The 56,859-nt window shown below is 41.1% G+C and carries 60 protein-coding genes and 1 pseudogene (2 of these 61 only partly in view); 23 read left to right on the top strand and 38 right to left on the bottom strand.

Annotation, left to right across the window (positions count from 1 at the left end):
- Together NSS76_RS05330 and NSS76_RS05325 are read right to left on the bottom strand one after the other, a co-directional pair.
- On the bottom strand, positions 1 to 731 hold the 5' portion of the coding sequence (locus tag NSS76_RS05330; protein WP_024425496.1) for a M56 family metallopeptidase. Its footprint begins 109 nt before the window's first position; 731 of the gene's 840 nt are visible here — the first part of the coding sequence; the start codon lies at positions 729 to 731; its stop codon lies beyond the left edge, outside the window.
- Positions 724 to 1,146 carry a BlaI/MecI/CopY family transcriptional regulator gene (locus NSS76_RS05325; RefSeq protein ID WP_024425495.1) on the bottom strand — a complete coding sequence of 141 codons (423 nt, stop codon included), beginning with the start codon at positions 1,144 to 1,146 and terminating at the stop codon, positions 724 to 726. Before NSS76_RS05325 ends, NSS76_RS05330 begins: the two co-directional genes overlap by 8 nt.
- A 266-nt stretch (positions 1,147 to 1,412) precedes the next feature.
- Here NSS76_RS05325 and NSS76_RS05320 point away from each other — a divergent pair, with 266 nt between their 5' ends.
- A complete protein-coding gene (locus tag NSS76_RS05320) occupies positions 1,413 to 2,558 on the top strand; it encodes an AbrB family transcriptional regulator (protein ID WP_044335798.1) in 1,146 nt (381 codons plus the stop codon).
- A gap of 38 nt (positions 2,559 to 2,596) precedes the next feature.
- Here NSS76_RS05320 and lepB read toward each other — a convergent pair whose 3' ends face one another.
- Positions 2,597 to 3,109, bottom strand: a complete 513-nt coding sequence (gene lepB, locus NSS76_RS05315) for a signal peptidase I (protein ID WP_044335799.1) — start codon at positions 3,107 to 3,109, stop codon at positions 2,597 to 2,599.
- The gene (locus tag NSS76_RS05310) at positions 3,109 to 3,726 is read right to left on the bottom strand and encodes a TVP38/TMEM64 family protein (protein WP_024425492.1); all 618 of its coding nucleotides are present in this window, start codon (positions 3,724 to 3,726) and stop codon (positions 3,109 to 3,111) included. The genes lepB and NSS76_RS05310 overlap by 1 nt, the downstream gene beginning before the upstream one ends.
- A 156-nt stretch (positions 3,727 to 3,882) precedes the next feature.
- Here NSS76_RS05310 and NSS76_RS05305 point away from each other — a divergent pair, with 156 nt between their 5' ends.
- Positions 3,883 to 4,245, top strand: a complete 363-nt coding sequence (locus NSS76_RS05305; protein WP_044335801.1) for a hypothetical protein — start codon at positions 3,883 to 3,885, stop codon at positions 4,243 to 4,245.
- Between the two features lie 71 nt (positions 4,246 to 4,316).
- Here NSS76_RS05305 and NSS76_RS05300 read toward each other — a convergent pair whose 3' ends face one another.
- The 7 genes from NSS76_RS05300 to NSS76_RS05270 form a co-directional block, all read right to left on the bottom strand.
- Positions 4,317 to 5,270 carry an LCP family protein gene (locus tag NSS76_RS05300; protein WP_024425490.1) on the bottom strand — a complete coding sequence of 318 codons (954 nt, stop codon included), beginning with the start codon at positions 5,268 to 5,270 and terminating at the stop codon, positions 4,317 to 4,319.
- 138 nt (positions 5,271 to 5,408) lie between these two features.
- Positions 5,409 to 6,353 (bottom strand): siderophore ABC transporter substrate-binding protein, encoded by a 945-nt coding sequence (locus NSS76_RS05295; RefSeq protein ID WP_044335805.1) that lies wholly within the window; start codon positions 6,351 to 6,353, stop codon positions 5,409 to 5,411.
- 21 nt (positions 6,354 to 6,374) lie between these two features.
- On the bottom strand, positions 6,375 to 7,133 hold the full coding sequence (locus NSS76_RS05290; protein ID WP_044335807.1) for an iron ABC transporter ATP-binding protein: 759 nt from the start codon (positions 7,131 to 7,133) through the stop codon (positions 6,375 to 6,377).
- Positions 7,124 to 8,074, bottom strand: coding sequence for an iron chelate uptake ABC transporter family permease subunit (locus NSS76_RS05285; protein WP_024425487.1), 951 nt, complete (start codon positions 8,072 to 8,074; stop codon positions 7,124 to 7,126). Before NSS76_RS05285 ends, NSS76_RS05290 begins: the two co-directional genes overlap by 10 nt.
- A complete protein-coding gene (locus NSS76_RS05280; RefSeq protein ID WP_044335810.1) occupies positions 8,067 to 9,017 on the bottom strand; it encodes an ABC transporter permease in 951 nt (316 codons plus the stop codon). Before NSS76_RS05280 ends, NSS76_RS05285 begins: the two co-directional genes overlap by 8 nt.
- A 161-nt stretch (positions 9,018 to 9,178) precedes the next feature.
- Positions 9,179 to 9,457, bottom strand: a complete 279-nt coding sequence (locus NSS76_RS05275) for a barstar family protein (RefSeq protein ID WP_024425485.1) — start codon at positions 9,455 to 9,457, stop codon at positions 9,179 to 9,181.
- 65 nt (positions 9,458 to 9,522) lie between these two features.
- Entirely contained in the window at positions 9,523 to 10,692 is a 1,170-nt protein-coding gene (locus NSS76_RS05270) for an MFS transporter (protein ID WP_024425484.1), read from the bottom strand.
- 145 nt (positions 10,693 to 10,837) lie between these two features.
- Between NSS76_RS05270 and pdxR the strand changes: the two genes are divergently transcribed.
- Entirely contained in the window at positions 10,838 to 12,277 is a 1,440-nt protein-coding gene (gene pdxR / locus NSS76_RS05265; protein WP_073204600.1) for a MocR-like pyridoxine biosynthesis transcription factor PdxR, read from the top strand.
- Positions 12,278 to 12,307: 30 nt separating this feature from the next.
- On the opposite strand, the gene NSS76_RS05260 is transcribed toward pdxR, so the two are convergent.
- A complete protein-coding gene (locus tag NSS76_RS05260; protein WP_073204598.1) occupies positions 12,308 to 12,790 on the bottom strand; it encodes a hypothetical protein in 483 nt (160 codons plus the stop codon).
- 299 nt (positions 12,791 to 13,089) lie between these two features.
- Complete coding sequence (locus NSS76_RS05255) at positions 13,090 to 13,668, bottom strand: competence protein ComK (protein WP_024425481.1); 579 nt, start codon at positions 13,666 to 13,668, stop codon at positions 13,090 to 13,092.
- Positions 13,669 to 13,957: 289 nt separating this feature from the next.
- On the opposite strand from NSS76_RS05255, the gene NSS76_RS05250 reads away from it, so the two are divergent.
- A complete protein-coding gene (locus NSS76_RS05250; RefSeq protein WP_008348804.1) occupies positions 13,958 to 14,194 on the top strand; it encodes an IDEAL domain-containing protein in 237 nt (78 codons plus the stop codon).
- A gap of 56 nt (positions 14,195 to 14,250) precedes the next feature.
- Here the strand turns inward: NSS76_RS05250 and NSS76_RS05245 are convergent, their stop codons facing one another.
- Positions 14,251 to 15,111, bottom strand: a complete 861-nt coding sequence (locus tag NSS76_RS05245) for an SDR family oxidoreductase (RefSeq protein WP_133744021.1) — start codon at positions 15,109 to 15,111, stop codon at positions 14,251 to 14,253.
- A gap of 141 nt (positions 15,112 to 15,252) precedes the next feature.
- Between NSS76_RS05245 and NSS76_RS05240 the strand changes: the two genes are divergently transcribed.
- The 5 genes and pseudogenes from NSS76_RS05240 (at position 15,253) to NSS76_RS05225 (ending at position 20,351) form a co-directional block, all read left to right on the top strand.
- The gene (locus tag NSS76_RS05240; protein WP_133744022.1) at positions 15,253 to 16,785 is read left to right on the top strand and encodes an FAD-dependent oxidoreductase; all 1,533 of its coding nucleotides are present in this window, start codon (positions 15,253 to 15,255) and stop codon (positions 16,783 to 16,785) included.
- Positions 16,786 to 16,877: 92 nt separating this feature from the next.
- Positions 16,878 to 17,417, top strand: a pseudogene (locus tag NSS76_RS19615) (protoglobin family protein); the annotation flags it as partial.
- A gap of 144 nt (positions 17,418 to 17,561) precedes the next feature.
- Positions 17,562 to 18,173 (top strand): methyl-accepting chemotaxis protein, encoded by a 612-nt coding sequence (locus NSS76_RS19610; protein ID WP_404841197.1) that lies wholly within the window; start codon positions 17,562 to 17,564, stop codon positions 18,171 to 18,173.
- A gap of 61 nt (positions 18,174 to 18,234) precedes the next feature.
- Positions 18,235 to 18,819 (top strand): histidine phosphatase family protein, encoded by a 585-nt coding sequence (locus NSS76_RS05230; protein ID WP_044335819.1) that lies wholly within the window; start codon positions 18,235 to 18,237, stop codon positions 18,817 to 18,819.
- A 386-nt stretch (positions 18,820 to 19,205) separates the two neighbouring features.
- Entirely contained in the window at positions 19,206 to 20,351 is a 1,146-nt protein-coding gene (locus tag NSS76_RS05225; RefSeq protein ID WP_192929551.1) for a serine alkaline protease SapB, read from the top strand.
- 244 nt (positions 20,352 to 20,595) lie between these two features.
- Here the strand turns inward: NSS76_RS05225 and NSS76_RS05220 are convergent, their stop codons facing one another.
- Positions 20,596 to 21,879: a M48 family metallopeptidase gene (locus NSS76_RS05220; protein ID WP_073204584.1), complete on the bottom strand. Its 1,284-nt coding sequence runs from the start codon at positions 21,877 to 21,879 to the stop codon at positions 20,596 to 20,598.
- 177 nt (positions 21,880 to 22,056) lie between these two features.
- On the opposite strand from NSS76_RS05220, the gene NSS76_RS05215 reads away from it, so the two are divergent.
- Complete coding sequence (locus NSS76_RS05215) at positions 22,057 to 22,464, top strand: hypothetical protein (protein ID WP_024426550.1); 408 nt, start codon at positions 22,057 to 22,059, stop codon at positions 22,462 to 22,464.
- An 81-nt stretch (positions 22,465 to 22,545) separates the two neighbouring features.
- Here NSS76_RS05215 and NSS76_RS05210 read toward each other — a convergent pair whose 3' ends face one another.
- The 3 genes from NSS76_RS05210 to NSS76_RS05200 all read right to left on the bottom strand — a co-directional run bounded on the left by NSS76_RS05210 (position 22,546) and on the right by NSS76_RS05200 (position 26,006).
- Positions 22,546 to 24,099 (bottom strand): fatty acid--CoA ligase family protein, encoded by a 1,554-nt coding sequence (locus NSS76_RS05210; RefSeq protein WP_206533948.1) that lies wholly within the window; start codon positions 24,097 to 24,099, stop codon positions 22,546 to 22,548.
- A gap of 171 nt (positions 24,100 to 24,270) precedes the next feature.
- Positions 24,271 to 25,260, bottom strand: a complete 990-nt coding sequence (locus tag NSS76_RS05205; RefSeq protein WP_024425472.1) for a lipoate--protein ligase — start codon at positions 25,258 to 25,260, stop codon at positions 24,271 to 24,273.
- A 2-nt stretch (positions 25,261 to 25,262) separates the two neighbouring features.
- On the bottom strand, positions 25,263 to 26,006 hold the full coding sequence (locus NSS76_RS05200) for an MBL fold metallo-hydrolase (RefSeq protein ID WP_073208289.1): 744 nt from the start codon (positions 26,004 to 26,006) through the stop codon (positions 25,263 to 25,265).
- Positions 26,007 to 26,162: 156 nt separating this feature from the next.
- On the opposite strand from NSS76_RS05200, the gene yhfH reads away from it, so the two are divergent.
- Both yhfH and NSS76_RS05190 read left to right on the top strand, forming a co-directional pair.
- Complete coding sequence (gene yhfH / locus NSS76_RS05195) at positions 26,163 to 26,300, top strand: protein YhfH (protein WP_008359029.1); 138 nt, start codon at positions 26,163 to 26,165, stop codon at positions 26,298 to 26,300.
- Positions 26,301 to 26,639: 339 nt separating this feature from the next.
- Positions 26,640 to 27,929, top strand: a complete 1,290-nt coding sequence (locus NSS76_RS05190; RefSeq protein ID WP_024425470.1) for a cation:dicarboxylate symporter family transporter — start codon at positions 26,640 to 26,642, stop codon at positions 27,927 to 27,929.
- Between the two features lie 34 nt (positions 27,930 to 27,963).
- Here NSS76_RS05190 and NSS76_RS05185 read toward each other — a convergent pair whose 3' ends face one another.
- The 7 genes from NSS76_RS05185 to NSS76_RS05155 all read right to left on the bottom strand — a co-directional run bounded on the left by NSS76_RS05185 (position 27,964) and on the right by NSS76_RS05155 (position 38,008).
- Positions 27,964 to 29,013 carry a M42 family metallopeptidase gene (locus NSS76_RS05185; protein WP_257802776.1) on the bottom strand — a complete coding sequence of 350 codons (1,050 nt, stop codon included), beginning with the start codon at positions 29,011 to 29,013 and terminating at the stop codon, positions 27,964 to 27,966.
- 143 nt (positions 29,014 to 29,156) lie between these two features.
- Positions 29,157 to 31,466: a YhgE/Pip domain-containing protein gene (locus tag NSS76_RS05180; RefSeq protein WP_257802777.1), complete on the bottom strand. Its 2,310-nt coding sequence runs from the start codon at positions 31,464 to 31,466 to the stop codon at positions 29,157 to 29,159.
- Between the two features lie 64 nt (positions 31,467 to 31,530).
- Positions 31,531 to 32,109, bottom strand: a complete 579-nt coding sequence (locus tag NSS76_RS05175) for a TetR/AcrR family transcriptional regulator (protein WP_024425467.1) — start codon at positions 32,107 to 32,109, stop codon at positions 31,531 to 31,533.
- 173 nt (positions 32,110 to 32,282) lie between these two features.
- Positions 32,283 to 33,695, bottom strand: coding sequence for a protoporphyrinogen oxidase (gene hemY / locus NSS76_RS05170; protein ID WP_044333704.1), 1,413 nt, complete (start codon positions 33,693 to 33,695; stop codon positions 32,283 to 32,285).
- Between the two features lie 22 nt (positions 33,696 to 33,717).
- Positions 33,718 to 34,656: a ferrochelatase gene (hemH, locus tag NSS76_RS05165; RefSeq protein WP_024425465.1), complete on the bottom strand. Its 939-nt coding sequence runs from the start codon at positions 34,654 to 34,656 to the stop codon at positions 33,718 to 33,720.
- Positions 34,657 to 34,688: 32 nt separating this feature from the next.
- Positions 34,689 to 35,747, bottom strand: a complete 1,059-nt coding sequence (gene hemE, locus NSS76_RS05160) for a uroporphyrinogen decarboxylase (RefSeq protein WP_024425464.1) — start codon at positions 35,745 to 35,747, stop codon at positions 34,689 to 34,691.
- 125 nt (positions 35,748 to 35,872) lie between these two features.
- Positions 35,873 to 38,008, bottom strand: coding sequence for a transglycosylase domain-containing protein (locus NSS76_RS05155; protein ID WP_341081100.1), 2,136 nt, complete (start codon positions 38,006 to 38,008; stop codon positions 35,873 to 35,875).
- Positions 38,009 to 38,135: 127 nt separating this feature from the next.
- Here NSS76_RS05155 and NSS76_RS05150 point away from each other — a divergent pair, with 127 nt between their 5' ends.
- A complete protein-coding gene (locus NSS76_RS05150; protein WP_024425462.1) occupies positions 38,136 to 38,621 on the top strand; it encodes an antibiotic biosynthesis monooxygenase family protein in 486 nt (161 codons plus the stop codon).
- Between the two features lie 65 nt (positions 38,622 to 38,686).
- Here the strand turns inward: NSS76_RS05150 and NSS76_RS05145 are convergent, their stop codons facing one another.
- Positions 38,687 to 38,839, bottom strand: a complete 153-nt coding sequence (locus tag NSS76_RS05145; RefSeq protein WP_224426392.1) for a hypothetical protein — start codon at positions 38,837 to 38,839, stop codon at positions 38,687 to 38,689.
- 283 nt (positions 38,840 to 39,122) lie between these two features.
- On the opposite strand from NSS76_RS05145, the gene NSS76_RS05140 reads away from it, so the two are divergent.
- Positions 39,123 to 40,310 (top strand): M20 family metallopeptidase, encoded by a 1,188-nt coding sequence (locus NSS76_RS05140; RefSeq protein WP_024425461.1) that lies wholly within the window; start codon positions 39,123 to 39,125, stop codon positions 40,308 to 40,310.
- A gap of 230 nt (positions 40,311 to 40,540) precedes the next feature.
- Here NSS76_RS05140 and NSS76_RS05135 read toward each other — a convergent pair whose 3' ends face one another.
- The 3 genes from NSS76_RS05135 to NSS76_RS05125 are packed head-to-tail and all read right to left on the bottom strand — an operon-like array spanning position 40,541 to position 43,247.
- Positions 40,541 to 41,248, bottom strand: a complete 708-nt coding sequence (locus NSS76_RS05135; RefSeq protein ID WP_341081097.1) for an EcsC family protein — start codon at positions 41,246 to 41,248, stop codon at positions 40,541 to 40,543.
- A gap of 45 nt (positions 41,249 to 41,293) precedes the next feature.
- Positions 41,294 to 42,514: an ABC transporter permease gene (locus NSS76_RS05130; RefSeq protein ID WP_332284667.1), complete on the bottom strand. Its 1,221-nt coding sequence runs from the start codon at positions 42,512 to 42,514 to the stop codon at positions 41,294 to 41,296.
- On the bottom strand, positions 42,507 to 43,247 hold the full coding sequence (locus tag NSS76_RS05125) for an ABC transporter ATP-binding protein (RefSeq protein WP_024426563.1): 741 nt from the start codon (positions 43,245 to 43,247) through the stop codon (positions 42,507 to 42,509). The genes NSS76_RS05130 and NSS76_RS05125 overlap by 8 nt, the downstream gene beginning before the upstream one ends.
- Positions 43,248 to 43,733: 486 nt before the next feature.
- On the opposite strand from NSS76_RS05125, the gene NSS76_RS05120 reads away from it, so the two are divergent.
- The 3 genes from NSS76_RS05120 (at position 43,734) to NSS76_RS05110 (ending at position 46,246) form a co-directional block, all read left to right on the top strand.
- On the top strand, positions 43,734 to 44,162 hold the full coding sequence (locus NSS76_RS05120; protein ID WP_024425457.1) for an HIT family protein: 429 nt from the start codon (positions 43,734 to 43,736) through the stop codon (positions 44,160 to 44,162).
- A 358-nt stretch (positions 44,163 to 44,520) separates the two neighbouring features.
- The gene (gene serC / locus NSS76_RS05115) at positions 44,521 to 45,600 is read left to right on the top strand and encodes a 3-phosphoserine/phosphohydroxythreonine transaminase (RefSeq protein WP_044333715.1); all 1,080 of its coding nucleotides are present in this window, start codon (positions 44,521 to 44,523) and stop codon (positions 45,598 to 45,600) included.
- A gap of 127 nt (positions 45,601 to 45,727) precedes the next feature.
- Positions 45,728 to 46,246 carry a tryptophan transporter gene (locus NSS76_RS05110; RefSeq protein ID WP_024425455.1) on the top strand — a complete coding sequence of 173 codons (519 nt, stop codon included), beginning with the start codon at positions 45,728 to 45,730 and terminating at the stop codon, positions 46,244 to 46,246.
- Positions 46,247 to 46,498: 252 nt separating this feature from the next.
- On the opposite strand, the gene NSS76_RS05105 is transcribed toward NSS76_RS05110, so the two are convergent.
- Positions 46,499 to 46,690: a hypothetical protein gene (locus tag NSS76_RS05105; protein WP_024425454.1), complete on the bottom strand. Its 192-nt coding sequence runs from the start codon at positions 46,688 to 46,690 to the stop codon at positions 46,499 to 46,501.
- Positions 46,691 to 46,818: 128 nt separating this feature from the next.
- Between NSS76_RS05105 and NSS76_RS05100 the strand changes: the two genes are divergently transcribed.
- On the top strand, positions 46,819 to 47,175 hold the full coding sequence (locus NSS76_RS05100) for a YtxH domain-containing protein (RefSeq protein WP_024425453.1): 357 nt from the start codon (positions 46,819 to 46,821) through the stop codon (positions 47,173 to 47,175).
- 187 nt (positions 47,176 to 47,362) lie between these two features.
- Positions 47,363 to 47,983 (top strand): HTH-type transcriptional regulator Hpr, encoded by a 621-nt coding sequence (locus NSS76_RS05095; protein WP_024425452.1) that lies wholly within the window; start codon positions 47,363 to 47,365, stop codon positions 47,981 to 47,983.
- Here the strand turns inward: NSS76_RS05095 and NSS76_RS05090 are convergent.
- Complete coding sequence (locus NSS76_RS05090) at positions 47,961 to 48,305, bottom strand: YhaI family protein (protein WP_044333717.1); 345 nt, start codon at positions 48,303 to 48,305, stop codon at positions 47,961 to 47,963. The genes NSS76_RS05095 and NSS76_RS05090 overlap by 23 nt on opposite strands.
- 232 nt (positions 48,306 to 48,537) lie before the next feature.
- Here NSS76_RS05090 and NSS76_RS05085 point away from each other — a divergent pair, with 232 nt between their 5' ends.
- Positions 48,538 to 49,059 carry a DUF3267 domain-containing protein gene (locus tag NSS76_RS05085; RefSeq protein ID WP_024425450.1) on the top strand — a complete coding sequence of 174 codons (522 nt, stop codon included), beginning with the start codon at positions 48,538 to 48,540 and terminating at the stop codon, positions 49,057 to 49,059.
- Between the two features lie 82 nt (positions 49,060 to 49,141).
- Positions 49,142 to 49,327 carry a hypothetical protein gene (locus NSS76_RS05080; protein WP_072368131.1) on the top strand — a complete coding sequence of 62 codons (186 nt, stop codon included), beginning with the start codon at positions 49,142 to 49,144 and terminating at the stop codon, positions 49,325 to 49,327.
- 51 nt (positions 49,328 to 49,378) lie between these two features.
- Here NSS76_RS05080 and NSS76_RS05075 read toward each other — a convergent pair whose 3' ends face one another.
- Both NSS76_RS05075 and NSS76_RS05070 read right to left on the bottom strand, forming a co-directional pair.
- The gene (locus NSS76_RS05075) at positions 49,379 to 49,468 is read right to left on the bottom strand and encodes a YjcZ family sporulation protein (RefSeq protein WP_017360317.1); all 90 of its coding nucleotides are present in this window, start codon (positions 49,466 to 49,468) and stop codon (positions 49,379 to 49,381) included.
- Between the two features lie 145 nt (positions 49,469 to 49,613).
- Entirely contained in the window at positions 49,614 to 49,700 is an 87-nt protein-coding gene (locus NSS76_RS05070) for a YjcZ family sporulation protein (protein ID WP_008361129.1), read from the bottom strand.
- Between the two features lie 161 nt (positions 49,701 to 49,861).
- Here NSS76_RS05070 and NSS76_RS05065 point away from each other — a divergent pair, with 161 nt between their 5' ends.
- Positions 49,862 to 50,746, top strand: coding sequence for a peptidylprolyl isomerase (locus NSS76_RS05065; protein ID WP_024425449.1), 885 nt, complete (start codon positions 49,862 to 49,864; stop codon positions 50,744 to 50,746).
- Between the two features lie 53 nt (positions 50,747 to 50,799).
- Here the strand turns inward: NSS76_RS05065 and NSS76_RS05060 are convergent, their stop codons facing one another.
- From NSS76_RS05060 to NSS76_RS05045, 4 genes are all read right to left on the bottom strand, one after another.
- Positions 50,800 to 51,030 (bottom strand): sporulation YhaL family protein, encoded by a 231-nt coding sequence (locus NSS76_RS05060; protein ID WP_024425448.1) that lies wholly within the window; start codon positions 51,028 to 51,030, stop codon positions 50,800 to 50,802.
- A 116-nt stretch (positions 51,031 to 51,146) separates the two neighbouring features.
- The gene (gene yhaM / locus NSS76_RS05055) at positions 51,147 to 52,094 is read right to left on the bottom strand and encodes a 3'-5' exoribonuclease YhaM (RefSeq protein ID WP_024425447.1); all 948 of its coding nucleotides are present in this window, start codon (positions 52,092 to 52,094) and stop codon (positions 51,147 to 51,149) included.
- Positions 52,095 to 52,156: 62 nt separating this feature from the next.
- On the bottom strand, positions 52,157 to 54,943 hold the full coding sequence (locus tag NSS76_RS05050; RefSeq protein WP_341081087.1) for an ATP-binding protein: 2,787 nt from the start codon (positions 54,941 to 54,943) through the stop codon (positions 52,157 to 52,159).
- 16 nt (positions 54,944 to 54,959) lie between these two features.
- Positions 54,960 to 56,174 carry a metallophosphoesterase family protein gene (locus NSS76_RS05045; RefSeq protein WP_044333726.1) on the bottom strand — a complete coding sequence of 405 codons (1,215 nt, stop codon included), beginning with the start codon at positions 56,172 to 56,174 and terminating at the stop codon, positions 54,960 to 54,962.
- Between the two features lie 172 nt (positions 56,175 to 56,346).
- Here NSS76_RS05045 and NSS76_RS05040 point away from each other — a divergent pair, with 172 nt between their 5' ends.
- Complete coding sequence (locus tag NSS76_RS05040; RefSeq protein WP_044333728.1) at positions 56,347 to 56,535, top strand: YhzD family protein; 189 nt, start codon at positions 56,347 to 56,349, stop codon at positions 56,533 to 56,535.
- Between the two features lie 31 nt (positions 56,536 to 56,566).
- Here NSS76_RS05040 and NSS76_RS05035 read toward each other — a convergent pair whose 3' ends face one another.
- Positions 56,567 to 56,859, bottom strand: the end of a protein-coding gene (locus tag NSS76_RS05035) for an enoyl-CoA hydratase (protein WP_133744027.1). Its footprint extends 481 nt past the window's final position; 293 of the gene's 774 nt are visible here — the last part of the coding sequence; its start codon lies beyond the right edge, outside the window; it ends in the stop codon at positions 56,567 to 56,569.

The following is a 56,859-nucleotide window of genomic DNA, read 5'->3' as shown; positions in this document are numbered from 1 at the left end:
TTCTGTATTCTTAAATTCAATGCCCGATCTCCAAAGGATACCGCAAACTTCGTTTGTTTTTGAAACTGCGTTCTCTTTTTAATCAGTTTCAAAAGGGCTTGCCCTACTCCAAGCTCAGTGCCTGTCTGCCGAATCGCGTAGTCATCTGCGATCACTTCACGAAAAACGGAATAGCTTTGTCTCATATGCTTTAACACTGGAATGTACCAAATCACTTTTGTAAGCATTGAGAATGTGAAAGCCTTTAAAGGATCGTAGCTGTATTTGTGGTGCAATTCATGATGAACAACAGCATCAATTTCCTCTTCATCCAGCATGTCCATGAGAGATGTTGATAAGTAGACCTTTGGATGAAGCATCCCCATGGCAAAAGCAAGCGGTTCATGACAATGAAACACAATGATGTCGTTTGCATATTTTTCAGATAAAGATTCGGTAGACTGGTAATCGACTGCAAGCATCAGATTTTGCTTGAATTGAATGTACGTTTTGATTTGCTTCGTCATATAAAAAATTGCAAATCCCAGTGTATAGAGGACTAAAGCATCTAGAAAATATTTCAAAGGAGTGAATCCATAGAATTCGAGAACAGACTGGCATACATGAATGAGATTATATGCTTGATTCCAGCCAAAAAAGCTTGAAAGCACGTAATACCCCATCTGATAAAAAATCGTTAAACCAATCAATATACCGCTTAAAAATAGCAGGCTCGATTTCATTTTATTCATTTTGCTGCTCCTCTTTTTTGGATGCCAGCCTTGCTTCAAGCACTTTGAGTAATTCAGGGTCAGCACTTTCAATTGCATCCACCATATGATTCACTGCCAGTGGACCAAAATCGTCCATCAGCCCTTGCGTAATCCATTTTGTCTGCTCATTTAGAAATTCTTCTTTTGTTAAAATGGGATTATAAATAGATGAACGCCCTTTTGTTTTCTTCTCGACAATTCCCTTTTCGGTTAAGCGGTTCAGCACAGTCATCACTGTGTTGAAATTAATCGGCTTTTCATCTGACAGCTTCTGCTGCACTTCTTTAATCGGCATATCCTCACCTTGATAAAGGATTTCCATAATTCTTCCCTCTAAAGGACCGAAAAAACGATTCAATCCCTTTTCATTATATTTAAAAGAAGGAATTTTCATGTAATCACCTCACACTAAGGATTGTAGTGTAATTGAAAATGATAGTCAACTGATAACTAAAATAGGGGAAAATCGTTGTATATTGTTTTTGTTTTTGGTAAAAATTATATCTTTACTTTTATCAAGAGGCTATCTTGCTCTTGATAAGATAATCTTATGAAAAAGGTAAAAAAATTCGTATTTTATTTATAAAGACTTTTGTATTATAGTAAAGATAACAACATTTCACTTACTGAACAAATTTATAGGAAGAAGGTTTACATGTGATGAAACAAGGAAACAGCCTTCGAACCGATCTCATTTTGATCGCGATAAGCGGTTTAGGTGGATTTCTTTTGTCTTTAACAGGAATGTCTATTGGCTGGATGGTCGGTACATTAATCACAGCTGCATTTATTGCCATGCGACGTCCCACCCTGTTTCAGCGTAAAGGAAACAACACCTTGCGTATTCACAGCAGATGGCTACTCCTTGGTCAATTCATTCTCGGAATCGAACTCGGACAGAAAATGAACATGAAAGTTCTTCATATTTTTGCTGAACATTGGCTCCCTGTGAGTTTCATGCTCGTTTTTTCTATTCTACTGGCGATGCTCTCTGGCTTTGCCTTATGGAAGCTGAGTAAAACAGATATGCTGACCAGCTTTGTCGGAACAGCCCCAGGCGGTTTATCTGCTATGCCAGGGATTGCCCAAGAGGTTGGAGCAAATACAGCCGTTGTCAGTCTCGTACAAACAACACGTGTATTAATGGTGGTACTTACCATCCCATTTACGGTGTTCTATTTAAATACAAAAAATCCAGCGGATGCAGCTGCAACCGTGCAAGGGAGCGCCTTTTCATCCGGCGTTTTCACCCTGTCAAATATCTCGTGGACTGCTGCACTTATTTTAGGTGCCTGGCTTATTTCACGCCTCGCGGTTCGGCTTCATTTCCCTGCCCCTTGGCTGATTGGCAGCATGTTAGGAGTTGCAGCTCTTCAAGTAGGTGCAGGTGCGCTCATAGGTCATGATTTGATTCCTTATTGGCCAGCACAAGCGAATATCGCATCACAGGTATTTCTCGGTGCAACCATCGGTTCAAAAATGAATAAACAGATGTTTGTCGGGCTAAAAAACACGTTAATTGTAGCCGTCGTCAGCTCAGCTGGATTGATTGCTGCAACGGTTCTCAGTTCAATTGCCATTGCAGAGGTCACAGGCATTTCTGTCATTACAGCCATTCTTGCCTTTTCGCCTGGCGGTATTGCAGAAATGGCAACAACAGCAGTCACACTCCATGAGGACTCAACCTTTGTAGTAGCTGTACAAGTCGTTAGAATCATTCTTGTCATTGCGATGCTGCCACCGTTTTTTCGATTCTTACATCATGTCTGGGCAAAAAGACATCCTGAATATAAAGCCGCAAAATAAAAAAAGAGACGCTTTGCATGTGCAGAGCGTCTCTTCTTTTATTCATCCTGATTTCTTTTGACACCAACTACTTGCTCCTTTGAAATCGTTCCAAAATGCCGGCTGTCGAAGCTATGTATTCGGTTATCTCCGATTACGAAGTAATGGTTTTTTTTGATTTTATCTTGTCCTGTGATGGCTTTCAGCTGAAAATCTCCTGTCAGGACATTCCCCATTTTATGTTTTTTCTGCTCTTTTAAATAGGGTTCTTTCCATTTTTCCCCATTGACAAATAACTGATCATCTACATACTTGATCGATTCTCCTGGGAGCCCAATGACCCTTTTGATCAAAATTTGATTTTTAGGGCCGTGAAATAACACATAATCAAACCGGCTAATTTTCGTGAGTTTTGGCGAGAACTTGTTGATTAATAATTCTGTTCCATCTGTAAATGTGGGGTCCATACTAACCCCTTCTACTTTATACTTCACAAACATGAAATTCTTTACCTGGAACAATAAGACGATGCATGTAATAATCATCAACCATAGCAATGGCTTCTTTTTCATTAAGAGCCTCCTTTGTCCTCACGCTTGCTCATTCGAATGTTCAACCTATTTTCTACTCTCTTTCCAACATACCATAATAAAACGATAACTAGAACCGCAAAAACACTTCTTAACGGATTCTTTACTAAAGCAGAAAGATCATAACCGATAAAACTAATGATAAAGAGCATGACACACTTACCAGCTAAAGCAGCTAATGAAAATTGCCACATGCTAATTCTTGATAAGCCTGCGACAACATTGACAGCCGCGGAAGGTGTAAAAGGAAAGCAGAGTAAAATAAATAACGGACCAAATCCCCGTTTCTCTACCCAAAGCATTAATTTCTTAATGGAAGGGTGTCTGCTGATAAAGTTCAGCATTCTCATCTGTCCAAATTTTCTGATCAGTAAAAAGACAAGAATAGAACCTGCACTTGCACCGATCCAGGTTAATAAAAAGCCTTCCCAAAGGCCGAATGCATTCGCATTTGCCACCGCAAACGCCACGAGTGGTAAAAACGGAAGAAATGCTTCAATCAGAGGAAGCAATATAGCGACAATTGGTCCAAAGGCCTTGTAGCTTTCAAAAAATGATGTGATATTTTCATGAGTAAATAGAGAAAGAAATGATGTCAACTTGTTTGACTCCTTCAAGGTTTGTCTACATTTCATTTTACATGGAAAACATAAAAATATACAAATGAATCCCACTCGCCCCCTTGAGATTATTTGACTCATTCGATATAATAAATAAGAACATTTGTTCTATTTTTAAAGAAAGCAGGCTTGGACATGACGAGACTATCAAGAATACAGCTTCAGATGATGGAACAGGCCATCTTTCTCCCAATGGTCATCTCCATCCTCAATCGTGATCTGACACACTTAAAACAACATCAAACATTTAAATTAAATGAACCATACATTCAGCTTGTGACCTCCGTGTTAAAGGAAGCACAGAAAGCACTTTACGAACTGAAGCAGCATTTACGTAAAGAAAATATGAAAGTACAGAAAATTGAACACGATGAAGGATTTACAACGTATCTATTTATCATAAATGGCTATGAAGAAAAGCATAAATACTTTAATCCGCGTATACGTCACCGGGTAGAGGAACTGCTGACTGGATATTTTCTGCATCAAGCAAATTAACTTCTTGCTAAAATGCGGCGTGGTACCCATGCAAAGAAAAAAGCCTGCCGCGGCGGCAGGCTCCTTCTTATTTATGATAATTCAAGCTGTTTTCTCAGCTCTGTTCTAACTTCTTCTAATCCTGGTCCATCTAACTCAAAGTAATACACATTCCCAGGCTGATAATCATGGCCCTTTAGCTGAATCGTATCCACTGATTTCAATGAGCTCAGTAATGGAAAAAGACCGATGAACTGCTTCATGGAAAGATTGGTTGAGACATTATCACCAAGCGTATCAATGATGTTGTCATATGACGGGATCGAAGAAATCGATTTAGATTTTTCGAAGATGGCTTGAAGTGCCTCCATTTGGCGTTTTCCGCGCATGAGGTCACTATCAGCCTTTCTCGTTCTCACAAAGGCTAAAGCTTCTTCACCATTTAACGTATGTGTTCCTGTTTGCACATGAACTTTCCCTTTTGAATCCTTTTCCATTTGTTTTGCGATGCCTTCATCTTTAATCGTTACGTCAATTCCATTTAACTCATCCACAATGTCTTGAAACGCCTTAAAGTTCCCGGAAATCACATAGTCTACAGGAATGTTCAATAGGTTTTCGACCGTTTTGACTGACAAATCTGCACTCCCAAACGCATGGGCGTGAGCAATTTTATCATATCCTCTCCCCGGTATATCCACATAAGCATCACGAGGAATACTGAGAAGCTTAATGGTTTTGTCTGTTCGATTCACCGCCGCCAGTAAGACCGCATCACTTCTTGCTTCGTCTACCGTTTCACCTGGACGGCTGTCAATTCCAAGCAGCAGCACCGAAAAGCTGTCCTTTCCTGGATCAAAAGCTTTCACACGCTTTTGCGAGGTGTCTCCTCTTTCTAATGATACTTGCGCCTTATTCGACGCTTTTGAAATTTTATAGTATGCGTATCCAGTCACGGACACTGCCATCACCATGACAAATGCCATGATAAACAGCACGGCTTTTACCCAAGGCCTTAGTCTTCTTTTTGATCTTTTTTCCTTCATCCTTTCCGAACCCTCACTCTATCTTAGTCTATCAATGTAGGTTCCACTATAACATATTTTGATGAAAGTTTCCTGCATGCAACATATTTTTATGAATCCACAATAAAAAAGCCGCTCAAGATGAGCAGCTTTCGTCCATTATTTTTGGCTAATTCCTTGTTTTACTTCATCAATCATGGCAGTGAATGATTCAAGGCCGCCGCCAGATAAATACCACATGTCAGAGTTCAAATACACCACATGGTTGTTTTTGACTGCTTTCACTGATTTCACATAATCATTTTCAACAAGCTGTTTCGCAGACGTTTCTTCTCCGATCGCTGCGCCTCGGTCAACGACAAATAGATAATCTGGATTCGTTTTGACCATGTATTCATACGAAATGCTTTGTCCGTGTTTATCAGATGGCTCAAGATTTTGATCTGCCGATGTGATACCAAACACATCGTGGATGAGACCGTATCTTGACTTAGGACCAAAGGCTGTCATTTTGCTGTCGTTCGCCATGATCACCAGTCCATTTTTCTTTAACTCTTTTGCTTCTTTCTTTAAAGCATCCACTTTTTGATCAATGGCAGCAAGTTCTTCTTTGACTTTGTCTTCTTTATCAAAAATCTTGCCTAAAGTTGTGGCATTCTTTTTAAATGATTCCATATAATTGGCGTTGTCTACATCCATATAAATCGTAGGGGCAATTTCAGAAAATTCATCGAATGCATCTGCTTGACGGTGCTGGATAATGATTAAATCCGGCTTGATTTCTGCAATTTTTTCAAAGTTCGGCTCTTTTAATCCGCCGACATTTTCATATTTGTCTCCTTCATATTTAGATAAATATTTAGGCACCACTTGTTTCGGTAAAGCTGTTACATTCACACCTAGTTTGTCTAGCGTATCAAGGCTTCCCATATCAAACACGACCACTTTTTTCGGGTTTTTCTTGATCTTTACACCATCTTTATTCAGCATGTCTTTTACCGTCACAGTTTCTTCTTTAATTCCTTCTGTTTTTCCTTGATTTCCGCAGGCAGCGAGTACCACGATCGCTGTTAATACAGTCATCATCCATATCCATTTTTTCATACGTGATCACCTCTTTATTTTTTAAGAAAAATATAAGCAAATACGCTCACCGCGAATAACTTCAATCGGTATGCGCATGTCATAAATTTGTTCAAGTGCATCTGTTTGAATCACTTCGTCCACTCCACCTTCTTTAATAACCTGTCCATCTTTTAAGGCGACGATATGATCGGAATACACAGAAGCAAAGTTAATATCATGAAGAACGACAACAATTGTTTTCCCAAGATCTTTGACGAGCTGCTGAAAGAGCTTCATCATCTCGACAGAATGATTCATATCCAAATTGTTTAAAGGCTCATCTAAAAAAATATAATCTGTATCCTGCGCCAGCACCATTGCAATAAAGGCTCTTTGTCTTTGTCCACCGCTCAGTTCTTCTACATATTGATGCTGGATATCAGCAAGCTTCATGTATTGGAGGGACACATCGATCATCTTCTCATCCTCTTTAGTCAGACGGCCCTGTGAGTAAGGGAAACGGCCAAAACTGACAAGCTCCCGAACGGTCAGCCGCACATTCATATGATTGGCCTGCTTTAAAATACTCATCTTCTTCGCAAGTTCCTGCGGAGGGTATGCGCTATATAGGTTGTCTTCTAAATAAGCTGCACCTGAGTCTGGCTGAATCAGCCGGCTCATAATGGATAAAAGCGTGCTTTTCCCCGCACCATTCGGACCAATGAGAGAGGTCAGCTGTCCCTTTTTCACACTGATTGTTGTGTCGTGAAGCACTGTTTTTCCGTTATACGTCTTACTGACGCCCTTCATCAAGACCATGAACGACTCTCCTTTAACAGTAAATAAATAAAATACAGTCCGCCGACTAAATCAATCAACACACTAAGCGGCGTTTGAAAAGTAAATACCTTTTCTACAAGAAATTCTCCGCCTACAAGGGCAATCACACTAATAAAAAAAGAGCCTAATAGCAAGTATGTATGCCGGTATGTCCGAAAAAGCTCTCGTGCGACGTTTACGACGAGTAAGCCGAGGAACGTAATCGGTCCGACAAGTGCCGTTGCGATAGACACAAGGACAGCTATTACGATCAGCATCTTTTTTGTGACACTGTCGTAGTCAATGCCTAGATTCACCGCATGCTCCTTACCAAGAGACATGACATCTAATTTGGAGCGGAATGTCCAAATGTACACACACAGCGCCGCAAATAAAACAGAAGCAATCAGTAAGATGTCCGTGTTCATGTGATTAAAGCTTGCAAAGGATTTATCCTGTACGACTTGATATTCATTCGGATCGATCAGCATTTCCATAAACGAAGAAAGACTTTTGAACAATGTCCCAAACACAATTCCAACAAGCAGAAGCAAGAAAATATGTTTATTTTTGCGTTTGAACATGACTGTATACAGCAGCACAGAAAATAGTATCATCAGCCCAACGCAAAGGAAAAAATTAAAATTCTTATTGACGATCATTAAATGAGTCGACCCAAACACATAAATAATCGCTGTTTGCAAAAACAAGTACAGTGCGTCTAAACCCAATATGCTCGGCGTTAAGATTCGATTGTTGGTCAAAGTTTGGAAAACAACAGATGAAAAGGCAATCGCGCCTCCCGTTAATGTCATCGCAAGCACTTTCTTTAAACGACTTGGGACTGTGTACGGCCAGTACCCCATTTGAAAGGTAATAAAAATTACGATCAACACGGCTGCAATGGCTGCAATCAGGCATAATATACGTTTCTTATGCATAGCGTTTCCTCCTTAATAACATGTACAGGAAGATCGCACTTCCGATGATGCCTACCATGAGTCCAACTGATATTTCATATGGATAAATGATCACCCTTCCGAGCACATCACAAATCAGAACAAAAATAGCTCCTAGTAAAGCTGTATGCGGGAGGCTTTTTTTCAAGTGATCGCCGCGGTAGATCGAAACAATATTCGGAATGATTAATCCAAGGAATGGCAGCATTCCGACAGTTAAAATGGTGACAGACGTAATCATTGAAACGATCACCAAACCAACCGCCATCACACGTTTATACGTTAAACCTAAGTTAACGGCAAAGCTCTCGCCCATGCCTGCCACTGTAAAGCGGTCAGCATATAAATACGCAATGATCAATAGTGGAACGCTCACATAGAGCAGTTCATAACGCCCTTGGACAATAAGAGAAAAATCTCCTTGAAGCCATGCGGATACGTTTTGGATCAAATCATATTTATAGGCTATAAACGTAGATATTGAACTGACAATCCCCCCAAACATTAAGCCGACTAATGGTACATAAATCGTATCGTTCACCTTAATATGCCGCAGGATTTTTAAGAAAAGAAGATTCCCACCTAAAGTAAATAGAAACGCAATCCCCATTTTCATAAGTGGATTCACATGTGTAAAAACAAGCATTGCTACTAAAATACCAAGCTTCGCCCACTCCATCGTTCCTGCAGTGGTTGGTGAAACAAATTTATTCCTCGTCATGCTTTGCATAATAAAGCCGCATAAACTAAGGCTCATACCAGCAAGCACAATACTCACGAGACGCGGGAGGCGGCTTGAAACTAACGTGTGCACTTGTTCATCTGTTAAATGAAACAGCTCTAAAATGGACAGATCCTGTACACCGACAAACAGAGATATACATGCCAAACATACAAATAACAAACTTAATTGATACAATTTCATACAGGTTTCTCTCTTTCTATCAAGCTCTATCCGCCACAAATGATTATCATTATCAATTAAGCGACAGTTCATATATTATCACATCTAGTGAAATATTCAATAGCGGTATGAAAAAGACGCAAACTCAAAAAAACAGCCTGCGGCAGCGGCTGCTTTTTTCATCATGATTGAATATCAAATTGAAATTGTCCATTCAGTTCTTCTTCTGCTTCTTGAAATAACTGACGCAAGTTCTCAGCATAATCACCAAGAGCGTCTTTGCTCGTTTGAAAATTCACCCATGTCAGTTCTACTGGAAGAGCCACCTCTCCTGTCAAACAGTCCCAAAGGGCATCAAGATTTTTTCCGTAATAGTCAGGAAGGTGTAAAACTGTTTTTAGCTGGTCATGAAGCTCTTCTTGCGACCTGCACGCTGCACCGTCAAGCTGCACTTTTTTCATGTTCATCTTCCCCTCTCCTCTCTATATTTTAAACGAATTGGAGGAGAAAGAGAAAGTTGGACATCTTACTTTTGTTTCTGCCTGATACCTGAGATCAAGAGAATGAGGCAGGCAGCCAAAACGATCAAGAAAAAGAGGGTTAACACGATCTGAGTACCATACATATCAGCGAAGAGGCCAACAAAGACACTCGGAATACCAAGCCCTAAATAGGCAAACAAGTAATATCCTGCAACGGCTCTAGCCGCCTCCTTTTTCCCTCGCTCAACAATGAGCTGAAGGCCACCTAAATAAGTAAATCCATAGCAGGCAGTACCCGCCAGCATCGTTCCGGCAAGCACAAGGAAAATAGATCCGCTGTTTGCACCGTATAGTAAGAGGCCATATCCGCATGGAAGACAGATAAACCCCAAAAGGAGCGCTGTGCTGCTATTCATCTTACGCACAAAGGGCTGCATCAGGACACCTGCCATATTAATTAAAAAGAGCGCTGGCCCTACCCACAATTCATAACCATTTAGTTTAAGCTGTGCTGGCAAGATCGAAATGACAAGGCCGCACACCGACCATGCGATAGCAATGGCTGCATTCGCCGGCATTGTTCCTTTTGGAAATCTTGGCATGTTCATCATCGGTTTGCCTGTATCTCCTTGGACAGGCGGCACAAAAAAGAAGACACCCATCATGGTTAAGATTAAAAAGGCCAGCACAATCCAATAGCTAAGCGGCGTGAGCGACACACGCTGAAAAGAAAGAAGTGCTGTAAAAAGAGCACCGCCCCCAAATCCAACCGAACTGCATAGTGCAATAAAAGTTGGAATCCAGCCTGACTTCTCTGGATATAAAGCAATCAAATATGCGGTGCATGTTCCAACACTAAGACCAAGTCCGACACCTTGCAAGAGCCGGGCAGCAAAGAGCACCTGTATGGAAGGGTGTACAATCATCAACAAGGTGGCACATAACGAAAAGCCAAGCGCAACCAATAAAATCGGTTTGCGTCCAGCTCGGTCAGAAATGCCGCCAAGAAAAAGCAAAACTGGAATAAGTCCGAAGACATACGCGGCAAATACAAGTGCTGTTGCCGCCTTTCCGTACCCTGCTTGTTCTGCATACGCCGTATAAAGGGGCACTTGCAGATTCACAGCAATCGTAATCATAAAAAGACCAAGTAAAACGAAAATAAACGGGATGATGGATAGGTGTGCCGTTTCTTCTTTGGATGCTGAAATCATTTGACTCTCTCCTCTATGTCATTGCATATGAGAACAGTGTACACACCATTTGGCTTACTTCCTACATCCAAAAATGACACTATTGACCAGTCCATAATTCCGTGTCATCATCAACTTATGATGTGAAAACGAGAGAAGGTGCACGATGTATATTCATTTAGACCGTTCAAGCGCTACTCCGCTCTGGCAGCAAATCGTGACTGAGATCATTCAAAAAATTCATACACAAAAACTGCATCCTGACGATCAGTTAACACCGACAAGAGTGTTAGCACAGGAGCTGAATGTATCAAGATCAACCGTACAGCTTGCCTATGATGAGCTGCTGGCAAGGGGTTACGTGAGCACATCTAGAAGAGGTGGTACAAAGGTCATTTCAAGCGATCAATATACAGCTTCCCCTCCCCATCAAAGTGAACCGCCTTTCTCACCTCCGACAAGACCTCACTTTGAAGAGGCCGAAAAACAAATGGATCATTGGCTGTCAGCCAATCAATTTCATGAGAAGCTTGATATTGATTTTCGTCATCAGGAGCCAGCCATCGATGCACACTTTCAAAACATATGGAAGCGCTCGCTCATGAAAGCATTACAGCGATTAGATATGAAGGATTGGGGCTATTCCTCTTCGCATGGATTATGGGAGGTGCGTTCAGAAATACGACAATATTTATCTGTTGAACGCGGGATTGATGTAGAGGAAGATCAAATGGTGCTAACAGGTGGCACGCAGCAAGCCATTGATTTGATTTCACAGGTATTGCTAAAAAAAGGTGATACAGTGGCTGTTGAAGATCCAGGTTTCCCTGGGGCAAGGCTGTCGTTTATGCATCGCGAAATGAACATTCATCCCTCACCAGTTGATGAAGAAGGAATGGTGGTGAATACATTGCCCCGGCGAACAAAACTGATTGCTGTGACGCCCTCCCATCAGCGTCCAACTGGAGTATGTATGAGTGTAAACAGAAGGCAGCAGCTGCTGAAGTTTGCTGTCAGCCATCAGTCTTATATATTAGAGGACGATTTTGATGGAGATTATCGTTACCATGGCGGGCCGCTCCCTTCCCTATTTTCAGAAGCTCCCGAGCATGTCATTTACATCTTAAGCTTCTCAAAGGTGCTGGCACCTGGCATCCGCTTAGCTGCCATTGTCGGCTCCAGAGCAGTCATGAAAGAAATTGCCGCACTGCAATCACTCATTCAAAGGCAGCTGCCCATTATGGAACAAATCACACTCGCTTCTTTTTTCAAAGAAGGGGAATTCACGCGGTATGTCAGGCGAATGAGACAGCTGTATAAAAAAAGACAGGCAGCCATGATGGAAGCCCTTTTGACACATCACTTTGACAAACACTTCCGTATCTATGGAACCGATACGGGCCTTCATGTCTTTTTAGAAGGAGCGCAAGACTTTGATGAAAAAGAAAGCATTGAGGCAGCAAAAGCAGCTGGTGTTGGCATTTATCCGTTAAGTCCTTATTGTTTTGAAAGCAATCGAAAGGGATTACTGCTAGGATTCGCCTGTACGGACGAAAACATGATTCAAGAGGGCGTCCGCCGTTTAAAGAAAATACTTCACATTTAAAAAAGCCTGGAAGGTTTACTTCCAAGCTTTTTAAGATGATTGCTGAATCTGACCTACTTCTTCAATAAATGCGGCTGTCTGCTGCAAGCCATCCTGAAAATGATGGGTAGCGGAAATAAACAGCTTCTCTTGATCGGGATGCTTCAAGAGCTTTTCCACCTTACTGATCCCTTTTTCAAAGGAAGCAAGTCCTGTCTTTAATTGTTGATTGGCCTTTTGATAAGCGGCTGGAACTTCTTGATGATCCAGCCCTTTTTGAATCACACGATCAAATGCTTTCGTCGCTTCTGTCAATTTTTTATTTGTTTGGATCTTTCCGTGTCCATCTGAGATAAACTGATCGGTCATATTTTCATATGCTTTATTTAACTCATCCATATAAGACTGCACCCATTGTTCATAAGCAGCTTCTTTTGTGTCTTGCTTTGAAGGCGGCTGACCTGCTTGCTGACAGGCTGCTAGTAATGTCAAAGTTAGGATAAATAGCAGCACCAAATGTGATTGTTTTTTCATACAGAGCCTCCATTTCTTCATCCCATTCGTTCATATCGGTCAAATATAAGCATCCTTTACCACATAAGATTTCTTTTATTGTAACAGACAAGCTCGTGTCACTTCTGTGATTTATGAGTAAATGGATGAAAATACGTCAAAGGATCCACATTTCCCTGTCATTTCCCAATACAACCAATAGACGACGAGACATACGTATTTGGTTTCAATGAGTTCATCTTTATGATGCAGCGGCATCTTTTTACATTGCATTCATGCTTGATAAGAGGTCCAGCGGCTGCTCTGCCGCTGGCTTTTGACTAATATCTGTTACGAAGCTCCCTTAATATAAAATCGTATACGAGATTGAGCTGCTGTTCCTTTGGATACAGCATAAATTCTTGTTTCTTCGGAAGACCACCATCAAGACGATCTTGAAATTTCGTTCGGAGATATGCTGTCCGGTGCACCTGACTCTCAAATGATTTATATGAGACATCAAGTTTGACGGTTTGCTCATTTGTAAAGGTGACCACCGTGTCTCCGAGGGATGATTCTTGGAAGGTATGAATGTATTTGTGGGAGATCCAGCCGCACTGAGGACGGTTGGATGAATAAGTTGGGAAGAAATACAGATGATTGGATGAGTCAATCACAATTGGGGGTTTGTGAGAAATTCCTGTTACTTCGTATGTTCCCGCCTTTCTGCCTGCATAGCTTGAGCCGAAGAATCTGCAGCTGCGTTCAATAATTTGCAGGGGCTTTAATTCAACGTAAAAGCTTGTCTCTCTTTCTATGACTTTTGAATATACTCTTTTTCCTTCTTCAACTGGAAGGACCGCCATTGTTGTTTGATTAATGACGTATGAATCTAAAGGTGTTTCACTAATTCCTGACACTTCATTTCCTCCTGTGTTAATATTTGGTTATTTAAGATACTATTAATCTATCACCAACATATAAGAAACGACAGGATTTTTTCAAAATTTATTAAAAATCATCTTTTTATCATATTTTTTAGTCCATTCGATCTATCGAAAAGCCATTTTTAAAGATATATCACATCCTGTCGATTGGACAAGAGATGTCGATTCTGCTCAAAAATAAATTGTCTAAAAATTATAAATTCTTGTTGATTTTTTCTCCGCCAATCCATATACTATAAAAAAGGCATCGGGGGGATTCTTTATGAAAGAGAAAAAAACGTATGCTGAGCTCATGAAGTCCCGCAACACCCAAAAAACCGAAGAAAACGGCGTCACCATTTTAGACATCTATATTCAAATGGTTTTAGATGAGGCGCTTTATAAACAGCGCTTAACCTTCCTAAGAGAAGAGATTGATAAGGCACTGGATCAGCGTGATGAAAAGCGATTCAATGACTTGTCAGCTCAATATGCAGAACACTGCTTACATCAATCATGATGATTTTACTTGCGGCAAAGAGACAGCAACTCGTCTCTTTACCGCAAGTTTTTTGTTTATCCATTTAAAATGGTCCCGCCATTCACATGCAGCATTTGTCCATTCATATAAGATGAGTCTTCGCTCGCTAAAAATAAATAACTTGGCGCAAGCTCTACTGGCTCACCAGGACGTTCCATTGGGACATCTCCGCCAAATTCAGAGACTTCTTTTTCCGTAAAGGTTGAGGGAATCAGCGGTGTCCAAATAGGACCGGGAGCTACTCCATTCACTCTAATCCCTTGTTTAATGAGCGATAAGGATAATGATCTCGTAAAGGTTACGACCGCCCCTTTTGTGGATGAATAATCGATCAAAGTTTCATGCCCTTTATAGGCGGTGACAGATGCTGTATTAATGATGCTGCTTCCTTTTTTTAAATGAGGAAGAACAGCCTTTGTTAAATAAAACATGGCAAAAATATTCGTTTGAAACGTCCGAAGAAGCTGATGCGAGGTAATTTGCTCAATGCTTTTTTGCGGATGCTGTTCCCCGGCGTTATTCACCAAAATATCAATGGAACCGAAGGCATCTTTTGTTTTTTTGACGACCTCATTTGAAAAAGCCTCATCCCCTAAATCACCTGCAATTAAGATGACACGGCCTCCCGCTTTCTCAATATAGTCCTTCGTCTCCTCAGCGTCACGATGTTCACTTAAGTAAACAATGGCGACATTGGCACCTTCTTTCGCAAATAAAACAGAAACTGCTCTTCCAATCCCGCTGTCTCCACCTGTCACAATGGCTGTTTTTCCTGCTAACTTTTTATCCTGCACCTCACGATCAAAGATAGGTCTAGGATTCATTTTATATTCAAGACCCGGACGTTCATTTTGGTGCTGAGGCGGCAATGTTTTCTTCGGCTGCTTTGTTGACACGTTAGTCCACTCCTTCCTTTTATCTTGTTTATTTTTATGTGCTGGCGGCTTTTTTATGTATGACGCCCCTGTTTCCTTTCAGATGTATGATTTTCAGCATTGTGGAAAAATTATACACAACAAGTTAATGGAGGCGACAACATGCAACAAGAACATAAAGGAATGGAACAGGCAAAATCGTTATGGCTGGCGGACAGTCAGAAATATTCTTTCCCTGCTGTCAGTGAAGATCTCACAGCAGATGTGATCATTGTCGGCGGCGGTATTACCGGCATCGCTGCGGCGTTTGAAATGACAGAGCGAGGACTAGATGTGATCATCATTGATGCCGAACAATTGCTGCAAGGCACGACCGGACACACAACGGCTAAAATCACCTCACAGCATGATGTATACTATTATGAGCTGATTCAACAAATTGGGATGCCAAAAGCACGTTTGTATGTAGAAGCAAATGAGAAAGCAAAAGACCTCATTCAAGCTCGTATTAAAGAGCACGACATTGATTGTCAGCTAGAGATAAAAGATGCTTACCTTTATACAAAGGAAGAAAGCGGTGTAAAAAAGTTAAAGAAGGAATTAGATGCCTACAAACAGCTTGGTATTGACCGGGAATGGAAAACAAAGCTTCCTTTTGACGCTGACATTAAAGCAGCCCTTGCGATGACCAATCAGGCACAGTTTCATCCCCTTCATTATCTCAATGCGCTAATCGACAAGCTCCTAGAGCGAGGTGTACGTATCTTTGAACAAACAACCGCTGTTGATGTAAAAGAAGGGAACCGGCCTGCTGTCGTCACAAAAAGCGGACATCATCTGACAGGGCGCTATGTCATTTCATGCTCACACTTTCCTTTTTATGATGGAAAAGGACTTTATTTCACCCGAATTCATCCAGAGCAATCCTATGTCGTAGCAGCTAGAACAACTAAACCACTCCCAGACGGAATGTACCTAGGAATTGACCAGCCTGCTCACTCTTTAAGAACGGCAGAATGGCACGGTGAAGAAGTAGTCCTCATCGGAGGAGAAGGCCATAAAACAGGACAAGGCGGAGATGAATCCGCTCACTATGAAGGACTAGAAACGTTTGGAGATGCCACCCTTGGAATAGAAGAAGTGCTGTATCGCTGGTCGACACACGATATGGTCACAATGGATCAAATCCCTTACATTGGCCGCCTGACCAAACACCACCAGAATATCTTTGTAGCAACCGGCTTTAGAAAATGGGGCATGACCACAAGCCACGTCGCAGCCACTCTTATCGGTGATTTAATTGAAGGAAAATCGAATCCATATGAATCAATCTTTACGCCATCAAGACCTGTTACTGACTCTTTCGTCAAAGATTTCGTTAAAGAAAATGCCAATGTCGCTGCCAAGCTGATCAGTGGTAAATTTAAACGAACTGATCAAACAATCGATGATTTAAAACCAGGCGAGGGCGGCATTATCTCGTATGAACATAAAAAGTGCGGCGCCTATAAATCAGAGGATGGGAATGTCTTTCTAGTCGATACAACGTGTACTCACCTAGGCTGTGAAGTAGCTTGGAATAATAGTGACCGCACTTGGGATTGCCCGTGTCACGGTTCACGTTTTTCCATTACTGGAGAAGTAGTAGAAGGCCCTGCTAAAAAACCACTAAAAAGGTCATATAAAGAACAGTAAAATTTCACTCGTTCCCCCTTTAAAAAATCCAATATTATCCGATAAAAAACATAAAGTCTGATATTTTTGATGATTATGGGGGGACAAACACATTGTTATTTAAAAAAGAACCGAAAAGAAAAAACACTGCTTTTTTCACACAGCAGGATGATGGGATAAAACGAATCAACTTCTCGAACAATACGGACATCGCCAAACAAATCAAAATGATTGACCTGACACAGCATGACCTATTGATATTAAAACAGCTCAATCCAATTGTTCAGGATGATATTGCCCATATTGTTGATAAGTTTTATAAAAATTTAGAAGTCGAGTCTTCCTTGATGCATATCATTCAAGACAATAGTTCTGTCGATCGTTTGAAAAAAACACTCCGCATTCATATTAGCGAAATGTTTGCAGGTGTGATTGACGAAGCCTATGTGGCAAAACGCATTAAAATCGCGCAAGTTCATTTACGGATTGGGCTTCAGCCTAAATGGTACATGGCAGCATTCCAAGACCTTCTGCTATCCATTATGGATTTATTCGCTAACCATATCCAAGATTTCAAAGAATATCAGACAGCGGTCAAAGCGACGACGAAAATTTTAAATTTAGAGCAGCAGTTAGTCCTAGATACATTCCAAAATGAATATTCTAAAATTCGTGATGAAGCAGAAGAGCAGCAGCAGGAGCTTCATACAAAAATCACAGAGACTTCAAATTCGCTTGCTTCGCTCTTCTCAAACACAACAAGTGCAGTCGACAAGCTTGTCTCAAAATCGGATGAGATGGCGGACATGTCACAAGCTGGAACACAAATTTCAGCACAGGTCGAAGAAAAATCAATCGGCGGTAAAAAAGAATTAGAAATTCAGCAAACACAAATGAACCAAATTGATGGCAGCATGACAAAGATTGAAACAGAAATTAAACGCCTTGAAGAAATCGCCAAACAAATTGAACAAATCTTTGGGATTGTCACAGGCATTGCAGAGCAGACGAACTTGTTATCTTTAAATGCTTCAATCGAATCTGCACGAGCAGGTGAACATGGAAAAGGCTTTGCTGTCGTTGCAAACGAGGTACGCAAATTATCAGAGGACACCAAGAAAACGGTTTCAACTGTATCTGAACTTGTCAACAATACGAATTCACAAATCGCCATTGTTTCTCAGCACATTGCGGACGTGAATTTACTTGTGACAGACAGTAAAGAAAAAATGACACAAATCAATTCACTCTTTGATGATATCGTCAGCAGCATGAACTTAAGCAAAAACCAAAACGGAAAAATTGAAATTGACCTTCAGACCTTCCTTAACGAATTGAAGGAAGTCAAACAAACGGTGTCTCAAGTCGCAAGTTCTGTCGAATCCTTAACAAGCCTGACAAATCGCTAATACAGCCTTTTTTCTTCTGCTTTAGTATAATAGAAGAAAAGATAGAAAAGGCGGGATTTGATTGACAACAATTTGCCTAGTCAGACACGGGGAAACAGATTGGAATGCAGCGAAACGAATTCAAGGACGAACAGATATCCCTTTAAACGACACAGGTAAATGGCAGGCTGAACAAACTGGACTTTACTTAAAGGATGTCCATTGGGATGTTGTCATTTCCAGTCCACTAACAAGGGCAAAAGAAACGGCACACTTGATTTTAAATCATGTCCATGCCCCACTTGTCATCATGGATGATTTTATAGAACGAGATTATGGTGACGCTGAAGGCATGTCGTTTGAGGAGCGTCAAAAGCTGTTTCCAGATAAACAATATCCAAATATGGAACCAATTGAGACGATTCAAAACCGAATGCTAGAAGGTATTGAGAAAGTCAGAGCCGCCTATCCAGATCAACATGTCCTGATCGTGGCTCACGGAGCTGCTATCCATGCTTTACTCACCACTTTGGCTGATGAACATATGGGTCTACAGAACACGAGACTTGTTAATGCTTGCTTAAATTATGTGGAATGGTCAGATGGTAAATGGAAGGTCCGTGATTACAACGTGGTCAGCCATTTAACTCAATCCACCCCTTCTTAAAGAGCCTGTTATCTTAGCAGGTTCTTTTTTATGGCAAAAACAATGATAAAATAATATTTTTTTATATCGAAATTCGAAATAGATGCTAGACGATTCTACCTATTTTATGGCTTTTCGGGTATCGAATAATTAACCGGAAATGGATCATGAGAAAAAAAGCACACTCCCTTTTTAATAGATCATCGCTGAAATGATAGAATAAACATATTTTACCACCAGTTCCAAGTGACTTAATTCCCCAATTTTCGCTAGGACTTTCACAAAAATTCGGGTCTACTCTTATTTGCCTACTTCCCTTAAACTGAATATACAGAATAATCAAACGGATCATTCTTATAGACTACGGATGATTATTCTGAAATAAGAAAAAGGGATGTGGAATGTGCGTGAAAAAGAAAAATGTGATGACAAGTGTTTTATTGGCTGTCCCTCTTCTGTTTTCAGCAGGGTTTGGAGGCTCCATGGCAAATGCCGAGACGGTCTCCAAAACAGATAGTGAAAAAAGCTATATTGTTGGTTTTAAAGCCTCTGCCACCACAAACAGCTCTAAGAAACAAGCTGTCATTCAAAATGGTGGAAAACTAGAAAAACAATACCGCCTCATTAATGCTGCACAAGTGAAAATGTCCGAACAAGCCGCCAAAAAACTTGAACATGACCCTAGCATTGCTTACGTAGAAGAAGACCATAAAGCAGAAGCATATGCACAAACCGTCCCTTATGGAATCCCTCAAATCAAAGCTCCAGCTGTACACGCTCAAGGTTATAAAGGTGCTAATGTCAAAGTAGCTGTCCTTGATACTGGAATCCACGCTGCACACCCTGACTTAAATGTTGCAGGCGGTGCGAGCTTCGTCCCTTCAGAGCCAAATGCCACCCAAGACTTTCAATCACATGGAACTCACGTAGCTGGAACCATTGCTGCCCTTGATAACACAATTGGTGTTCTTGGGGTCGCTCCAAGCGCTTCCCTATATGCTGTGAAAGTATTAGACCGCAATGGCGACGGACAATACAGCTGGATTATTAGCGGTATTGAATGGGCTGTGGCCAATAACATGGATGTCATCAATATGAGTTTAGGCGGAGCAAGCGGTTCAACAGCACTTAAAAATGCCGTTGATACAGCAAACAACCGCGGAGTCGTTGTTGTTGCCGCGGCAGGTAATTCAGGCTCTAGTGGCTCTAGAAGTACAGTTGGCTATCCAGCCAAATACGAGTCTACAATTGCTGTTGCCAATGTAAACAGTAACAATGTCAGAAACTCATCTTCTAGCGCAGGTCCTGAATTAGATGTTTCTGCACCTGGTACTTCTATTTTAAGTACAGTGCCAAGCAGTGGATACACTTCTTATACTGGAACATCTATGGCATCTCCTCATGTAGCAGGAGCAGCAGCGCTTATTCTTTCTAAAAACCCGAACCTAACAAATTCACAGGTTCGCCAGCGCTTAGAAAATACAGCGACACCGCTTGGTGACTCATTCTATTATGGAAAAGGGTTAATCAACGCTCAAGCTGCTTCTAACTAACAAAGTGTGATAAAAAAATCCGGCTGATCCAGCCGGATTCAGCGCGTAGACAAACCCTCGCATTCGGTGTCAGTCCTGCGTGCCGGTGCTCACGAATGCTCAATTCGCTCCGCTCCGGTACTCGTCCTTCCTAGACTTCAAAGGTTTTCTATCACGCTGAAAAGAAGACAAAGAGCTAAAATAAAAATCATTTTAGCCCTTTGTCAACAATCTAAATCCGGCTAATCCAGCCGGATTTTATTTATTACTGCTTTTTCGGCGTTTTCTCTTTTTCCGCCGCTTTTTCCATATCCATGATTCTCTCCATCATGGTTGGGTGTCCATAGCGGAAGATCTTCACTAAAAACGGTGGATTTACCTGGGACAGCCCTGATTTTGCAAGCTTTTGAAAAGACGTTACGCCTGCCTCCCCGTCTTTTGTCATGTTCACCGCATATTCGTCGGCTGCCCGTTCTTGATGCCTTGACACTGCATTTGTAAAAGGTGAAGCTGCAAATGACAGCATCGATACGATGATTAAAAGAAGCGGAAGAGCAGCAATGTCGTGTGACACCTTGAGACGAAATGTGGCTGCTCCTTTTTGATAAAGATAAAAATAAAGACGGTCGATCGCAAATAATCCGGCCAATGACAGCACTAAATATCCTGCTAATCCAATATAGACATGTTTCATGACGTAATGTCCCATTTCATGCGCCATGATAAATAAAATTTCTTGGTCTTTCAGCTTTTGCAGTGTTGTATCCCATAAGACAATACGCTTATTTTCACCAATTCCTGTGACATAAGCGTTCATCGTATTCGTTTTCTCAGACATATTGACCTCATATACATGATCTGCCGGAATATGCGCTTTGTCTGCCAGCGTTAATATTTTCTTCTCTAGAGCTTGATCCTTTAGTGGATAAAAATTGTTATATAACGGATCAATGACGACCGGTTGTATAAAGAAGAGAAACAGCGTAACTGGGACTGTCAAACACCACGCATACAGCCACCAGCGTTTTCTTCTCTTTTGAATCAGCCAAAAGAACACAATAGCACAAAGGGAAAGAAGCGGATATTGAATCCAAAAATCCAGTGTTTGATCTTTCAACCAGCTTGCCGTACTTTGTGCAGATACTCCGTAGTGCAAAGAAAGCTGATAGCCAATCCACTTAATTGGCAATGAAATGATCATTGTTAGAAGTGACAGCACAAACACATACACAAGTTTGCTTAAAAACTTGAAACGAGCTGCTGCCAAGCTCCAGTCTGCTATTTTCCGTGAATACCCTGAAATGAGCAAAAGGAAAAAGACATACCAATCTAATGGGATGGTGATGAAATACAGCAGATTCCGTATATTCGAGAAATTCTCGCTGATCACAAGCTCATGACTTGTCATAAAGGTATGCGGATCTGCACTTGTCCCTTTTACACTTTCAGGTACCGATGAATCTCCCATTAGAAACAGATACGAATAAATAAAAAGACCGTACAATATGTATGCTACTGTTGCAAGAGCCATCCATTTACGTACTCGCACAGGTCAGCCTCCTTTCCATCCCTCTCTCTATTCTAGTCACGCATTTTTTCGTTTAGAACCTGTCTCATGTGGCTCCATCATAGCATGCCCCATCAGAAAAAGCTTTCGCGAAAAAAATGATTATGCGACTCAAAAATCGGAGAAGCTACATGTAAAACAGTAAGTTGGAGGATCAAAATGAAGAAAATCCTTGCAGGAGTTGTGATTTTTGGACTTTTATTAATCACCTTCTTTTATGTGTTCAGCCGGACGAGCGAAATCTTTGATGAGAATCGAGCTGAAAAATTGCTGCTCTCACCTGCGAATGAATCCATCTCTTATGAAATAGATGATAAGGACACAGTAGAAGATTTAATTGAAGAATTAAATAAAGGCAAACAAACAAGCAATCATCTCAAGAAAAATTTAAAAAAGCCCGATTATATCGCCAAGGTGATGTTCGGACGCACAAACGGCACCACCTTCCAGCTTTGGACCAACCGATCACAGGTCGTTTTTTTAGTTGATGGAACGTTTTATGAACTGAATCAAAAACAGTCGAATTCTTTTCAGAGACAGTTAAAAGAAGCCATTCAAAAGAGCTAAAATGATCTTTGAGAGAAAACCTTGAATTGCGAGGATTTGTCTACATGCGAAGGGAGTCTCCTCATCAGAGACTCCCTTTTTTTATTTACTTTCTTCTGCTTGATACTTTTCTCTTAGCGCTCTTCTTAAAATTTTACCTGTTGTGTTTTTAGGAATATCATCTATGAAATGGATCGTTTGGGGCTGCTTATATTTTGCTAAATAGCGTGAACAATGTGTGATGATGTCTTCTTGATTGATGTGAGCATGTTTCTTAGGGGAAATGTAACAGACGACTGCCTCTCCCGTGTTCGGATCTGGCACACCGATGACAACGGCTTCTGCTACAGCTTCATGTTGATAGAGTACTTCTTCTACTTCTCTTGGATAAACATTATAACCGCCAACAAGAATCATATCCTTTTTCCGATCGACAATATAAATATATCCTTCTTCATCTCTTCTCGCCAAATCGCCAGTATACAGCCAGCCGTCTCTTAGTGCAGCTTCTGTATCTTCTGGCATTTGATAATAGCCTTTCATGATGTTTGGCCCTTTTGCTATCAGCTCTCCGACTTCATTTGGACCGACTTCTTCTCCTAGTTCATTCACAATTTTATTCTTCACATTCATAATGTCAGTCCCGACAGAACCTGGTTTTCTTTTTCCGTCAAGAGGATTGAATGCAGTCACTGGAGAAGCCTCTGATAGCCCATAGCCCTCAAGGACCGTAACACCGAATTTTTTCTCAAAGCCATGGAGTAAGGCAACAGGCATTGAGGCACCACCTGATATACAGATCCTCACGGATGACATCGCTTCCTCATGCCCCTCCTGGCGGTACAAATAGTTATACATGGTGGGCACTCCAACAAATAGCGTTGGCTTCTCTTTTTCCATCATGCGCAAAAGCTCTGACGGGCTGAAATGCGGCAAGACATAAATCGTCGCACCATGAATCAACGGCGCATTCATACAGACTGTTAAACAAAATACATGGAACATTGGCAAAGCGGCAATAACCTTGTCCTCTTTATCAATCGATAAATACTCAGCGACATCTCTGGCATTTGAATAAAGGTTGAAATGAGTCAGCATGGCACCTTTTGGTTTTCCTGTCGTGCCAGATGTAAATAAAATAACAGCAGTATCATCTGGCTGAATGGAAGGATGTACGTTTTCATTCGCAGCACCTGACACAAGTTTTCCAAAGAAAACAAGTCGATCAGATACTTCCTTGAAGCTTGATCTGCACGCCGATTCATTTTCTGCACAAATAATGACTCTTTCAATGGACGGAAGCTGCTCATACACCTGCTCGTAAACTGGCAGAAGCTGTTCAGGCGCCACAATACCTTTCACATCGCCTGTGATGAGCATATATCCAATTTCACTAGGTGTATACGTTGGGTTAATAGGTACAACGACAAGCCCTGCCTTTAATGCGCCAAAAAAAGAAATGACAAAATGCGGTGAATTTCCTAAAATAAGCGCGATATGATCCCCGGCTTGAAACCCTTCGTTGACTAATCCATCTGCAAAACGCTCGATACTTGTCATCAGCTCTCGATAGGTCCACTTCTTTCCTTCAAAGATCAGTGCGATATTTTCTCCCTTCGTCATCGCCGTCTGCTGAAGATTTTTGATCAAATCCATTCTCCCACCCCTTACATGTCATCAATGAATGAATGACCATTCATTTTATGGCCGAACATTCCTCCTTTCTATTATAATAGACAATCGAAAAAATCCACAAGATCAAATGTAAATCGCTTTCATTTCCTTCAATCAAAAAAGCACTGCTATCTCTAGCCGTGCTTTCTCGAATTAATAAATCAAATCAAGAAAATCCTCTTTTGATACGTTGCCGAAATAGTGGCGCATATCCATATCTTCTAAGACATCACTGATCGTTTTACGATCATATTGCTGTCCGATGAGCCGCTTCTCAATATCGGCAATATCCCCTACGCCAAAGAAATCACCAAAGATTTTGCAATCCTGGATCATCCCTTTTTTCACTTCTAATCGCAAATCAATGGAGCCTGCAGGGAATCTCTTAGAATGCTGCAAATTAAATTTCGGTGAACGGCCGTAGTTCCATTCCCATTTTTGATAACGATCTCGAGAAATTTCGTGAATCTTTTCCCAATCCTTTTCAGTCAGGCGATATTGAGGAACGTCCCCATTTGTATCAAAAATGTAGCTTAAAAGAATTTTTCTAAATTCTTCTGTTGTCATTTTTTGATCCATCAGTTCACTGATATTGGCAACCCTGCTTCTAATCGATTTGATGCCTTTTGATTCAATTTTTTCTTTTTTCACATTTAAAGCCGAAACGACATGTTCAATTTCTGAATCAAATAGCAGTGTGCCATGGCTGAAAATACGTCCTCTTGTTGCGAACTGGGCATTTCCAGAAATTTTACGTCCATCTGCCATGATGTCATTTCTGCCGCTCAATTCAGCTTTAACGCCCAGCTTTTCAAGCGCTTTGATGACTGGCTCTGTGAACTTTTTAAAGTTATGGAAGCTGTCTCCATCATCTTTTGTGATAAAGCTGAAGTTTAAGTTCCCTTTGTCATGGTAAACTGCACCACCGCCGGATAAGCGGCGCACGACTTTGATTCCGTTGTCTTCCACATACTTTGTGTTGATTTCTTCTATTGTATTTTGGTTCTTTCCAATAATGATCGACGGCTGATTAATGTAAAACAGCAAATAGGTTTCTTCTGGATCTAAATATTTTAAGCAATATTCTTCAATTGCCAAATTAATCATTGGATCATAATGTTGTTCGTTATCGATAAACAGCATCTCTATCTTCCTTCCTTGTTCCATCTAAGCCCTGAATGGGCAAGCTGTATACTGCCAGTATATAACGCCTGTGCTTCATTGACTAGGTCTTTATGACGACCAAAATGGGGCAGATGAGTGATGATGAGTTCCCCAACATTTGCTTCCTTTGCAATCTTCCCTACTTCCGTACTGTTCATATGTCCAGCACCTGATCCATCTTGTCCAGCGTAAAAATTGCTTTCGGCAATGAGCAGATCTGCCCCCTTGCTAAATGGAATAAATGCCTCCTGATAGCTTGAGTCTGCTGTATACACGACCACAGCATCTTCTGCCTGAATTCTCATCGCATAGCATTCTGCTGGATGAACCGTTTTCAAAAATTCAATTTGAAAGGGGCCGAGTTGAATCCCTTCTTCCGGCTGATAAGGCTTTGCCTTTGTATGTATATCATCAGAAAGCCGTCCAAATGCTTCTTGATCACCAGTATGTCCATAGATCGGAAGCGATCCGCTGCTTTTTCCTAAATGATATCCCACTAGCTTCGCATATTGGAGTGGTCCGATATCTGCAATATGATCGTGGTGATAATGAGAAAGGAGAACAGCATCTAGTTCTTCTATATCAATGTATTGCTGCAGCTTTGAAAGAACACCGCTTCCGCAGTCTACAAGAAGACGAAAGCCATTTGATTCAAAAAGGTAGCCTGATGTCGCTTCACCAGCTGCCGGAAAACCTCCATAGCATCCAATTACGGTTAATTTCATCGTCATTTTTCCCTCCTTTTCTAAAAATCCCCTTCTTACAATATACCCATTTTTCATGAAAAAAGCATTCTTCCTGCCTATTGTTACAAAACAGATTGACAATTATCAATCTGTTATAATACAATAATAGCAACAAAACGTATAGGAGGATGACAAATGCTAGGAAAAATCACAGAGTTTTTTAGAAATTTGCCCTCAAAAAAATGCACAAAATGTGGAAATGATTTAATGGAACAGCACGAGTGTTATGGTAATGAATGTGAGGAATGCTCACAAGTAAGTTATCTTAAATAAGGAAATAAATTGAATAAAAAAGCACTTTTTTCCTCCTTCGTCAGTTGGAGTCAAAAGTGCTTTTTATTTTTTCTGAAAAATAGGTAAAAAGGTAAAACCCCTGTCACAAAAGGGTTTTTTAGTATTTTCATATGATGAGTTTTAGTTCTGAAGACACTTTTTATTGACTCGAAGCAATGAAGGGGGTTCTAAATGTCTATTTTTTCTAACAATTTTGTATTTTCTTAATATAATTTTATCGTGGACGAACCTCTTTAATTTTAGTTATACTTTAATTCATATATTAAAACTTAATATGATGGGAATATTCCTTTAATGAATATGTTAGGGAGGAAATCTATGAAAAAATTAAAATTTGGATTGGCTACTCAAATCCTAATCGGTCTTATTCTCGGTGTCGTTGTTGGGGCAATCTTTTTCGGTAACCCAGGTGTCGAGACATACTTAAAACCAATTGGAGACTTCTTCTTAAGACTCATCAAGATGATTGTCATACCAATTGTCGTATCCAGCTTAATTTTAGGTGTTGCAGGTGCGGGTGATGGTAAAAAAGTAGGGAAACTAGGTTTTAGAACCATTCTTTATTTTGAAATTATCACAACATTTGCGATTGTCCTTGGTCTTGTCCTTGCAAACTTTGTACAACCTGGTGCAGGCGTTGACTTTGGACATGCAGAAAAACAAGATATTAGCCAGTATGTTGAAACGGAAAAAGAGCAAAGCAGCAAATCAGTTGCTGATACGTTCCTTCATATCGTTCCAACGAACTTCTTCCAATCATTGGCGGAAGGTGATTTGCTTGCGATTATTTTCTTCACTGTGCTATTTGCACTTGGCGTTTCAGCGATTGGGGAACGCGGTAAACCAGTGCTCGCCTTCTTCGAAGGTGTATCACATGCCATGTTCCATGTCGTCAATGTTGTGATGAAAGCTGCACCATTTGGTGTATTTGCACTCATTGGTGTGACCGTATCAAAATTTGGTCTTGAATCTCTTATTTCATTAGGTAAGCTTGTAGGTCTTGTTTATTTTGCGCTCGCTCTCTTCCTTATCGTTGTATTCGGAATTATCGGAAAGATGATTGGCGTCAATATTTTCAGATTTCTTGCTTACATGAAAGACGAAATGCTTCTTGCCTTTAGTACATCCAGCTCTGAAACAGTTTTACCAAGAGTCATGGATAAAATGGAGCGCATCGGATGTCCAAAAGGAATTGTTTCGTTCGTTATCCCAATCGGTTATACATTTAATCTGGACGGCTCCGTCTTGTATCAAGCCATTGCTGCGCTTTTCCTTGCACAGGTATATGGCATTGACCTTACGATCGTCCAGCAGCTTACACTAGTTCTTGTGCTGATGGTTACATCTAAAGGAATGGCTGCCGTTCCTGGTACTTCATTTGTTGTATTACTCGCTACATTAGGAACGATCGGTGTACCTGCTGAAGGTCTTGCATTTATTGCAGGTGTGGACCGTATCATGGATATGGCGCGGACAGTTGTAAACTTAACAGGAAATGCACTTGCAGCTGTTGTCATGTCTAAATGGGAAGGGCAGTATGACCCAGAAAAAGGACATCGTGTGATGACTGGACAAGAGGCACCTGAGCCAACACAGCTTTCAAGCTAATCAAAAAGAACCCCATCTATCAGGGGTTCTTTTTTTATGATGTGATTAATGGTGATTGAACATAGTAGTAAAGGAGATCCGCTGTATGGATAAGTGAATCTTCATGTGTTCTTTCAAAAGCATGCGAGGAGTCTATACCAGGACCAATCAGTCCATGAATGATATCATGCCCTGCTCTAATGGCTGCTGATGCATCAGAGCCATAATAAGGGTAAATATCAAGGCGGTAATCAATGTTGTTCTCTTCTGCTAATGCAGCTAAATGCTTGCGTAATCCATAGTGATAAGGGCCGCTCGAATCCTTTACACAAATCGATACACTATATTCATCTGTTGATTGACCGTCACCGATCGCACCCATATCTACAGCTAGATATTCCACTGTTTCTTCTGGAATATTCGAGTTGCCGCCGTAGCCAATCTCTTCATTATTAGAAATTAAGAAATGCGTCGTATGCGGCAATGTGATCTTTTCCTTTTGAATCCGGTGGATGAGACGCAAAAGCAGCGCAACACTTGCCTTATCATCAAGATGTCTTGATTTAATAAACCCTGAAGACGTCACTTCCACTCTCGGATCAAATGAAATAAAGTCCCCTACTTGAATGCCGAGTGCTTTGATATCGTCTGCGTTTTTCACCTTTTCATCGAGACGAATCTCCATATTTTCTTGATTTCGTTTCGCTTTTCCAGCATCCGCATAGACGTGTACGGATGTTTGATGCATAAGAATGGTCCCTGTGTATGTATGGCCTGATGCTGTTTCAATTTCACAATATTCGCCTTCAATTGAGTTATATTGAAAGCCTCCAATGAGTGCAAGACGAAGCCGTCCATTTGATTTAATTTCCTTAACCATCGCACCGAGCGTATCAACATGCGCTGTCAGCATGCGGTGTTCTTTGTCATCTGTCCCTTTGATGGTGGCAATTAATCCGCCTTTTCGATTTCGTTTTGTCTCAATATTCAAATCTTGTAAAAAACGTTCAACAAAGCCGATCACTTTTTCTGTATTGCCTGATGGACTTGGGATTGATACGAGCTTTTGTATCAGCTGAACGGTTTCGTTTACTTCAGTTGTCATTCGGCATTTCCTCCTTTGTCTGAAAGCAATTCCTTCCATGTATGCCTTTTTCAGCATCTCTTCTTAAAATATATCGCTTCAGGTTCGAGATGTCTAATTTCAAATGAAAAATCCTTCCTCTATAAAGAGAAAGGATTCATAGATTAAGCTTCGTCCTGTTTCATTTTTCTTACGTTCCAAGCAAAGTATGCTGTTGTTGCTGCCATCATGATGATCGCAACTGTTCCAAGAATCGCTGCTTGGTGCCATAAATAGCTGTCATCACCGCTTGCAATGATCGTTCTAAATCCGTTGATGGTATACGTCATTGGAAGCAGACTATGAATGACTTGGAAGAATTTCGGCACAAGCTCAAGCGGGAATGTACCAGCACTTGCTGCGAGCTGAAGAACCAAGATAATAACGGCAATGAAGCGTCCTGGGTTCCCCATAGTTGTCGCCAGCAGCTGAATGATCGCTAAGAATGTCAGACTGACGATAATCGCAAAGAGATAGAAGCGCCAGAGGCTTTCCACCTCAAGACCAAGCCCAAAGATGAGCATGGAGCTTGCAATGACTGCTTGCAGGATACCGACAAAGAGGAGCACACTATATTTGCTGAAAAACCATTCAAACGCATTTCTAGGGCGTCCAGCAGGGTCTTTCATTGGGAATACAACAGTGAGCATGAGAGCCCCTACAAAGAGTCCCATCGATAAAATATAAGGTGTGAGCCCTGTACCATAATTATCGATCTTTTTCGCTGTATCATTTTCTGTTTTCACAGGACTCGCAATCATATTGTAATTGTCTTGACCCGCATCAATTTCTCCTGTTTCATCAGCGGCACTTTTTAATTTATCGGACAGCTTACCTGTACCGCTCTTTAAATCTCCCAATCCTTTATCGAGTGATTTTGAGCCTTCAGCAAGCTTAGATGTGTTGCTTTGGATATTCGTTGAACCACTTTCCAGCTTATTTAACGCTGCACTAAGCTGGCTTGAACCATTCGCAAGCTTATCTGCTCCGCTTTTCGCTGTATCAAGCTTTCCATTTGCTGTTTGCAGACCATCTTGTAATTGGCCTTGACCTGTTTGGAGCTTCAGTGCACCTTGATACAATTTATTCGTACCAGATGTCATTTGATCAATCGCATTTTGTATCGCGACTGTAGACGTGTACAGCTGTTCCGTTTTCTTTGGCAGCTGTTTGACTTGCTGCAGCTGAGCTTTTGCAGAAGCAACCGCAGATTGAACCTCACTAGCATCAGGCAGTTCCTGCAAGGCCGCTAAGCTTTGTTCAAGTCCAGACAGATCAGGCAGTTCGATTTTAGGCAGACTGTCAAGCTGATCCATTGCCGCCTTTTTCTCTTCATCTGTCATTGAGCTGTTTTGGATGATGCTTTTTACTTTAGCATCTCGATTCGATAACGCTTCTTTTAATGAAGCCAGTTTTGTACTAAACGTTTTTGCGTCTTTTTTCACCTGATCAAGTTTAAGCGCCATCTTTTCAAGATTCGCTAATTCTGGTGAAGACAAGACTTTTTCTACTGCTTCGATTTTTTCTGAAAAAGATTGTGCTTTGTTGTTTAGCTGCTCAATGCCCGCTGTAAATTGCGGCATTTTAGAAGCGAGCTGCTGATGACCTTCGCGGCTTGTGTTTAGCCCTTCAGTCAATGTATCAATCCCTGTACCAAGCTCTCCAAATTTCTGATCGATGGTTTGATAGCCTGTTAAGAGCTGGCCAAGACCGCTGTCAAGAGATTGTATCCCTGTGTTCAGTTCACCCATTTTACCAGCAAACTGATGAACACCTTCGCTATAGGTTAACGTTCCCTCAGCCAATTTTGCTAGATTTTCTTTTAATTTGTTACTGCCATCTTTTGCATTTTTTGTTCCGTCATCAATTTTCTTCGCACCATCGCTTGCTTGATCTAAGCCTTTTGCAATCGTTTTGAAGTTATCAAAAATGACCTCTGCGTAATTTTTTGTGACTTCCTTTGAAACCGAATCTTTTAATTTGATAATGGCATTATTCGCAATTTGTGACGCCGCATAGTTGGCGCCTGGATTCGTATAATATTTCAGATTCGATTTTTTCGGATGTTTATCAAGGACTGTACTTGCATTTTTCGAGAAATCCTTTGGTATTTCCACGACGAGATAATAATCCTCGTTATTTAATCCCTTCAAGGCTTTTTCTTCACTATCGACAAAGTTCCATTTGAAATTATCATTTTTCTTTAATTCCTTCACTAAATCATCGCCGACATGCAGTGTTTTTCCGTCATAATGACTGCCTTCGTCCAAGTTGACAACCGCTACAGGCAATTGATCAACTGTACCATATGGATCCCAGTACGCTTTTAAAAATACGCCGCTGTAAATCAGCGGAATAAATAAGACAGCGAAAATCGGGATCAGTAGTTTTTTGCTCGTCACAATGTCTTTCCATTGATTCCGAATTAAATTCATTGCTGTTTTCCTCCCATAGATGAATGACTAAATTTAGAATTTGGTCATTTGAACTTAAAAAAAATTATGTTGCGGCTAAAAGTCCTTTGAGTACATAAAGCTCCAGCGACTCGGCCACCTCTTCTTTTGTTAAAGGCTCGTATCGCTTTTCCCAATCAAAAATAAGTGCAATATATAGTTTCACCATCACAAATGCAGTCAATTCAGGATCACATGGCTTAATATCGCCTTTATCAATCGCTTCTTTTACTTTCGTTTTAATATAGCGAATGATCATTTGCTCCATCTTCTCAATCATTTCCTTGACCGCTGACGTGCCAAGCTCCGCATTTTCCTGAAAGATTTTGATTGTGAGCTGGTGGTTTTTTCGAAATTCCAATATTGCAAAGAGTGCTAAATGAAGGTTTTCAGAGAAACTTTTCTCCTCATCCATTGCTTCATCCGCAATTTTCCTCATCTCCATTAAAAGGGATGTAAAAATTTCATCGAACAGCTCTTCTTTGTTTTTGAAAAAGGTATAAATGGTTCCTTTTCCGACATTGGCAAGCTTCGCCACAAGGTCCATTGTGGTGGCTTTATACCCGAATTGAGTAAATGCCTTCGTAGCCCCGTCTAAAATCATTTGTCTCCTATCAACACTCATGATCTCACTCCCAAAATGACTATTTGAACGTTTTGGTCATTAAGTACAGAAAGTAATATACCATATCCTTTTCTCCAGATGCAACAACTTTGTTCAGTTTTATGATTCACAACTCTTTTTGAATTATTCGAACATGAAAAACTCCCTTTCCTTGATAGAAAAGGGAGTTTGTTTTATGAAAATAGATAGGATACAGCCTCTGAAATGGCAGCTTTTCCTTGATCAATACAATCAGGGATTCCGACACCTTCAAAAGCAGCACCTGTGATATAAACACCAGGATATGATTGCTTAAACGTTTCTCGCATGTTCGAAATGGCTTTTTGATGACCGACGTGATATTGCGGCATGCTCGTCTTCCAGCGAGTCACTGTCGTCAGTTCTGGATCTGCTTTAATATCCATAATTTTCTTCAAATCCTCCAGCACAATGCTGACGATTTGATGGTCTGACTGCTCGACAATTGATTCGTCGCCAGCCTTCCCTACATAAGCACGCAATAGCGTTTTTCCTTTAGGAGCTGTATGCGGCCATTTTTTGTTCGTCCACGTACAGGCTGTAATAGAGAAATCACTGTTTCTTGAGATGACAAAACCAGTACCGTCATATTCATTATGAACATCCTCTTCTTTAAAACCGAGTGCAACCGTTGCAACAGAAGTAGATGTCATATCATGCAAGTACTCAAGCCCCGCTTCTTTTGGAAACATGGAATAGATCGATTGATGCGGAGTTGTCACAATGGCTGAATCAGCAAAAAGCGTTTGACCGCTGTCTAACTGCACACCGTAGCCCCCATCTGTTTTTTCAATCTGCTTCACTTTTGTCCCTTTATAAATCGTTGTCAGCTTGAGCTTGCTTTCTACTGCTTCAACAAGCGCTTGAAGTCCTTGATTGATCGTTTGGAACTGCCCTTGTTTTTTCGCTGTCACTTGCTGCGCTTTCGCATGCTGCTGTGATTTTTTCATCCCAAGAATCAAACTGCGATGCTTTTGTTCTGTTTGATAAAACTGCGGGAAGGTGGACATTAAGCTGAGACGGTCAATGTCACCTGCATAAATGCCTGATAGAAGAGGTTCGATTAAATTCTCAACTACTTCATCACCGACACGTCTTCTAAAAAATTCACCGAGCGACTGATCTTCTGTTTGCTTGCTTTTTGGCAAGACGAAATCCATTGCGGCTCTCGCTTTTCCTGCAACTGAAAAAAGACCGGTTGTGATGAATGGGCTGATTTGAGTTGGAATACCCATGACAGCGCCTTTTGGCATCGGGTGAAGGGTTTCATTGACTAGTACATATGCCTGCCCTGTTTCATTATTGACGAGCTGATCTGCGAGACCCACATCCTTCGCCAGCTGCGGTCCACTGACCTTTCTTTCTAAAAATGAATCAGGTCCACGTTCAATGATGTAGCCGTCTTTATATAATGTTTGGATTTTTCCACCTAGCCTAGGGCTCGCTTCAATAAGAGATATTTGAATGGGAAGACCTTTTTCTTCGACTTCCTTTTCCAAATAGAAGGCGGCGGCTAAACCAGTGATGCCACCGCCAATGATGACAAGGTGTTTTTGATTGTCATGCATAGGATCGCCTTCTTTTATATAATTACTTGCTTTCGTCAAGCTTCTTTAATACGACAGTTGCGAGGGCATCAATAAATGCTGGTTTCGCATTTGGCATTTCTGGTCGATAGTAGGCTGCACCGATTTCATCTGTCACGACTTTACATTCATAATCGTTGTCGTATAACACTTCAAGATGGTCAGCGACAAACCCAACAGGCACATATACGAACGTTTTATAGCCTTTTTGTTCGAATAGGTCCCGTGTTAAGTCTTGAACGTCTGGTCCAAGCCATGGATCAGGCGTGTTGCCTTCGCTTTGCCAGCCAATTTCATAATGTTCAATTCCTGCACCTTCTGCAATCATTTTGGCAGATTGTGCGAGCTGATCAGGATATGGATCTCCTGCTGCAATAATCTTTTCAGGAAGGCTGTGTGCAGACACAATGAGTACGGCTGATTCTCTTTCCTCTTCACTCATTGATGCATACGTATCCTTCACTTGTTTCACCCAATAGTCCACAAACTTCGGCTCATCGTACCAGCTTTCCACAGACGTCATCTTCAGATTGCCAAGCTTGTCTGCCTCATCTTGTGCACGCTTGTTATACGATTTCACGCTAAAGGTTGAAAAATGCGGCGCAAGAACAATACTCACTGCTTCTGTGATGCCGTCCTTGTGCATCTCTGCAACTGCATCCTCAATGAACGGCTCAATATGCTTTAAGCCAATGTAGACATGAAATTCAATGTCGTCTTGGATGTCGTTCAAATGATCACACAAACCATTTGCCTGCTGTTCGGTAATTTTTGATAAAGGAGAAATACCGCCGATTGCCTTGTAGCGATCCTTCAAATCTTGCAGCATCTCTGGCTCCGGCTTTCTGCCTCTGCGGATATGTGTATAATAACGCTCAATATCTTCTTCTTTATATGGGGTGCCATATGCCATGACAAGAAGTCCCATTTTCTTTTTCTCCACAACCAACACTCCTTCAGATCATTTGAAATAGTTTAGATGGATGATTTTTTATGTTTCGCTGAATAATCGTGAATAAAATCTGTCAGCTTCTTTAACGTATCTGGTGAAACATCTGGAAATACCCCATGACCTAAGTTAAAGATAAAGTGATCTGATTTCATTCCTTGATCTAAAATATCTTTTGCTCTCTCTTCAATGACTTCCCAAGGAGCAAGTAAAATAGTTGGATCAAGGTTCCCCTGTAACGTTTTTGTGAGCCCTTCTTTTCTTGCTTCGTCTACACTCATACGCCAATCTAGTCCAACCACATCAAGCGGCAGGTCATGCCAATCTTTCGCTAAATGGCTTGCACCAACTCCATACATGATCATTGGGACGTTTTCAGACTTCAGCTCTGTGAAAATTCGCTGCATGACAGGCTTAATGAATGTCCGGTAATCTGCTGCATTTAAAGCGCCAACCCATGAGTCGAAAATTTGAAATGCACTGACCCCGGCTTTTACCTGCGCACGTATGTACGTGATCGTCATATCAGCTAACTTGTTCATGAGCAGCATCCACGCCTCAGGATCACTGTACATCAGCGCCTTTGTTTTATGATAATTTTTAGATGGACCGCCTTCAATCATATAGCTTGCCATCGTAAATGGTGCGCCAGCAAAACCGATAAGCGGAACATTCAGCTGCTCCTTCGTTAAAAGCTGAATGGTATCAAGCACATATGGCAGGTCTTCTTCAGGATGAAGTTCCCCAAGACGTTCAATATCTGCTTTAGATCGAATCGGTGCATCAATCACAGGTCCAATTCCATTTTTAATTTCTACGTCCACTCCAATAGCCGGAAGCGGGGTCATAATATCTTTATATAAAATAGCGGCATCTACACCATATTGTTCTACAGGAAGTCTTGTTACATAAGCACATAACTCTGGCTGATGCGTAATTTCAAATAGCCCGTATTTTTCTTTAAGGGCACGATATTCAGGCTGTGAGCGTCCTGCCTGTCTCATATACCACACTGGTACATGGTCTGTTTTTTCCCCTTTACACGCCTTTAAGAACGTGTCATTAAAAACCTTCGTTTTTCCCATTACCTTTCATTCCACCTTTCGCCTTATACTCTCTTTTTGTACAAGGCTCAAACCTGCTTTTACTATACCGTTTTTTCAAGGCACGGTATACTAAAGCGGCTCAATGTTCAAAAAATCGCCGAATATTAACGTCCAAAAGCCTCTGGCTTGACATATGGACTGCCTTCTCCTTCTTCTTGCGTTTGGGTATTATATGGAACAACCTTATACTCTGCATTTGAAAATACATTGGCATACGGCATTGTATAGCTGTCCACGCCTGTCACTGTGTCGATCAGCGTCTCGCTTCCATTTCTCTTTTCATAGATGCGGTATTCAATGCGTTTATCCTCCTGATTGTCCCAAGACAGCTCTAATGTAAACAAGCCTTTGATTTTAAACGCATAGCGAGCTTCAAATCCTGATAATCCCTCTAAATGGATGGGCGACTCGAGCTCTTTAATCCCCTCTGGTTTTTCAAACGTTTCATTGGTGATTTGAGCTGCTGTTAAAATATCTTTAAACAGCTGCACAGGGTATTGACTGCCTCCAGTTAAATAGTGGCTGTTATCTGTTTTGTCATACCCCATCCAAATTGCACCCGTTGTACTAGGCGTATAGCCGGCAAACCAAGCATCCTTTGTTGCACCTTTCACACCTGAATATGTGGTCGTACCTGTCTTACCTGCTAAATCTCCAGCGTATGAACCGCTCTGGGCTGTTCCGCCCTTGACGACTTGCTGGAGCATTCTTGTCATATTCCAAGCATTCTGCACACTAAATACTCGTTCTTGCTGACTACGATTCTTTTCTACAGTTTCTCCTTCATCATTGGTGATTTTTTGAATAAAGAAAGGCTTTTTATATACACCTTCATTTGCAAAAGTATGAAAGGCTCCAGCGATCTGTAATGGAGAAACTCCTTTTTCTAAACCGCCAAGTGCAATAGCTAAGCCTTTATCCGAGATATCTATCCCCATTTTCTCGAGATATGATTTCGACGTATCAATGCCCAGCTGGCTTAATGTCCACACAGCAGCGGTATTTTTACTTTTCATGAGGGCTTCCACCATTGTGACCCTGTCTTCATACTGCCCATCGTAATTCTTAGGTGAATAGCCGTCATAGCTTTTTTCTTTGTCTTCAAGCAGTGAATAAGGTCTGAATTTTTTCTCCTGCATTGCCGGGCCGTAGACTGCGATCGGCTTAAAAACAGATCCCGGCTGCCTAACAGCTGTCACCCTGTTGTAGCCTCTTGCCTGATATTCTCGTCCCCCGATGGCTGCTTTCACTCCACCAGACTCGTTATCAATGAATACGGCGCTGCCTTCCGGAGAACCGCTTTTTCCCGGGAAATAACGGTTGTTCTTCATCGCATCATAAGCGGTTTTTTGCAGATTCATATCAATCGGAACTGTAATGGTATAGCCGCCTTGAAGCAATTGTTCATGCGAAATGGCATACTCTGATTCTGCTTCTTTAATAATGAGATCAACATAGCTGTCCACCCAAGGCGTTTCTGATTTCTTTTTTAAATGAATGCCTAGTGTTCTCCCTTTTGCTTCTACTGTTTCTGTTGAAGACAAATATCCTTGTTCGTTCATTAAATTCAGGATGGTGTCCCGCCTCTGTTTATTTTTATCAGGGTGTAAAACAGGCGAGTAAGAAGATGGTGCCTTTGGCATCGCAGCGAGTGTGGCACCTTCGCTGACCGTTAAATCTTTCACATCCTTACTAAAATAATAATTGGCTGCTGCCTGAATACCATAAACACCATGGCCAAAGTAAAGCTGATTCAAATACATCTCTAGCAGCTTATCCTTTGAATAATCTCTCTCTAAATTAATGGCAATAATGACTTCTTTCGTTTTTCGAAGAAAGGTTTTATCATTTGTGAGAAAAATATTTTTTGCGAGCTGCTGGGTAATTGTACTGCCGCCCTCTACCTTCCCTCCTGCTAATATATCTCGATAAACCGCCCTTGAAATAGACTGTGCATCAATTCCGTGATGCTCATAAAAACGCTTGTCCTCGACAGCCACAAAAGCTTTTGCTACTTTATCAGGCACCTCTTTTAATGACACAGGGTCCCGATTTTCTGAATACATGCTTGTGAGTTCTTTTCCATTCTGATCAATGATTTTGGAGGAAGCGTGAAAAACAAGCTTCTTTTCATCTATGACATAATGTCCTAAAAATAAAATCGTCAGATAGCCAATGAATGAGAGTACGATTGTACTTCCTGCAATGACTAATGGAATGATTATCTTCTTTTTCTTCAAATTAGGTCACCTCATTCCTTTATACGGATAGTATGGGATGTATTGCTTCATAATATGTTTTATGGATTGACTGCCAAAGAATTATATATCATTCTTTTGTTATACTATCAAGCAGGAGGCGGTTTAGATGAATTTTTATATTACATATGGAACAGCAGATTTTTTGCATAAAATCGCAAAGAAACACCATCTGGAAAATCTGCTTTATATGGTCGGAAAAGAACAAGCAGCTCTTTTTCATGAAACGGAGGGTGAGACTGTATTTAAAGCCCCTCATGCCTATGATGTGATTTATGCGAAAGGCGAGCTTGTCCAATCTGGTTTCGTCACCTTGAATCATATCCCTGTTAAGCTTGAAAGCAGAGCACTGTTTGAATCCACCTTTCAGAAAAAGACGAACATCTCAGAACATCAGCGCGGCTTCCAGGCTATTCGCGTTTTAAGACCTCAAAAAGATGAAGAAGTTTATTTGATTTTGACACTTTGGGAATCAGAGGACTTATTTCAAGACTTTCAAGAATCAGAAGCATTCTTTCAGCCACACGAAGATACAGGCTCCATTTTCTCTCGTCCAGCTTACCTCACATCCTACCATGCCGTCACAGACAATTAAGGAAGTGCTGCTCTCAGCACTTCTTTTTTTCATCAAAAAAAGCCCAGTCGCCTGGGCTCTTCATTTTATGAACTTGATTTCAGCTCGTACCGATGAATGATCGGCTGAAGCACATAGAAATTCAGCAATATCCACCCTAATAAGACCGGCCACTTCAACATAGGTGAAGCACCTTTCAATTGAATCAGCAGCACCAATAGTGGAATCAAGCAGATCATAAAAAAACTCATTTTTGAGACAAAGGTTTCTTTGATTTGATGCCGGCAGCTTGGACACATCATCATTTTCGTATGTGATAAATGAAATTTTTCGACGAAAGAAAATGTTTTTGAACAATTTGGACAGCTTCCCAACGCTACTCCTCCCTTTCCCTACTTCATATCAACTTCGACTTTTATGTAAAATGACCTTTTGATACTGACCACGAAATCCTCTTCTGTTGAAAGATTCTAACAATTACCATACAATCAGTAAAAGAGCATGAAGGAGGTTTTCGATTCAATGACAATATCCACTTTACAAAAAAGCATCAATGAACGTCTTGATGAACATTATGAGGAAATGGTTGAAATTAGACGCCATCTCCATATGAATCCTGAACTTTCTTTTCAGGAAGAAGAAACAGCCGCTTTCATCGCCAGCTACTATGATACATTACAAATACCTACGCGCACCAAGGTGGGCGGTCATGGCGTACTCGCTTTTATTGAAGGAGCTTCTCCGGGACCAACCATTGCCCTCAGAGCTGATTTTGATGCACTTCCCATCCACGATGAAAAAGATGTACCTTACAAATCAACAAAGCCTGGTGTGATGCATGCGTGCGGTCACGATGGGCATACTGCGACACTTCTTGTATTAGCAAAAGTCTTGCATACGCATCGTGATCAATTAAAAGGAAAGATCGTCCTCATTCATCAGCATGCCGAGGAATATGCTCCCGGCGGTGCAAAACCAATGATTGAAGACGGCTGTTTAGACGGGGTCGATGTGATATTTGGTACGCACCTTTGGTCTTCAGAGCCTTGTGGCACGATTCTTTATAAAAGCGGGAACTTTATGGCAGCGGCCGATCGTTTCTCCATTCAAGTCCAAGGGAAAGGCGGACACGGCGCCCAGCCTCATTTAACCAAAGATGCCGTACTCATCGGTTCACAAATCGTCGCAAACCTGCAGCAAGTCGTTGCACGTAAAGTCAATCCAATTGATTCTGCTGTTGTTTCTGTTGGAGGTTTTGTAGCGGAGAATGCCTTTAACGTTATTGCAGATTCAGCTGTTTTAACGGGTACTGCACGATCCTTTGAAGAAAGTGCACGGCATATCATCGAACGAGAAATTGAACAGGTGGTAAAAGGGGTATGCCAGATGCATGATGCTGCCTACACATATGAATACGTAAGAGGATACCCAGCTGTCAAAAACCATCCAAAGCCGACTGAATATATTGCTGGCATCGCAAACCAGACAGAAGGTGTCACAGAAGTAAAAGAAGCGGAAACCCAAATGGGCGGAGAAGACTTTGCTTACTACCTTCAGCATGTCCCTGGTACCTTCTTCTACACAGGCGCCATGCCCGAAAACAGCCAGGACGTGTATCCACATCATCATCCAAAGTTTGATATCAACGAAAAAGCAATGCCTATCGCAGCAAAGGTTCTCGCTAACGCCGTTCTTTCCTACAATGAATAAAAAAAAGCCGCTGTCATCAGCGGTTTCAGCGTGTAGACAAACCCTCGCATTCGGTGTCAGGTCTGCGCTCCGGTGCTCACGAATGTCAAATTCGCTCCGCTCCGCTGCTCGTCCTTCCTAGACTGCAAAGGTTTTCTATCACGCTGTGCTGAAAAGAAGACAAAGGGCTAAAATAAAGATTATTTTAGCCCTTTGTCAACAATCTAAAGCCGCTGTCATCAGCGGTTTTTCTATTTCATTTCTTTCAATATTCGCAAGTGAAACACATGGCGTGCAACCTCTCCGAGCTGTCCTGTCAGCTGATGATTTGCCACCCCGCCAACAGCGGCTCCGACGACCGGCATTAATTGAAACAGCTTTACAAGATCAATGTAATCTCGATACTCCTGCTGAAAGCTGTACCAATCCATTTCCTCGCGGCTCGTTTCCCAATCATCTATGATCTTCATCATTTTTTGACGATGGGCACTGCTGGAAAAGGCGAGCTGAAATATACAGAGCAAAAAGAGTCTTTCCTCCTTTTGAGATAAATCAAAGCCATAAATACACGCCAGCTCATAAAGGCATTTCATCTTTATGCTCAGCAGCAGCGGAAAGTCTGCCATACCGAGGAATAAACCGCCTGCACCTGTTCCAATCCCTTCGATAGCAGCCGCCTTTTGGTAATACTTCACTTTATCCTTTGCCAGTTCATTTCGTTCTACAATAGATAATTGTTCATCAATCACTGAAAATGAAGTAAAGTGTGATCCTGATACGGTGGATTCAACCATTGTTTTGACTGCACTTGTGATGACTTGATGGAACCTGGCAGGAATTCGGCGGTTCACCTGCTGCTGAACTCCTTTTGAAAACCGTTCGATCTTTGAAGGTTTTCTTAAAAAACGTGTTTGAAAAAGAATGGCTTCTTCATACAACTCCCGTTCAGTTGCATTCATCCAGTCCCCTCCTTGATGTCATCATACGCTCGCTGTAATCTCCACTTATCTCATCTTTTTTAACCTGCTTTGTACGTAAGGCTTAAAGAGGACAAGCACAAACGCAACAGAAATGAGAAGGGCAAGTCCGCTTCCCTGCCAGCCCCCTGCTGGAAGTACCGCACAGCTCAGCAATATCGATTGGATGATGAGCACATTACGGACGAGAACAAAAAAGCTTCGATCCTTTTCCTTTTGAGAAACTGGATAAAGTGCCTGTAATGAAAGATGAGCAAAGTGCTTCGTTAACGGCACAAGTTGTACACCTGTGATAAATACTGTGAACAAGACTAGTAACGCACCCACCCAGCCTGCTGCACCTGTATACAAAATAATCAGGACAAACACGGCCGTTAATCTAAACACCAGACCAAAATAGTCATTTGAGCGTACAAACGCCCTCACATACATATAAGAAAAAGTTTTACGCTGATCGTAAGGAACAAACTTCAACATCCAGTCCATGTATGCTCTTCTTTTCACCTGTTTCTTTAAGTGAGGCACATCGGTAAATAAGTTGGCCAAACGATAAAAGCGCTGCTTCCGTTTTAATTCATCAGAAATATGCATTTCCCATTGAAAAGGCTGTTTTTTCACTGCATTTGTTAAGTAGACGAGATAGACACCGTAGATAAGATAAAAAACGATTGCAATCACATAGGCTGCCTGTAAGATGGTGTAGATCAACATCATATTTAATAGAAAACGAAGGGCTGCATCGAGCCATCTCACGTGTTTTCCTTGAAAATAAGTCATTCTCCATTGAAGGGCTGTATTCAGGCCCTTTATTAAGATCATTTGCGCCAATATCAGCACATACCCCGTGATGCCTCCTGAAGACACCGCCGAATAAAGCGGAAGTGCGACAATGGATACAGCAATGAGAGGAAACAGCTGAGAAATGAAGCTAAAGTTAAACGCTTGTTTTAAGTAAGGCTCCATCTTTCCTTCCAACGGAAGCAAAAACACGAGATCGGCTTCTTTAATCAACGTACGTACGTATGAGCTTGTAAGTACCAATGAGAAAACAACTGCCATCACCCAGTAAGATGGGAAGTGAGCCGGAATATGTTTGAGCCAGCTGCTGTACCAGCTTGCTCCGCCTGCAAGGAAAAAAATGAGCACAATGACAAGATGATCGTTGAACATGTATTTTAAGTATTTTCTTGTTTCTTGTATGTGTTCCTCTAATCTTGATTTCCAAATAGTAAGCGTTGTTTTACTCATAGCTTTCTTCCTTTGTTAATTCCAAATAAAGATCATCGAGTGTCGCATCTCTCATATCGAACTGTTCTCTCAGCTCTGCCAGTGTTCCTTTCGCTCTGATTTCCCCTTCGTGCAAAATAATGAAGGAATCACAATAGCGCTCAGCTGTCGCTAAAATATGCGTTGACATCAGGACACTAGCGCCGCTTTTCTTCGCTGCATTCATCCGTTCAAGCAGTGCATTGATTGCAAGAGGATCAAGCCCTAAAAACGGTTCATCGATGATATACAGCTCTGGTTCCACAAGGAATGCACACATAATCATGACCTTCTGCTTCATTCCTTTTGAAAAATGAGCAGGGAACCATTTCAGCCTTTTCTCCATTCGAAATTCTTTCAGCAATGATGGCAGGCGTTCGTCTAATTGTTCCTTTGATAGACCGTAAGCCATCGCTGTCAGCTCTAAATGCTCTTTTAACGTTAATTCTTCATATAAAACAGGTGTTTCAGGAATAAATGTAAATTGTGAACGATACGCCTCTTGGTCGTCTTGAAGGGTTCGTCCATTCAATTCAATGACACCTTTATGCGGTTTCATGAGCCCGATAATATGGCGGATGGTTGTACTTTTCCCCGCCCCGTTTAAGCCAATGAGACCGACGATTTGATTTCTTTCTAATTCAAATGAAATATTTTTTAGAACGGGATTCTTCGTATATCCGCCCGTTACATCTTTTACAGTGAGAAGGGACATGAATTCGTTCCTTTCTTTCTTTTTTCCTTTATAGTAACAAAAACGAATGATAATTTGAAATGTTTACCTATAGACGAGTCATGAATAAAAAATAGGCGCTTTGGTCATCATAATGTATGTAGAAGAAATGAACTTGATGACCAATAAGTAAATGAGGTGTTTGTTAAAGGCAAAGAACCGCATGACAAGTTGGTTTTTCATCTAAAAACCTTAGCTTCTGTTTTGCTTCACTGATTCTTGATTTTTGTGTCCTATACAATATGTATTCGACAAACCAAAACGTCAAATGAGGTGTTTACGGCAGAAATAGCAGGCACATGAATTCTTTATTTCAGTAAATAGAGAATTCAAAAGGCATTCGAATGAAAGCATCAGCATTTCTTCTGCAGGAGCAGGATGAGCGACCAAAGGAGTTCGCTTGTCCTGTTTTCTTTTTTGCTTCTTTTTGTGATACGATAAAGGAAAAATAATGAGGAGTGACATGGCGTGAGCGACTGCATTTTTTGCAAGATCATTGATGGAGACATTCCATGTGCAAAAGTATATGAAGACGAGCATGTATTGGCTTTTCTTGATATCAGCCAAGTAACAAAAGGACATACCCTTGTAATCCCGAAAATACATAAAGAAAACATCTATGAGATGACACCAGAAGTGTCTAACCACTACTTCCAAGCGATTCCGAAAATTGCAAGGGCGATCAAACAGGAGTTTGAACCAATTGGGTTAAACCTCCTGAACAACAATGGTGAAAAAGCCGGTCAATCGGTGTTCCATTACCATATGCATATCATTCCGCGCTACGGAAAAGGCGATGGCTTTGGTGCCGTATGGAAATCACACCAAGATCAATACACGTCAGAGGATTTAAAAGACATTTCTTCTGCCATCCACACGCGGCTTACCTCATCTTAACAGGTGAGGTTCAGCGTGTAGACAAACCCTCGCATTCGTTGTCAGCTCTGCGCGCTGGTGCTCACGAATGTCAAATTCGCTCCGCTCCAGTGCTCGATCTTCCTAGACTTCAAAGGTTTTCTTTCACGCTGAAAAAAAGACAAAGGGCTAAAATAAAGATCATTTTAGCCCTTTGTCAACAATCTGTACCTCATCTTAACAGATGAGGTTTTTCTTATTTTTGCCCCTTTTCATTGCTTCCATCTCCTAATAGTAAGATATTTTGAACGATTCAAATTTTTTGTCCAAATGCTTCAAATTTGTGATAGGATGGTTTTATCTTTTGATCCATTAACGCGAGAAATAGGGAGAGATTGTGATGAAGCGAACGACAAATTTTAATGCTGGTCCGGCGGCACTGCCGCTAGAAGTGCTTCAAAAAGCACAGGAAGAACTTGTTGATTTTAAACAAACTGGGATGTCTGTGATGGAGCTTTCTCATCGCAGCGGTGAGTATGAAGAAGTCCACAATAAAGCAAAAGCGCTTTTGGTGGAACTGATGGACATTCCAGAAGATTATGAAGTCCTCTTTTTACAAGGCGGAGCTAGTCTTCAATTTGCGATGATTCCTATGAACTTCTTACATGAAGGCGAAACAGCTCATTTCATTCAAACAGGCGCTTGGTCAGAAAAAGCATTGTCAGAAGCAAAAGGGTTTGGTCAGACATCTGTGCTTGCTTCAAGTGAAGATGACAACTACTCGTATATTCCAGAAGTAGATACTTCCGGTTTAACAGATGGTGCTTACTTACACATCACATCGAACAATACGATCTTCGGTACTCAGTGGAAAACGTTCCCGCACACGTCACTGCCGCTCATTGCGGATATGTCCAGTGATATTCTCAGCAAAAAAATAGACGTTTCTTCATTTGATCTCATCTATGCTGGGGCACAAAAAAACCTAGGGCCTTCAGGTATCACGATTGTGATTGCACGCAAACGTTTATTAGAGAAAGAGAAAAGCAGCACGCCGAAAATATTAAAATATTCAACACACGCAAAAGCCAATTCTCTTTATCATACACCACCGACTTTTGCGATTTATATGCTGTCACTTGTCCTTGAGCATGTCAAACAAGCTGGCGGTGTAGAAGCAGCGGAAAAACGCAATGAACAAAAAGCAGGCATTCTCTATGATACCATTGATCAAAGCGGCGGCTTTTATCAAGGACATGCGCGCGCTGACAGCCGTTCACATATGAATGTCACCTTTACTCTTCGCGATGATGCACTTACTTCTTCCTTTGTGGAAAAAGCAAAGCAAGAGCAAATGGTTGGACTTGCCGGCCACCGTTCTGTCGGTGGATGCAGAGCATCTATTTACAATGCGGTCTCAATTGAAGACTGCCAAAAGCTTGCGGACTTTATGAAAAAGTTCCAGCAAGAAAATGAGTAAAAAGGCTTTTCTATAGGGAAATAAATTTGTTATAATAACGAGAAATATAAAGTCATGACTCTTGCAATAAATGATGAGCCATATTATTGGAGAGTCCTATAAGAGCTTAGCAGAGGAGAGCATAGAAATGAAAACAAAAGAATTAGTGATTATGTCATTGCTTGCAGCAATGGGAGCTGTCTTGCATACGATTTTCCCGCCCATCTTTTTCGGAATGAAACCTGATATGATGCTGGTCATGATGTTTTTAAGCATCATCCTTTTCCCAAAGGTACAGCATGTTGTCGTGATTGCGCTAGTGACTGGCGTTATTTCTGCATTAACAACGGGATTCCCAGGCGGACAAATTCCGAATATGATTGATAAGCCAGTGACAGCCTTTATCTTCTTAGCCCTTTTCTTATCTTGCTTGAAGATAAAGAACAAAGTCGTGCTGACCGCTGTATTAACTGCGATTGGAACCATCGTATCCGGCGTGATTTTCTTATCTGCCGCTTTACTGATCACTGGACTGCCAGCTGCATTACCGGCACTTCTTGTGGGTGTTGTCCTGCCAGCAGCCGTGATTAATACCATCGCTATGGTATTTGTCTTCCCAATTGCTCAGTCCATTCTGAGACGTGCAAGAATGATAGAAGTTGCTTAACGAATAACCGAACCTCTTCATGATAGATGAAGAGGTTTCAGATTGTTGACAAAGGGCTAAAATGATCTTGATTTTAGCCCTTTGTCTTCTTTTCAGCGTGATAGAAAACCTTTGAAGTCTAGGAAGGACGAGTACTGGCGCGGAGCGAATTTGATATTCGTGAGCACCAGCACGCAGGACTGACAAAGAATGCGAGGGTTTGTCTACACGCTGGAACCTCTTCATGATAGATGAAGAGGTTTTTTCATGCTTTTATAAAAGAAAAAGGGTCAGCAGCAAAATGAGGAGCGAAATTCCTGCACCAGCCGCACACACAAGTGCTTTTTGCTTTAAAACATGTTTTGGCGGATAAGACCCTGCATACCCAAGCTGTCTTGCATAATGAATAGAACCACCTGTAAAAACGATGACGATACACATAAAAACGAACAGAAAGACAGACAACCTTCTCCCCTCCCTTTTCTTCAAAAGTATGCTAAAATAAAGCAAGCTATGTATGGAAGTTCAATGAAGCTGATCGTCAGCTCAGAGAGAACATGCGAATGTGTAAAATTTGACTAGAGGTGATTTGAATGGCTAGTGGACGTTCTTTATTAACAGGATTATTTGTAGGCGGTCTCCTCGGAGGTGCGGCAGTGCTCCTGACGACTCCCTCTTCTGGCAGAGATGTGCGCGGAAAAGTGAAAGACGGCTATGACAAATTCGAAGATACGCTGACAAAATTAAAAAGAGATGGACAAGCTTTAAAAGAGCAAATTGTGGAAACAGCAAAAGAAAGCGCAGAGGTGATTAAAGAAGTCGGGTCTGAATTGCAAACATCGATTCAGCAATGGCGCGAAGAAATCAAACCTCATCAGCAGGACTTACAAAAGGAAATTCAGGAAATTGAGGAAAAGCTCAAACAACTGGAGAAAACCTTACAAAACTAATATACTCACAAAAAAATATTCGTTTACAAAAGTGTGCGGGGTGCGTATCCCGCACTTTTTTTGTTGAAAAAAGGTTATTTTGACAATGTTTTTCATGACTTTTAAAAATTCTTGAATTTTCAGCTTTATTAATCTTTATTTTATTGGCATAATAGAATTACAAGAAAAAGAGAAGTAGGTGAAATGGATGAATCATTCGGAACAGCCTTTCGATGTAAAAGAAGCACTTTTATTCAGTCAAAGAATGGCCCAATTGAGCAAAGCTCTTTGGAAATCCATTGAAAAGGACTGGCAGCAGTGGATCAAACCGTATAACCTAAATATCAATGAACATCATATTTTGTGGATTGCGTATCAATTAAAAGGAGCTTCAATATCAGAAATTGCAAAGTTTGGCGTCATGCATGTATCAACGGCGTTTAACTTCTCCAAGAAACTGGAGGAACGAGGATTTTTAAAATTTTCTAAAAAGTTAAACGATAAGCGCAATACGTATATTGAGCTAACGCCAAAAGGCGAAGAGACATTCCATAAACTACTCGAAGATTATGACCCGGCCCGAACTGGTATTGTCAAAGGCGCACAGCCGCTTCATGACATTTACGGAAAGTTCCCTGAGATTTTAGAAATGATGTGTATCATCCGTAACATTTATGGTGAGGATTTCATGGAGATTTTTGAGAAATCGTTTTCAAACATTGAGAAGGACTTTTTGAATGAGCAAGGAAAAGTCACAAAAAAGACTGAGGAACTTGAAAACTCAGCTGAGGCAGCAGAAAAAGCGTCTAAAACAAATCAAATTGTTTAATGATCTTTATAAATTCATTCATTAGCGGCTGAAAGAGCCCTTGATCATGCAAAGCAAATATCGTCTCATGAACATCCAGCTTTTCAATTAACTGTCCCGCAAAGAGCGCAAGGAGATCGTCAAACATGACGTAGCCTTGTGCTTTTTGCTTATCCATTTCCTCTGTAAGCTCAGCACAAATACGCTCAATTTCCTCTGCCTCTTCTTTCGATACACGCTGCCTGATCAATAACGCATAATATGGATAACGGCTCATATCGGTTGCCGTCAATAAAAGTTCCATATAGTATTCTAGCTGGCTCATTCGTTCCTCAATACTCATGTACGTTCCCTCTTTCTCTTAGTCCTTCTATTTTAGCCGAAATTACTCATTGACGAAAGAGACGAACCTCCCCCTTCAGTTCTTTTTTCTTGAAAAATCCAAAGTTTCCTCTCTTTATTCCATATGAAGGCATCATTTTATTTTTTTTCATCAAAACCATTGATTTTTATCCTCAGGAAGAGTAAATTATCTTGAGATATTCAATTCGATTTTTAGATTGGAAGGATGAAAAATGAATTGTTGGAAGACCATTAATCTTGAAAAGGATTATGGTTATACGAGAATGATGATTTCTGCCATAAGTCTTGCTATCCTTTTTTTCATTATGGCATTTTTATGTTTTCAACTGACTCATCCTGAAACGAGGCTAAGCAGCCATAACGCACCGCTTTTTGCCGTGCTCTTACTTGTGACTTTGCTTGTCCACCGTGTGGTTCACTTGATCCCAGTGATGAAAAATAAGAAAAAAATGACGCTATTGATGAAACGAAATTGCTGGCAGCGCGTACCTAAGAAAGTGATGCTTTTTTCACTTCTCAGCCCGTTTTGTGTCATCTCACCGGTTTACTTTGTGTTAGGCGTGGCGTTTCCTATGTACGCACACTATTTTATCATCATCGCAAGTATACATGCAGGCTATTGTTTGCCTGACTTTTTATTTGCATGGAAGCTGCTCAAAGCACCTAAATCCTGCATCATCGATCAAGCTCAAGACGAGTTTGATATTTTAGTTGACCAAACTTCCTCATCATGAGGTTTTTAAAGCCAACTTCTATCTTTTTCATAAAAAATTTGGTAATGTAGTATGGGAATAGCATAGAGAGGGGGGATCTCCGATAGTTTTATTTTACTTCATCGTCTTTGCCGCGTTTATTGTGTATTCAATAAACAGGCTTACTAATACATTATGCCTTGTCAGAGAGATTCCTGAAGAACGGCAAGATAAGGTGTTTCGCTTTATCAATGTATCAATACTGATCTTACTTATCTCATCATTTGTTGAAATTACCATTTCCATTTAAGATCAAAGCAAAAGCTGCCAGTTTGAGGGCAGCTTTTTGTGTATATTTTAATTAGCAAATCCAAGATGCACCGATGATGATCAATAAAATGAATAATACGACGACTAGTGCAAAACCGCCAGCAAAGACTTCTCCTCCCATGTGAAAACACCTCCTGCCAGTTCTTCCTCTGTTCTAAGCTCAGTGTATGCAGAAAAATAAAAAACGTTTAGGCACCTGTCATCGTTTGAAAAAAGAACCGCCCTCACGCACGGCAGGACGGCTCCCTTCTGTCACAGCGATTTAATTAGTAAAGATATGCTGCACCAACGATGATCAGCAAAATGAATAGCACGACCAATAAAGCAAACCCATTAGAATATCCTGCTCCCATATAATTCAGCCTCCTTTTTGTGATCACTATATGTGTATGTCGCGCGCAATTTTTTGACTAGACGAATGCCCTTCCATTTGCATTTCTTTTTACAGCGTGTCACAATATGTTATGATACAAGCAATGATAAATAAATTGGAAAGATTAGGAGTGTTTTTTGAATGAAAAAAATGGCTTTAGCAGCTGTAACAGCAGTAAGTGTTTTAACTCTTGGCGCATGCAGTAGCGGTGATAAAGATGTGATCGCCACAACGAAATCAGGAGATGTCACAAAAGGAGAGCTTTATACAACTCTTAAGAAACAAGCAGGTGGAGATGCTCTAAACCTACTTGTTCAACAAAAGGTTCTTGCTGACAAATACAAAGTATCTGATAAAGAAATTGATAAGAAATTGGAAGAATATAAAAAGACACTTGGTGAAGATCGTTTAAAACAGCTTCAAGATGAATTCGGTAAAGATTACATCAAAGATCAAGTGAAATATGAGCTGCTGACTCAAAAGGCTGCCAAAGCTAACATCAAAATCACTGATAAAGAAGTAAAATCGTATTACGATGACCTTAAAGGAAAAATCCGTGCAAGCCACATTTTAGTAGCTGATAAGAAAACAGCTGACGAAGTGGAAAAGAAATTAGATAAAGGTGAAAAATGGGATTCCCTTGTCTCTGAATATTCAACTGATACTGCTTCAGCAGCACAAGGCGGCGATGTAGGCTGGTTCGCAAAAGAAGGTCAAATGGACGAGAACTTCAGCAAAGCTGCTTTCAAACTAAAAGTAAATGAAATCAGCAAGCCAGTAAAATCCCAATTCGGCTACCATATCATTAAAAAGACTGAAGAACGCGGTAAATATGATGACATGAAAGCAGACTTGAAAAAAGAACTGCTTGACCAAAAACAAGCAGACACAAATGAAATCCAAAACATCTTAAACAAATTAGTAAAAGATGCTGATGTGAAAGTAAAAGATAAAGAGCTTCAAAAAACGTTCAAAGAAAAATCTGAACAGCCTGCACAAAATCAGCAGACACAACAGAACCAGTAATCACAAAAAACCCCTCTGCCGTAATCGTGCAGAGGGGTTTTTGTATGACGAGATTAAGCAATTGAATGATCTTCATGTGCAGCAGTATCCTGTGATCTTTTTACCTGCTGATTCTGGCGTCTGCGCTCTCTTTCCTGTTCCATTCGCTCGATAAATATTTCTCCTTCCTTTTCAATAAAGGATTGATCAATTTCTTGCTCCTCTTTGGCTGTTGTCATTAATTTATACGCACAGAAAATAATGCCGATAATACATGCATACACCCACCACGGAAAAAACAACATTTTTTCATCGCCTCCTTTTCTTAAGGACATTCCTCTCTTCCTTTGTGTTATATGCTTATGCGAAAAGAAGACAAGTTATGAAAAAAACGCCCGCATAAACGGACGTTTTGACATGATTATTCGTGATGGAAGGTTGGTTTATAAAACGAACGATTTTCAAGTGCAAAAATACGTTCTGTATATTCTCCAGGCTTCACATGCTCAAGTGCACGATCCATCATGTTCATTTTCGCATCTAAATTATCAATATAGTGGAGAATTTCAGCTTCTTTCACCATTGGTGGTTTCGGGCTGCCCCATTCTCCTTTTCCGTGATGACTCAGGACTAAGTGCTGTAAAATGAGAATTTCCTCTGAATCAATGCTAAGCTCTTCCGCAGCTTTCGCAATTTCTGTCACCATAATGGAAATGTGGCCAATTAAATTCCCTTCCACAGTATATGTCGTGGAGACTGGACCCGAAAGCTCTTTGACTTTCCCTAAATCATGAAGAATGATGCCTGAATATAAAAGATCTCGATCTAGTGATGGATATAGGTCAACAATTGATTTTGCTAAATGCAGCATAGACACAACGTGGTAGGCGAGTCCAGAGACAAATTCGTGATGATTTTTTGTCGCTGCTGGATAATCAGCAAATTCCTGTCCATATTTCTTCAGCAAATGCCTTGTAACACGCTGAATATTAGGGTTTTTCATATCAAAAATATATTGCATAATCGTATCCATCATATCGTGTTTTGGAATAGGAGCTGTTTCGAGAAAGTCATCAATTCGAATTTGCTCGTTTTCAGCAACAGGGCGTATATTCCTAAGCTTCAGCTGATTCCTCCCGCGATAATGATGAATGTCGCCTACTACCTTCACGATGGTTTGCGGACCGTAGGTGATTTCATCATTCTGCTTTGCATCCCATAGTTTCGCCTCAATATCTCCACTTTGATCTTGAAGAATGAGCGTTAAAAATGGTTTGCCATTACTTGCAATCCCTTTAGTAGATGATTTAATTAATAAATGCAGGTCAACTTGTTCGCCGACATCATAGGTCATGATCCCTTTAGCCATTCAATAAAAGCTCCTTCCATGTTTCTGCTCATATAAGTATAACATAAGTCATTATTTGTCAATCATTCAACTGCTAAACTCGTAATCTGTCCATCTTCTGCTGCCTGCGTCATATGCTGATGACAGGTAAAATAAAACAGCTGTGTTTCAAAACGCGTGAGTTCATTCATCAACTCCAGTACTCTTCCTAGACGAACATGATCAAAATGAACGAAGCTGTCATCCATCATAAACGGAAGCTGACATTCATGCTGATGAGACAAGGCGAGTGCAAAACGAATGGCCAGATAGACTTGTTCACAGGTTGCTTGTGAGAGCTCCTCTGGGCGGAATATTCGTCCGTCCATCCTTTTCACGATCAGCCGGTCATCCTCGGGTGAAAATAAAATGGCTTTATATCGATCATTCGTTAACGGCTGAATAAAGCGGGAAGCTGTTTGCAGCAGTGCTGGTAGCCTTTTTTCTTTATGTTCATTCAATTTTTCTCGAATGACGGAGCGAACAAGCTGAACCGCCGCCCATTTTTTCACAAGGTGCTTTGCATGCTCCTGCTCAGCTGAAAGCTGATGAGTCAAATCAGACACCGTACCTGAAGCTTCTATTTGCCGGATTTCCACTGCTCGTTCTGCCAGACGTTTTTCCATATTCGCCGCATTCGTTTGTATGTTATTCAGGTGCTGCTTTGCTTCCGTACACTCTTCTTCAAGAAGACGCAATCCTTTACGAACAATCAATTCTTCCTCATCAAAGCAGCCGCTTCTATGCAGCTCTTGATTCAGCTGCTGCAAATGGGAAAGCCGTTCCCGATATTCTTTCGATAGATGGGAAAGAATTTGGTAATCTTTTTTGGACTCTGCCTCTACTTGACGAAAAAGCGCGTTCATTTGTTTTTCGTAATAGTCAATTTCCCCTTCTAGTGTCGTGATCTGCTGTTTCACATGTTGAATCGATACATCCAATGTCTGACGTTCTTTTTCTCTTTTCGCCTCATCTTTCAAAATCTCTTGAAAGGCCGAGATGTTCTCTTGAATGGTGCCTTCCTTTCGTTGCAGAAGACTGCTTAACGCTTCCACCCTTTGCTCATAATTGGATTGCTGGCCGGCAAGGTCGTCTATTTCCCGGCTAAGCTCCTCATATTCCGCTGTATCCGTTTTTAATTGCTTCAGAATAAGAAAGGCTTCTACTAGGAAAGAAAGCTCTGAGGACAAGCCCAGCTGTCTTTTCTTTTCCTCTACTTGCTGCTGGACAGGTTCCAGCTCCTGCTCCCAGTCTTCATATTGCCGGATGATCCTTTCGTACAAAAGCTCCTTCTGCCTCACAAGCGTTTCAGCTGAAGCTGCCTGCACTTGGAAGGAATCGAATGTGCCCATGCCGCTTCCCTGTTTCACCTGTGTCGATTTTAAAAATGGGTAAATAGCAAAGAAAACAAAAACAGAAAATCCCGCAAATAAGAAAGTGACCCACCACTCTGTTAAAAAGAAGAGGACAAGCAGAAATGCAGCATCAAACGTCACCATCACAGGAAATAACCACGCCCGGGAATGAACCTGTTTCTCTTTTGTTCTTGTTTCCCCAGCTTCTACTGTACTATGCGATTTGGCCTGCTGTTCCTTTAATCCTTTTAAAGCGGTTTCCGCTTCTTCTAGCTCATGTCTTGCATGATCAAACCGTTCATCCAGCTGTGCTTTTCTGTCCATTAAACGAACGTATTGGCTGACAGCCTCCTTTAATTCCCACTCAAATTCAAGGGAGTCGTCAATCTGATCAAGCTTGACTGAACGCTGCCACTTTAGCTTCGCTGCGGCTTCGTCCATTTTTTGTTTCAATGAATCACGTTCTGCTTTACATTCAGCTAAGCGGTTTTTAATACGTTCAGCATGAGAAGATTCATCAACGACACGCTTCATCTCCAGTAATGTATCCTTGTCATAAAGCGGTTGAACTTGTGCCAGCGAGGTTTGCAAATGATCAAATTTTTGCTTTAGTGCAGTCATTTGAGCCTTTTTCGGGTGAAGGTGTGATTCTAATTTATCCAATTCATGCTCTGTTTCTGCTCTAAAGCGTTTGACTCGTTCTGGATAACGGGCTAATTCTTTTTTTAACTCCATCTTCTTCTCTATCATGGGATAAAGTTGAATGTGTTCAGTTAGCTGGTGTATCTGTTCTTCTGTCTGCTTCATTTCCTTTTGAAGCGCTGCGATATTCTCTATTAATTCAGAATGCTCCCGTTTTTTCTCTGTATAACGGCCTTCTGCCAATCTAGCTTGTTTCAGCTGGGCAGCCAGCTCTTTTAAACGATCAAGCTGCTGGTTTAATTCCGGCTTGCGTCCATTTGGTTTAAACAGCTGCTCCTGCTGCTTAAGCAGCCTGCTATCCATCTTAGAGGCAGCATCTGAGCCAAATAAACTTGAGAAAAGGAGAAATTCACCGATTTGATCTTCGTTTAAGGCTTGGACATTTTGCAGTCCAAACACATCAAATGAATAGATTGATTGGAATAATCTGCGATCTGTTCCCTTTAATAGAGTCCGCAAGAATGCTTCATCTTTCACTTCACCATTCGGTAAAAACACCTGTGCTTGACCGCCTCGATCGGACGATCTCTCAATGTGAATGACACCTAACTCCTCATCTAAGCAAGTGAGGGAGCCGCCATAGAAAGATCCTTGTTTCGGCTTGTATATCTTGTTTTTTGAAAAACCAAATAACATCGACTCAATAAACGCCTTCAATGTCGTTTTCCCCGATTCATTCAGGCCGTAAACTAGCTGAAAACCGTCATCAGAAAAGTGAAAGGTTCGATTTGAAAATTTCCCGAAATTCGCTATATGGAGTGAACGTATTTTCATCATACCTCTCCTTTTCTCATAATTGCTTCAGCTGTTCCGTCAGCAGCCTTTGTGCTTCTTCTTTTATATCCAATTCATCCTCTTTTGTGAGCGCTTTTCCTGACTTCCTGTAGATTGGGTGACGCTTGATCGGTAAAAGCAGCTCTTCATATGACTCAAACTGTGCAATTTCTGCCGTTAGTTCCTTCAAAAAAGAATCCTCTGGATAGATCACATCCTCATTTGTTCGGCAGTCAATTGACATCACCCAAACGAACACGTCTTCATCTTCCTCCTGCTCATGAAAAACAGTCAACAGCTCTTCGAGGACCTCAAGCTGCATATGCTCAAAGTAAGAAGGTGCATCACCTGTCAATTCAATTCTCACAAAATGAGGAACGCCTTCCTCTTTCAGCTCATTGATTTTGCCTTCCACAAGTGTGACAAGATCCGTCATATGAACCGTTTCTGTGATGTCTATGGCCAGTTTCTCAAAGATGATATCTGCACAGCTGATAAAATTCGCTGCCTGAGAATCTTCGGAGAGGTGAATCAAGTAACAGCCTTTTTCTCCCGTTTCTTTAATATGTCTGCCCTGCACATTACCAGGGTAAATAATAAATGGGTCTTCATGCAGAAGGGCTCTTTTATGTATATGTCCGAGCGCCCAATAATCGAAATCCCGTGCTATGAGCTGCTGAAGCTGAAATGGGGCATATGCATCATGTCCTTCTTGTCCGGCTAATGTGCCGTGAAGCATTGCAATGTGATAGGCAGCATCTGTTGTTTTGACATAATGAGATGTCATATTTTCATAGACAGCCCTCTCTTTGTAGCTAAACCCATAAATACTCGCGACAAGCTGATCTCCTCGATAATAGGAGTGCTCACTTGGCGTACTGCTCGAAAAGACATGTACATTCTCAGGCCACTCAATCGGTGTCCATTCTCCGCCTAAATGATCATGATTCCCATAAATAATAAAGACTTCAATGCCGTGCGTTTGCAGTCTTACAAACTGATTTCTTAAAAACAGCTGTGCTTTTAAGCTGCGATTGGATTCATCAAATAAATCTCCGCTCAGCAGCACAAAGTCTACCTCCCGCGCAACGGCGAGATCAAACATGTTCTTAGCACTTTGAAATGTACTTTCTTTGAGCCGCTTAAATATGGAACTAGGTATCGTCGACATTCCTGCAAATGGACTGTCTAAATGTAAATCTGCGGCATGAATAAAGGTGAGCTTAGTCAAACGTCTATCTCCTTGTCCGATACTGTCATTGTCCATATTTTATCATGCCATTTTTACGAATGCACGTTCTATCACTCTCAATCTAAAAAACACATTTTTAAGGGCTAAAAAAGAGGTTTTGTCTTATTCCATGTTTAATTACATTAAAAAACAGAGGAAAGGAAGATGAGGAATGGAGAAGACATACTTTTTAACCGTATTTGACCGGTCGGGTGAGACTTTATTAAATGAAAAAATCACAGCGGATAGTGACAAGAAAGCAAAGGAATTAGGACGTCATCGCTTAATGGAACAGCAATACACAAAGCATGCTCATCGACTCGTTGATCAAGCAGGAAAGCTGCTTTTATTTGAACGTTAAAAAAGCCGGCTTTCGCCGGCCTCATGTTCATTTATGCTTTTTGAAAGACAGGACGTCTTTTTTCTAAAAAGGCTTGTATACCTTCCTTGTGATCATGACTTTTTCTCAGTCTTGCCTGTGCTGCTCTCTCTTTTTGAAGAACTGCTAAGAGCTTTGATTCTGACTGCTGGAAATAGATCATCTTTGTTTCGATAAAGGCTTGAAGCGGCATGTTCATAAATGGCTTCACACACACTTTTTGGTACGTATCGACCTCATCCTGAAACACCCCGTCTGCAAGGCGCAGCTTTAACGCTTCTTCAGCCGGCAGCTTTTGTCCGCTCC

It is taken from the genome of Bacillus sp. FSL R5-0654, from assembly GCF_038008745.1.
GTDB classification, from domain to species: domain Bacteria; phylum Bacillota; class Bacilli; order Bacillales; family Bacillaceae; genus Bacillus; species Bacillus safensis.
The sequence above is the reverse complement of the archived record's forward strand: the minus strand, read 5'-3'. Positions and strand labels throughout refer to the sequence as shown.

Coding starts and splice junctions, on each gene's coding strand:
- NSS76_RS05325 (WP_024425495.1), bottom strand. CDS start 1,146: ATGAAAATTCCTTCTTTTAAATATAATGAAAAGGGATTGAATCGTTTT.
- NSS76_RS05320 (WP_044335798.1), top strand. CDS start 1,413: ATGAAACAAGGAAACAGCCTTCGAACCGATCTCATTTTGATCGCGATA.
- lepB (WP_044335799.1), bottom strand. CDS start 3,109: ATGAAAAAGAAGCCATTGCTATGGTTGATGATTATTACATGCATCGTC.
- NSS76_RS05305 (WP_044335801.1), top strand. CDS start 3,883: ATGACGAGACTATCAAGAATACAGCTTCAGATGATGGAACAGGCCATC.
- NSS76_RS05300 (WP_024425490.1), bottom strand. CDS start 5,270: ATGAAGGAAAAAAGATCAAAAAGAAGACTAAGGCCTTGGGTAAAAGCC.
- NSS76_RS05295 (WP_044335805.1), bottom strand. CDS start 6,353: ATGAAAAAATGGATATGGATGATGACTGTATTAACAGCGATCGTGGTA.
- NSS76_RS05290 (WP_044335807.1), bottom strand. CDS start 7,133: ATGGTCTTGATGAAGGGCGTCAGTAAGACGTATAACGGAAAAACAGTG.
- NSS76_RS05285 (WP_024425487.1), bottom strand. CDS start 8,074: ATGCATAAGAAACGTATATTATGCCTGATTGCAGCCATTGCAGCCGTG.
- NSS76_RS05280 (WP_044335810.1), bottom strand. CDS start 9,017: ATGAAATTGTATCAATTAAGTTTGTTATTTGTATGTTTGGCATGTATA.
- NSS76_RS05275 (WP_024425485.1), bottom strand. CDS start 9,457: ATGAAAAAAGTGCAGCTTGACGGTGCAGCGTGCAGGTCGCAAGAAGAG.
- NSS76_RS05270 (WP_024425484.1), bottom strand. CDS start 10,692: ATGATTTCAGCATCCAAAGAAGAAACGGCACACCTATCCATCATCCCG.
- pdxR (WP_073204600.1), top strand. CDS start 10,838: ATGTATATTCATTTAGACCGTTCAAGCGCTACTCCGCTCTGGCAGCAA.
- NSS76_RS05260 (WP_073204598.1), bottom strand. CDS start 12,790: ATGAAAAAACAATCACATTTGGTGCTGCTATTTATCCTAACTTTGACA.
- NSS76_RS05250 (WP_008348804.1), top strand. CDS start 13,958: ATGAAAGAGAAAAAAACGTATGCTGAGCTCATGAAGTCCCGCAACACC.
- NSS76_RS05240 (WP_133744022.1), top strand. CDS start 15,253: ATGCAACAAGAACATAAAGGAATGGAACAGGCAAAATCGTTATGGCTG.
- NSS76_RS19610 (WP_404841197.1), top strand. CDS start 17,562: ATGGCGGACATGTCACAAGCTGGAACACAAATTTCAGCACAGGTCGAA.
- NSS76_RS05215 (WP_024426550.1), top strand. CDS start 22,057: ATGAAGAAAATCCTTGCAGGAGTTGTGATTTTTGGACTTTTATTAATC.
- NSS76_RS05210 (WP_206533948.1), bottom strand. CDS start 24,099: ATGGATTTGATCAAAAATCTTCAGCAGACGGCGATGACGAAGGGAGAA.
- NSS76_RS05205 (WP_024425472.1), bottom strand. CDS start 25,260: ATGCTGTTTATCGATAACGAACAACATTATGATCCAATGATTAATTTG.
- NSS76_RS05200 (WP_073208289.1), bottom strand. CDS start 26,006: ATGAAATTAACCGTAATTGGATGCTATGGAGGTTTTCCGGCAGCTGGT.
- yhfH (WP_008359029.1), top strand. CDS start 26,163: ATGCTAGGAAAAATCACAGAGTTTTTTAGAAATTTGCCCTCAAAAAAA.
- NSS76_RS05190 (WP_024425470.1), top strand. CDS start 26,640: ATGAAAAAATTAAAATTTGGATTGGCTACTCAAATCCTAATCGGTCTT.
- NSS76_RS05185 (WP_257802776.1), bottom strand. CDS start 29,013: ATGACAACTGAAGTAAACGAAACCGTTCAGCTGATACAAAAGCTCGTA.
- NSS76_RS05180 (WP_257802777.1), bottom strand. CDS start 31,466: ATGAATTTAATTCGGAATCAATGGAAAGACATTGTGACGAGCAAAAAA.
- NSS76_RS05175 (WP_024425467.1), bottom strand. CDS start 32,109: ATGAGTGTTGATAGGAGACAAATGATTTTAGACGGGGCTACGAAGGCA.
- hemY (WP_044333704.1), bottom strand. CDS start 33,695: ATGCATGACAATCAAAAACACCTTGTCATCATTGGCGGTGGCATCACT.
- hemE (WP_024425464.1), bottom strand. CDS start 35,747: ATGGGAAAAACGAAGGTTTTTAATGACACGTTCTTAAAGGCGTGTAAA.
- NSS76_RS05150 (WP_024425462.1), top strand. CDS start 38,136: ATGAATTTTTATATTACATATGGAACAGCAGATTTTTTGCATAAAATC.
- NSS76_RS05145 (WP_224426392.1), bottom strand. CDS start 38,839: ATGATCTGCTTGATTCCACTATTGGTGCTGCTGATTCAATTGAAAGGT.
- NSS76_RS05140 (WP_024425461.1), top strand. CDS start 39,123: ATGACAATATCCACTTTACAAAAAAGCATCAATGAACGTCTTGATGAA.
- NSS76_RS05135 (WP_341081097.1), bottom strand. CDS start 41,248: ATGAATGCAACTGAACGGGAGTTGTATGAAGAAGCCATTCTTTTTCAA.
- NSS76_RS05130 (WP_332284667.1), bottom strand. CDS start 42,514: ATGAGTAAAACAACGCTTACTATTTGGAAATCAAGATTAGAGGAACAC.
- NSS76_RS05125 (WP_024426563.1), bottom strand. CDS start 43,247: ATGTCCCTTCTCACTGTAAAAGATGTAACGGGCGGATATACGAAGAAT.
- serC (WP_044333715.1), top strand. CDS start 44,521: ATGAAGCGAACGACAAATTTTAATGCTGGTCCGGCGGCACTGCCGCTA.
- NSS76_RS05110 (WP_024425455.1), top strand. CDS start 45,728: ATGAAAACAAAAGAATTAGTGATTATGTCATTGCTTGCAGCAATGGGA.
- NSS76_RS05100 (WP_024425453.1), top strand. CDS start 46,819: ATGGCTAGTGGACGTTCTTTATTAACAGGATTATTTGTAGGCGGTCTC.
- NSS76_RS05095 (WP_024425452.1), top strand. CDS start 47,363: ATGAATCATTCGGAACAGCCTTTCGATGTAAAAGAAGCACTTTTATTC.
- NSS76_RS05090 (WP_044333717.1), bottom strand. CDS start 48,305: ATGAGTATTGAGGAACGAATGAGCCAGCTAGAATACTATATGGAACTT.
- NSS76_RS05085 (WP_024425450.1), top strand. CDS start 48,538: ATGAATTGTTGGAAGACCATTAATCTTGAAAAGGATTATGGTTATACG.
- NSS76_RS05075 (WP_017360317.1), bottom strand. CDS start 49,468: ATGGGAGGAGAAGTCTTTGCTGGCGGTTTTGCACTAGTCGTCGTATTA.
- NSS76_RS05070 (WP_008361129.1), bottom strand. CDS start 49,700: ATGGGAGCAGGATATTCTAATGGGTTTGCTTTATTGGTCGTGCTATTC.
- NSS76_RS05065 (WP_024425449.1), top strand. CDS start 49,862: ATGAAAAAAATGGCTTTAGCAGCTGTAACAGCAGTAAGTGTTTTAACT.
- NSS76_RS05060 (WP_024425448.1), bottom strand. CDS start 51,030: ATGTTGTTTTTTCCGTGGTGGGTGTATGCATGTATTATCGGCATTATT.
- yhaM (WP_024425447.1), bottom strand. CDS start 52,094: ATGGCTAAAGGGATCATGACCTATGATGTCGGCGAACAAGTTGACCTG.
- NSS76_RS05050 (WP_341081087.1), bottom strand. CDS start 54,943: ATGAAAATACGTTCACTCCATATAGCGAATTTCGGGAAATTTTCAAAT.
- NSS76_RS05040 (WP_044333728.1), top strand. CDS start 56,347: ATGGAGAAGACATACTTTTTAACCGTATTTGACCGGTCGGGTGAGACT.